The 56,867-nt window shown below is 53.3% G+C and carries 56 protein-coding genes, 1 pseudogene and 1 other annotated feature (2 of these 58 only partly in view); of the genes and pseudogenes, 22 read left to right on the forward strand and 35 right to left on the reverse strand.

The genetic code is table 11. From position 1 onward, the window contains the following. The 4 genes from sapF to GY169_RS13320 form a co-directional block, all read left to right on the forward strand. Positions 1–802 carry the 3' portion of a putrescine export ABC transporter ATP-binding protein SapF gene (gene sapF, locus GY169_RS13305; RefSeq protein ID WP_064545963.1) on the forward strand. 5 nt of this gene lie to the left of the window's left edge, so only the last 802 of its 807 coding nucleotides appear in the window; its start codon lies beyond the left edge, outside the window; it ends in the stop codon at positions 800–802. Between the two features lie 37 nt (positions 803–839). Then, positions 840–1,625, forward strand: coding sequence for an enoyl-ACP reductase FabI (gene fabI / locus GY169_RS13310; RefSeq protein WP_167576033.1), 786 nt, complete (start codon positions 840–842; stop codon positions 1,623–1,625). A 244-nt stretch (positions 1,626–1,869) separates the two neighbouring features. After that, positions 1,870–3,027, forward strand: coding sequence for a CMD domain-containing protein (locus GY169_RS13315; RefSeq protein WP_167576034.1), 1,158 nt, complete (start codon positions 1,870–1,872; stop codon positions 3,025–3,027). A 296-nt stretch (positions 3,028–3,323) separates the two neighbouring features. Further along, on the forward strand, positions 3,324–3,758 hold the full coding sequence (locus tag GY169_RS13320) for a hypothetical protein (RefSeq protein WP_167576035.1): 435 nt from the start codon (positions 3,324–3,326) through the stop codon (positions 3,756–3,758). 100 nt (positions 3,759–3,858) lie between these two features. Here the strand turns inward: GY169_RS13320 and GY169_RS13325 are convergent, their stop codons facing one another. The 12 genes from GY169_RS13325 to GY169_RS13380 all read right to left on the reverse strand — a co-directional run bounded on the left by GY169_RS13325 (position 3,859) and on the right by GY169_RS13380 (position 10,159). Continuing rightward, positions 3,859–4,284 (reverse strand): hypothetical protein, encoded by a 426-nt coding sequence (locus tag GY169_RS13325; protein WP_167576036.1) that lies wholly within the window; start codon positions 4,282–4,284, stop codon positions 3,859–3,861. A gap of 67 nt (positions 4,285–4,351) precedes the next feature. Continuing rightward, on the reverse strand, positions 4,352–4,657 hold the full coding sequence (locus GY169_RS13330; protein WP_167576037.1) for a hypothetical protein: 306 nt from the start codon (positions 4,655–4,657) through the stop codon (positions 4,352–4,354). A 40-nt stretch (positions 4,658–4,697) separates the two neighbouring features. After that, a complete protein-coding gene (locus GY169_RS13335; RefSeq protein ID WP_167576038.1) occupies positions 4,698–4,889 on the reverse strand; it encodes a hypothetical protein in 192 nt (63 codons plus the stop codon). Next, positions 4,889–5,197: a hypothetical protein gene (locus GY169_RS13340; protein WP_167576039.1), complete on the reverse strand. Its 309-nt coding sequence runs from the start codon at positions 5,195–5,197 to the stop codon at positions 4,889–4,891. Before GY169_RS13340 ends, GY169_RS13335 begins: the two co-directional genes overlap by 1 nt. Before the next feature lie 173 nt (positions 5,198–5,370). After that, positions 5,371–5,538 carry a hypothetical protein gene (locus GY169_RS13345; protein ID WP_167576040.1) on the reverse strand — a complete coding sequence of 56 codons (168 nt, stop codon included), beginning with the start codon at positions 5,536–5,538 and terminating at the stop codon, positions 5,371–5,373. Beyond that, positions 5,538–5,747 carry a helix-turn-helix domain-containing protein gene (locus GY169_RS13350; protein WP_167576041.1) on the reverse strand — a complete coding sequence of 70 codons (210 nt, stop codon included), beginning with the start codon at positions 5,745–5,747 and terminating at the stop codon, positions 5,538–5,540. The genes GY169_RS13345 and GY169_RS13350 overlap by 1 nt, the downstream gene beginning before the upstream one ends. A gap of 248 nt (positions 5,748–5,995) precedes the next feature. Beyond that, on the reverse strand, positions 5,996–6,406 hold the full coding sequence (locus GY169_RS13355) for a hypothetical protein (protein WP_167576042.1): 411 nt from the start codon (positions 6,404–6,406) through the stop codon (positions 5,996–5,998). A gap of 1 nt (position 6,407) precedes the next feature. Further along, positions 6,408–6,827, reverse strand: coding sequence for a hypothetical protein (locus GY169_RS13360; protein ID WP_167576043.1), 420 nt, complete (start codon positions 6,825–6,827; stop codon positions 6,408–6,410). An 8-nt stretch (positions 6,828–6,835) separates the two neighbouring features. After that, on the reverse strand, positions 6,836–7,177 hold the full coding sequence (locus GY169_RS13365) for a hypothetical protein (RefSeq protein ID WP_167576044.1): 342 nt from the start codon (positions 7,175–7,177) through the stop codon (positions 6,836–6,838). Positions 7,178–7,214: 37 nt separating this feature from the next. After that, positions 7,215–7,745: a hypothetical protein gene (locus GY169_RS13370; RefSeq protein ID WP_167576045.1), complete on the reverse strand. Its 531-nt coding sequence runs from the start codon at positions 7,743–7,745 to the stop codon at positions 7,215–7,217. A gap of 834 nt (positions 7,746–8,579) precedes the next feature. Further along, positions 8,580–9,727 (reverse strand): IS3 family transposase gene (locus tag GY169_RS13375; RefSeq protein ID WP_167576046.1). Its coding sequence is split into 2 segments (ribosomal slippage): positions 8,580–9,490 and positions 9,490–9,727, totalling 1,149 coding nucleotides; the frame shifts between segments, so codons are not numbered across the junction. Between the two features lie 60 nt (positions 9,728–9,787). After that, positions 9,788–10,159 carry a hypothetical protein gene (locus GY169_RS13380; protein ID WP_167576047.1) on the reverse strand — a complete coding sequence of 124 codons (372 nt, stop codon included), beginning with the start codon at positions 10,157–10,159 and terminating at the stop codon, positions 9,788–9,790. 148 nt (positions 10,160–10,307) lie between these two features. On the opposite strand from GY169_RS13380, the gene GY169_RS13385 reads away from it, so the two are divergent. The 5 genes from GY169_RS13385 (at position 10,308) to osmB (ending at position 15,945) form a co-directional block, all read left to right on the forward strand. Continuing rightward, on the forward strand, positions 10,308–12,242 hold the full coding sequence (locus tag GY169_RS13385; protein WP_167576048.1) for an exoribonuclease II: 1,935 nt from the start codon (positions 10,308–10,310) through the stop codon (positions 12,240–12,242). Between the two features lie 136 nt (positions 12,243–12,378). Beyond that, entirely contained in the window at positions 12,379–14,364 is a 1,986-nt protein-coding gene (gene pdeR, locus GY169_RS13390) for a cyclic di-GMP phosphodiesterase (RefSeq protein WP_167576049.1), read from the forward strand. A gap of 81 nt (positions 14,365–14,445) precedes the next feature. Then, complete coding sequence (locus GY169_RS13395; RefSeq protein ID WP_163448928.1) at positions 14,446–14,628, forward strand: hypothetical protein; 183 nt, start codon at positions 14,446–14,448, stop codon at positions 14,626–14,628. A 72-nt stretch (positions 14,629–14,700) separates the two neighbouring features. Next, positions 14,701–15,450 carry a DNA-binding transcriptional regulator YciT gene (locus GY169_RS13400; RefSeq protein WP_163448927.1) on the forward strand — a complete coding sequence of 250 codons (750 nt, stop codon included), beginning with the start codon at positions 14,701–14,703 and terminating at the stop codon, positions 15,448–15,450. A gap of 276 nt (positions 15,451–15,726) precedes the next feature. Then, complete coding sequence (gene osmB, locus GY169_RS13405) at positions 15,727–15,945, forward strand: osmotically-inducible lipoprotein OsmB (protein ID WP_064545993.1); 219 nt, start codon at positions 15,727–15,729, stop codon at positions 15,943–15,945. A gap of 84 nt (positions 15,946–16,029) precedes the next feature. On the opposite strand, the gene yciH is transcribed toward osmB, so the two are convergent. From yciH to pgpB, 5 genes are all read right to left on the reverse strand, one after another. Continuing rightward, positions 16,030–16,356, reverse strand: coding sequence for a stress response translation initiation inhibitor YciH (gene yciH, locus GY169_RS13410; RefSeq protein ID WP_163448926.1), 327 nt, complete (start codon positions 16,354–16,356; stop codon positions 16,030–16,032). Further along, complete coding sequence (pyrF, locus tag GY169_RS13415; RefSeq protein ID WP_191091005.1) at positions 16,356–17,090, reverse strand: orotidine-5'-phosphate decarboxylase; 735 nt, start codon at positions 17,088–17,090, stop codon at positions 16,356–16,358. Before pyrF ends, yciH begins: the two co-directional genes overlap by 1 nt. Before the next feature lie 150 nt (positions 17,091–17,240). Next, the gene (gene lapB, locus GY169_RS13420) at positions 17,241–18,410 is read right to left on the reverse strand and encodes a lipopolysaccharide assembly protein LapB (RefSeq protein ID WP_163448924.1); all 1,170 of its coding nucleotides are present in this window, start codon (positions 18,408–18,410) and stop codon (positions 17,241–17,243) included. 6 nt (positions 18,411–18,416) lie between these two features. After that, positions 18,417–18,725 carry a LapA family protein gene (locus GY169_RS13425; protein WP_163448923.1) on the reverse strand — a complete coding sequence of 103 codons (309 nt, stop codon included), beginning with the start codon at positions 18,723–18,725 and terminating at the stop codon, positions 18,417–18,419. Positions 18,726–18,894: 169 nt separating this feature from the next. Next, positions 18,895–19,620, reverse strand: a complete 726-nt coding sequence (gene pgpB, locus GY169_RS13430; RefSeq protein ID WP_167576051.1) for a phosphatidylglycerophosphatase B — start codon at positions 19,618–19,620, stop codon at positions 18,895–18,897. Between the two features lie 167 nt (positions 19,621–19,787). Here pgpB and ribA point away from each other — a divergent pair, with 167 nt between their 5' ends. Further along, positions 19,788–20,378 carry a GTP cyclohydrolase II gene (ribA, locus tag GY169_RS13435; RefSeq protein WP_035896308.1) on the forward strand — a complete coding sequence of 197 codons (591 nt, stop codon included), beginning with the start codon at positions 19,788–19,790 and terminating at the stop codon, positions 20,376–20,378. 45 nt (positions 20,379–20,423) lie between these two features. On the opposite strand, the gene GY169_RS13440 is transcribed toward ribA, so the two are convergent. Genes GY169_RS13440 through GY169_RS13450 form a run of 3 tightly spaced genes read right to left on the reverse strand, consistent with a single transcriptional unit; the run spans position 20,424 to position 23,348 of the window. Further along, complete coding sequence (locus GY169_RS13440; protein WP_163448921.1) at positions 20,424–21,551, reverse strand: ABC transporter ATP-binding protein; 1,128 nt, start codon at positions 21,549–21,551, stop codon at positions 20,424–20,426. A gap of 11 nt (positions 21,552–21,562) precedes the next feature. Continuing rightward, complete coding sequence (locus tag GY169_RS13445; protein ID WP_163448920.1) at positions 21,563–22,465, reverse strand: carbohydrate ABC transporter permease; 903 nt, start codon at positions 22,463–22,465, stop codon at positions 21,563–21,565. Further along, the gene (locus tag GY169_RS13450) at positions 22,458–23,348 is read right to left on the reverse strand and encodes a carbohydrate ABC transporter permease (RefSeq protein WP_163448919.1); all 891 of its coding nucleotides are present in this window, start codon (positions 23,346–23,348) and stop codon (positions 22,458–22,460) included. The genes GY169_RS13445 and GY169_RS13450 overlap by 8 nt, the downstream gene beginning before the upstream one ends. A 196-nt stretch (positions 23,349–23,544) precedes the next feature. Here GY169_RS13450 and GY169_RS13455 point away from each other — a divergent pair, with 196 nt between their 5' ends. Beyond that, entirely contained in the window at positions 23,545–24,393 is an 849-nt protein-coding gene (locus GY169_RS13455) for a helix-turn-helix domain-containing protein (protein WP_167576052.1), read from the forward strand. Between the two features lie 20 nt (positions 24,394–24,413). Here the strand turns inward: GY169_RS13455 and GY169_RS23310 are convergent, their stop codons facing one another. The 3 genes from GY169_RS23310 to GY169_RS13465 are packed head-to-tail and all read right to left on the reverse strand — an operon-like array spanning position 24,414 to position 27,994. After that, a complete protein-coding gene (locus tag GY169_RS23310) occupies positions 24,414–25,523 on the reverse strand; it encodes a glycoside hydrolase family 105 protein (protein ID WP_191091006.1) in 1,110 nt (369 codons plus the stop codon). A 9-nt stretch (positions 25,524–25,532) separates the two neighbouring features. Beyond that, positions 25,533–26,825: an ABC transporter substrate-binding protein gene (locus GY169_RS23315; protein ID WP_191091028.1), complete on the reverse strand. Its 1,293-nt coding sequence runs from the start codon at positions 26,823–26,825 to the stop codon at positions 25,533–25,535. After that, on the reverse strand, positions 26,825–27,994 hold the full coding sequence (locus tag GY169_RS13465; protein WP_167576053.1) for an oligogalacturonate lyase family protein: 1,170 nt from the start codon (positions 27,992–27,994) through the stop codon (positions 26,825–26,827). Before GY169_RS13465 ends, GY169_RS23315 begins: the two co-directional genes overlap by 1 nt. A 332-nt stretch (positions 27,995–28,326) precedes the next feature. Here GY169_RS13465 and GY169_RS13470 point away from each other — a divergent pair, with 332 nt between their 5' ends. Together GY169_RS13470 and GY169_RS13475 are read left to right on the forward strand one after the other, a co-directional pair. Further along, entirely contained in the window at positions 28,327–30,039 is a 1,713-nt protein-coding gene (locus GY169_RS13470; RefSeq protein ID WP_167576054.1) for a polysaccharide lyase family protein, read from the forward strand. Positions 30,040–30,049: 10 nt separating this feature from the next. Continuing rightward, on the forward strand, positions 30,050–30,805 hold the full coding sequence (locus GY169_RS13475) for an oligogalacturonate-specific porin KdgM family protein (protein WP_065357582.1): 756 nt from the start codon (positions 30,050–30,052) through the stop codon (positions 30,803–30,805). A gap of 114 nt (positions 30,806–30,919) precedes the next feature. Here the strand turns inward: GY169_RS13475 and acnA are convergent, their stop codons facing one another. From acnA to topA, 5 genes are all read right to left on the reverse strand, one after another. Continuing rightward, positions 30,920–33,595 carry an aconitate hydratase AcnA gene (acnA, locus tag GY169_RS13480; protein WP_167576055.1) on the reverse strand — a complete coding sequence of 892 codons (2,676 nt, stop codon included), beginning with the start codon at positions 33,593–33,595 and terminating at the stop codon, positions 30,920–30,922. A gap of 212 nt (positions 33,596–33,807) precedes the next feature. Then, positions 33,808–33,972 carry a hypothetical protein gene (locus GY169_RS13485; protein ID WP_163448896.1) on the reverse strand — a complete coding sequence of 55 codons (165 nt, stop codon included), beginning with the start codon at positions 33,970–33,972 and terminating at the stop codon, positions 33,808–33,810. 2 nt (positions 33,973–33,974) lie between these two features. Beyond that, complete coding sequence (locus tag GY169_RS13490; RefSeq protein ID WP_074416844.1) at positions 33,975–34,124, reverse strand: YmiA family putative membrane protein; 150 nt, start codon at positions 34,122–34,124, stop codon at positions 33,975–33,977. A gap of 305 nt (positions 34,125–34,429) precedes the next feature. Then, a complete protein-coding gene (gene cysB, locus GY169_RS13495) occupies positions 34,430–35,404 on the reverse strand; it encodes an HTH-type transcriptional regulator CysB (RefSeq protein WP_035892921.1) in 975 nt (324 codons plus the stop codon). Positions 35,405–35,584: 180 nt separating this feature from the next. Further along, entirely contained in the window at positions 35,585–38,182 is a 2,598-nt protein-coding gene (gene topA, locus GY169_RS13500; RefSeq protein ID WP_163448912.1) for a type I DNA topoisomerase, read from the reverse strand. 395 nt (positions 38,183–38,577) lie between these two features. Here topA and GY169_RS13505 point away from each other — a divergent pair, with 395 nt between their 5' ends. After that, a complete protein-coding gene (locus GY169_RS13505; protein WP_064546024.1) occupies positions 38,578–38,829 on the forward strand; it encodes a YciN family protein in 252 nt (83 codons plus the stop codon). An 82-nt stretch (positions 38,830–38,911) separates the two neighbouring features. On the opposite strand, the gene sohB is transcribed toward GY169_RS13505, so the two are convergent. Continuing rightward, entirely contained in the window at positions 38,912–39,958 is a 1,047-nt protein-coding gene (gene sohB / locus GY169_RS13510) for a protease SohB (RefSeq protein ID WP_167576056.1), read from the reverse strand. A 253-nt stretch (positions 39,959–40,211) separates the two neighbouring features. Between sohB and GY169_RS13515 the strand changes: the two genes are divergently transcribed. Beyond that, positions 40,212–40,970: a YciK family oxidoreductase gene (locus GY169_RS13515; RefSeq protein ID WP_167576057.1), complete on the forward strand. Its 759-nt coding sequence runs from the start codon at positions 40,212–40,214 to the stop codon at positions 40,968–40,970. Then, a complete protein-coding gene (cobO, locus tag GY169_RS13520) occupies positions 40,967–41,557 on the forward strand; it encodes a cob(I)yrinic acid a,c-diamide adenosyltransferase (RefSeq protein WP_065357586.1) in 591 nt (196 codons plus the stop codon). Before GY169_RS13515 ends, cobO begins: the two co-directional genes overlap by 4 nt. Here cobO and GY169_RS13525 read toward each other — a convergent pair. From GY169_RS13525 to rnm, 6 genes are all read right to left on the reverse strand, one after another. Further along, positions 41,529–42,503 carry a helix-turn-helix transcriptional regulator gene (locus tag GY169_RS13525; RefSeq protein WP_167576058.1) on the reverse strand — a complete coding sequence of 325 codons (975 nt, stop codon included), beginning with the start codon at positions 42,501–42,503 and terminating at the stop codon, positions 41,529–41,531. The genes cobO and GY169_RS13525 overlap by 29 nt on opposite strands. Positions 42,504–42,526: 23 nt before the next feature. After that, positions 42,527–44,878 (reverse strand): beta-glucosidase, encoded by a 2,352-nt coding sequence (locus tag GY169_RS13530; protein ID WP_167576059.1) that lies wholly within the window; start codon positions 44,876–44,878, stop codon positions 42,527–42,529. Positions 44,879–44,895: 17 nt separating this feature from the next. Next, complete coding sequence (locus tag GY169_RS13535) at positions 44,896–46,257, reverse strand: MFS transporter (protein ID WP_167576060.1); 1,362 nt, start codon at positions 46,255–46,257, stop codon at positions 44,896–44,898. 181 nt (positions 46,258–46,438) lie between these two features. After that, complete coding sequence (gene rluB / locus GY169_RS13540) at positions 46,439–47,341, reverse strand: 23S rRNA pseudouridine(2605) synthase RluB (RefSeq protein ID WP_065357590.1); 903 nt, start codon at positions 47,339–47,341, stop codon at positions 46,439–46,441. Between the two features lie 251 nt (positions 47,342–47,592). After that, positions 47,593–48,213, reverse strand: a complete 621-nt coding sequence (locus GY169_RS13545; protein ID WP_163448906.1) for an L-threonylcarbamoyladenylate synthase — start codon at positions 48,211–48,213, stop codon at positions 47,593–47,595. After that, positions 48,210–49,091, reverse strand: a complete 882-nt coding sequence (gene rnm, locus GY169_RS13550; protein WP_167576061.1) for an RNase RNM — start codon at positions 49,089–49,091, stop codon at positions 48,210–48,212. Before rnm ends, GY169_RS13545 begins: the two co-directional genes overlap by 4 nt. Before the next feature lie 165 nt (positions 49,092–49,256). Further along, positions 49,257–49,349: a sequence feature (Trp leader region), on the forward strand. A 34-nt stretch (positions 49,350–49,383) separates the two neighbouring features. Between rnm and GY169_RS13555 the strand changes: the two genes are divergently transcribed. The 6 genes and pseudogenes from GY169_RS13555 to GY169_RS13580 all read left to right on the forward strand — a co-directional run. Next, positions 49,384–50,946, forward strand: coding sequence for an anthranilate synthase component 1 (locus GY169_RS13555; protein ID WP_167576062.1), 1,563 nt, complete (start codon positions 49,384–49,386; stop codon positions 50,944–50,946). Continuing rightward, positions 50,946–52,541, forward strand: a complete 1,596-nt coding sequence (gene trpD, locus GY169_RS13560; RefSeq protein WP_163448903.1) for a bifunctional anthranilate synthase glutamate amidotransferase component TrpG/anthranilate phosphoribosyltransferase TrpD — start codon at positions 50,946–50,948, stop codon at positions 52,539–52,541. The genes GY169_RS13555 and trpD overlap by 1 nt, the downstream gene beginning before the upstream one ends. 3 nt (positions 52,542–52,544) lie before the next feature. Continuing rightward, positions 52,545–53,903: a bifunctional indole-3-glycerol-phosphate synthase TrpC/phosphoribosylanthranilate isomerase TrpF gene (gene trpCF, locus GY169_RS13565; protein WP_167576063.1), complete on the forward strand. Its 1,359-nt coding sequence runs from the start codon at positions 52,545–52,547 to the stop codon at positions 53,901–53,903. A 9-nt stretch (positions 53,904–53,912) separates the two neighbouring features. Then, entirely contained in the window at positions 53,913–55,106 is a 1,194-nt protein-coding gene (trpB, locus tag GY169_RS13570) for a tryptophan synthase subunit beta (protein ID WP_163448901.1), read from the forward strand. Then, a complete protein-coding gene (gene trpA, locus GY169_RS13575; RefSeq protein WP_167576064.1) occupies positions 55,106–55,915 on the forward strand; it encodes a tryptophan synthase subunit alpha in 810 nt (269 codons plus the stop codon). The genes trpB and trpA overlap by 1 nt, the downstream gene beginning before the upstream one ends. Positions 55,916–56,266: 351 nt before the next feature. Further along, positions 56,267–56,867: pseudogene (locus tag GY169_RS13580) on the forward strand (LysE family translocator); it runs 34 nt beyond the window's last position.

Raw genomic sequence — 56,867 nt, forward strand, 5'->3', positions numbered from 1 at the left:
CGAAACGCTGCTTGAAGTGCGCAACCTGAGCAAAACCTTCCGCTACCGCACCGGCTGGTTCCATCGCCAGACGCTACAGGCGGTGAAGCCGCTGAGCTTTACCCTGCGTGAAAAGCAAACGCTGGCGATTATCGGCGAGAACGGTTCGGGCAAGTCGACGCTGGCCAAAATGCTGGCCGGGATGGTGGAACCGACCACCGGCGAACTGCTGATTGACGATCATCCGCTGGAGTTCGGCGACTACTCATTCCGTAGCCAGCGCATTCGCATGATTTTCCAGGACCCGAGCACCTCGCTGAACCCACGTCAGCGTATTTCGCAGATCCTTGATTTCCCGCTGCGTCTGAACACCGACCTTGAACCCGAGGCGCGACGTCAGCAGATTATCGATACCCTGCGCCTGGTCGGCCTGTTGCCCGACCACGTCAGCTATTATCCGCACATGCTGGCGCCGGGGCAGAAACAGCGTCTGGGCCTGGCGCGTGCGCTGATTTTGCGCCCGAAGGTCATTATCTGCGATGAAGCGTTGGCCTCGCTCGATATGTCGATGCGTTCGCAACTGGTAAACCTGATGCTCGAACTGCAGGAAAAACAGGGTATCTCGTATATTTACGTGACTCAGCATTTGGGCATGATGAAGCACATCAGCGACCAGGTGCTGGTGATGCACCAGGGGGAAGTGGTCGAGCGCGGCAGCACCGCCGACGTGCTGGCCTCCCCGCTGCACGACTTAACCAAACGGCTGATTGCCGGTCACTTTGGCGAGGCGCTGACCGCCGATGCCTGGCGTAAAGACCGCTGATCGCCGCAATCACCATCAAGAGAAGGATGATTACGCTATGGGTTTTCTTACTGGCAAACGTATCCTGATTACCGGTGTCGCCAGCAAACTGTCCATCGCCTACGGCATTGCCCAGGCGATGCACCGCGAAGGGGCCGAACTGGCGTTCACGTATCAGAACGACAAACTGAAAGGCCGCGTGGAAGATTTCGCCGCCTCGCTGGACTCGCACATTGTGCTGCCGTGCGACGTGGCGGAAGACGTGAGCATTGAAGCGCTGTTCAGCGAGCTGGTAAAAACATGGCCACAGTTTGACGGTTTCGTTCACTCGATTGGCTTTGCTCCCGCCGACCAGCTCGACGGCGACTACGTCAACGCGGTCACCCGTGAAGGCTTTAAAATCGCCCACGACATCAGCTCATACAGCTTCGTGGCGATGGCGAAAGCCTGCCGTGGGATGCTGAACCCCGGTTCAGCCCTGCTGACGCTTTCCTACCTCGGCGCAGAGCGCGCCATCCCCAACTACAACGTGATGGGCCTGGCGAAAGCGTCGCTGGAAGCTAACGTCCGCTATATGGCTAACGCCATGGGGCCGGAGGGGGTTCGCGTCAATGCTATCTCCGCAGGCCCGATTCGTACGCTGGCCGCCTCCGGTATAAAGGATTTCCGAAAAATGCTCGCCCATTGCGAAGCGGTTACGCCGATTCGTCGCACCGTGACCATTGAAGATGTTGGTAATTCCGCCGCGTTCCTGTGCTCAAACCTGGCCGCCGGTGTTTCCGGTGAAGTACTGCACGTTGACGGCGGCTTCAGCATTGCCGCCATGAACGAGCTGGAGCTGTAGCCCCGATTCCAGGCCAGATAAGCGCAGCGCCATCAGGCAAATTGGCGCATATTGCCGGATGGCGGCGTAAACGCCTTATCCGGCCTGGAGCCCCCTCCCGCCTTTGTTATTCCAGTCAGTTATTAATTATCGCCGAACAATATTTTCTCCCTCGTCACGCATGCGCCAGGATATTTATCCATAACGATCCGGCAACATCTCCTTCGACGCTGCTGGCTCGCCACCTTCAGATCAAGGAACTCCCATGGAGCCACGCCGCGTTTCCGGCAAAAACCACTGGTATCACGAGACCCAGTCGAGAACCCAACACAGCGACGTGATGCCGCTGGTTCCTGAAGCTGCGCACGTTGACGACCGTTTTTTACTCGACCTCGTCCTGCCTGATGCGCTGCTTAATGCCAATCAGTGCTGGCTGAACGCTGGCCGTAAGCTGGCTAATTTACTGTTCCCGGATGCCGTTCCGGTGAATCGTCTGCGCACGTTCAGCGATTACGACCGCCTGAGTACCGCCCTGACCGTGGCGCAGGTTTCCGGCGTTCAGCGGCTGTGTAACCACTATGCCGCGCGTCTCGCCCCTCTACAGGGGCCTGACTCATCGCGAGAAAGTAACCGTCGGCTGGCGCAAATGACCGAATACGCACGTCAGCTTGCCAGCTCGCCGTCCATCATCACCCCGCGTGCGCGCCAGCAACTGGACGGCGTAGGGCTCACGCTGCACGACATCATTCTGATTAATCAGATTGTGGGCTTTGTCGGCTTCCAGGCCCGTGTCGTCGCCCTCTTCCAGGCGCATCTGGGCTTTCCGGTGCGCTGGATCCCCGGCATGCCGGTGCAGGAGGATTCAGACGCCGATCGCTTTAATAATGAAAGCGCGCAGTGGCACACCGATCTGGAGGTTATCGAAGCCCACCAGGCCAACACCCCGCAGGGTGAAGCGCTCTCCCGCTGGCAAAATCTGCCAGAACTGAACGCGCTGGCGCCGGTGCTGGCGCACGAGGAGACGCTGTTGGCCGGGTTCGGCGAACTCCTGGATGCCCTGACGTTTACGCATCCGCTGCTGCCGCTGTCGGCGCTCATTCCCGCGCGCATCAACGGCAGCGTGAGCTGTTTCAACTACAACAGCGGATTATGGCAGGGCGCCAGCGGCCTACCCGAGGCGGTACGCAACGGTGAACGGGCGATTCTGGCGTGGAGCCACCATTTCCCCTGCGAACGCGCGCTCGCTCAGGCCACACAGTTACTGACCCGCGCGCCGGACCGCTTTAGCGCCGCGCAGCTGAACCCGCTTATTGAGCATGGGCTATCGACGCCTGACGCTATTACCCTGCTTACCTGGAGCGCATTGAGCGGTTGGTTAAATCGCCTGCACATCGCGCTCGGAGCCGCACAACAAGTTACGTAAAAGGTGAAACAGCGCTTGCTGCGTCCTATGGATTCGCGTAAAAATGACAGCCGCTCTTTTGGCCACGAAAATATATTGGACAACAAAAACAGCAACTTACAGTGGAGTGTGTAGGTTCTGTGTAGGAACCGTGTAGGAGTAGTATGCAGGTTTGCTTAAGTTATTCAAGAGCAGCTAAGCGCCGAAAGGCGCTAAACTACCCAATAGAGGATCTTCTCAAATCGAACCTGCAATTACAGAGCATGATAGGTAACATCTTTTAGCTCTTACATCCTTATACTTCTCCGTGAATATTGATGGGAGAAGAATTGGTGAAAATCAAGAGAATACTTACCCTAACATTTGTAACTATATTGTTAGGAGGTTGTACGCACGAAGAAAATGGTCCACATAGAGTCACTCAGATAGAACTGACAAAAGAAGATGTTAGTGAATTAAGCACTGGATATTTATTAGAATGTGCATCCAGTAATGGGTATTGGTTAGGCACAACTGTTTTCTACAATGACGGTACACATAGCTGTAAGCCCACTTTAAATGAAAAAATAAAGTCTGGTGAAATTACTCAACTTGATTTGCAATCCATCCAACAACAACAGCAATTTGAAGAAATGCAAGATTTACAAAGGCAATCAGAGCAATCAGCAGAAACCAGAGATAGAGCAAATGCAGTAAGACAATATATCATTGGTTCTAGTCTAGTTTGTCAAGAACACCCTTGGAGTTGCTAATAGTGAAAAGGGGATACCTTTCCCCTTATACTTATTACTATTATTCACATTCTTTCTTATTAAAATAATCTGATTCCATTCCATAAATCATACGCTGTAATTAAATTAAAGCTTGTTCTGCTTCCTCTAAACTTCCATGACCATACACTCTATTCTTTTCCCTTTTATATTGAATAGATATTTCATAAGTACCATCTTTATAATAAATACCTTTCGGGATGTAGTTACCATTTGAATCTAATCTAGGTTGGTATGAACACCGTTTAAGCCTTACTTTCTTTTCTTTCTGTTTTGCTTGACGAGATAGATTGTAGTTAAGAACATCTTCATTGTATTCTATAACATCTTCCAACCATTTCATTTCTTCCTCTTTAGTTAGAAAAATAGGTTCAGCCCTTGATTTAAACTCTCTGTTCAGAAGATAGTTATTCCTCTGTTTGATCTTTTCTGAAAGAATGAGTGTTTCAGGTTTAATTTTCTTTTCTATCCTTTCGTGCATCTCTAGCCATAAGCCTTGTTTAGCCATTTCTAAGCTCTCCTTAGCTGAATTGATACAAATACATTGCCTAACTAATTAAGCGCCACCTAAAAGGCTAGAGGGCTTCTGAGGGGCATTCATCGACTAACTCACCATTTACCAAAAACCACGGTTTAGTGTTTGTATGCCACCGTAAAGGATGAAGCCTGTCTCCTAGTATGCGCTGAAGTCTTTCAAACTGTTCTTCATAGGTAGAACATCCGTATTGAGTAGGAACAGATGCAAGATAAGCTTCCACCTTTTGCCAGTGATCTTCACGCCATTTGAATATGTTCCCGTTCTGGGTAAACCACTCACCTGAATGAATAACAGGCCATTCGTCTATGTAGCTTCCATGACTATTTTTCTTTTTAGCAACCATATATCACCATCCTTGTTTAATGAGCTCAAAACTGAGCGTATTAATATTCTGCTTTAGCTTCGTAAAGATGCCCGTCCCTAGACAAACGAGCATTAACTAAACGTTTAGTTAGTTCAGATAGCATTGCAGGAATATCACCTTTCCCATCTTCCCCGATGTAGTCTAGATGTTTAGCTACACGGCCTAAGCGACGGTACTCTTTATCATTTAAAGTAAAAGACATTTGAATCATTATTCAATAACCACCTTACCTTCATTATCCATTCCATAAATCCAAACAGATTGAGAACCATGAGCACCGTTTGGATGGCTATTTACATAGCCATATTTTTTAAGCTTACAATAAGCATCCATTATTTCATTAAACTCACAAGCTAGCTGTTTGCACAACTGTGAAAAGTAAATACAACAAACACTTTGTGGTTTTGTTTTAGAATAGTATGAGAACCAACTTTCAGTATTTAGAAAGATTAACTTATCAAAAGCACTTAGTCGTTTATCAGAGAAAATAGTTGAATAAGGTTTATTATAAAAGGACATTATCATCTCCATGATTGTTTAGAATAAAAAGAACACCAATAAACCAGATAGCTACCAAACTTAATGAGACACTGAGTTCAATCATTCTTTATTACCCTCCTTTCTAATAGGCCACATTCCTTTCTTGCGTAATTGTTCTGAAAACCAATAATCCAAATCTTCAAATGTACCAATTACATATCCTCTTTATCAAACGCACTATTTAAACTGTTAAGCCTAACAATCTCTTTAACTATTTCAACTTCAAGAACCAATTGATCATTATCTCTAATACCAAGCTCTTTACGTGCTTTCTGAATTGTTCGCAGATATGATTTTAAGTTCTCTATCTTGTTATGCATTACTCTTCCCCTTCCTTGATAACTGGTTTAAGGATAACTTTCATATTCATCACCTTAGCTACCATCCATAAATTAGCTAGTGAAGGATTGTTTTTTAATCTGCTAATATATTGACGATGAATTCCAGTTTCTTTCTGAAATCGATAGGCTGAACCATAACGTTGATATACCAGATTATATAAATTACTACATTGCTCTTCTAAATTCATAGACTGTTCTCCTTAGTGTATTAGTCAACGCTTAGGTACTATGAATAGTATGTGGAGTGTGTCTATGATGGATAGAACAAAGGCGACACAAGGCCGCCTTATAATGAAATGATTTTAATAATTACCATTATCAAATGAACACCAACCACCTTTATGATGACTGCCTGTTCCCCCATGTGGATGTTCCCCTCTAGGGCAAGCAGAGACACCACAGGCGACGCAGAGAAGAAGAACAGCTAGTAATGTTTTCATTTACCTTGCACCTCTGTGCAGTCATACACCTGATCACCGTGTGTCTCTAAAAGTCGATAGTTCATATCAACACCTTTCCCGCTTTTCTTGATTCTCGTTACGAAAACAAATTCTCGTTTGTCTGCATTGTTAACATTGTGGAAGCCTTCATTATCTAAAATGCTTCCGTCATACCCAAAGGCATAGTGATTTAAAGTAAGGCCATCGTTGCCATTAATCACTTCACTACTACCTCCAATAGTTTTCCCGTTCTCTACCACTCCGATAATGTTTTTATGAACACCATCTTCAATAAAGTCACTAGCTGCAACTACAGCGTATTGTTTCCCACATGAATAGACAGTGTGACTAGTAGCCATTGCCCCAAATGAAGCCAGTAAAGCACAAGTTAAGATTAGTTTTTTCATTTTAAAGAGAGTCTATTAAATTGTTCACGGCGGCATTCTGCGCACATTGGCTAACCATCAGAGGATGCATAGCTTCACATTCACGCTCTAGCTGATTGTTCTGATCAATCTGCTGTGACTTATAAGCGCTCTCTGCTGCTTCCTGCTGTGCTTTAGCTATCTTTTGTTGTCCACATACATATGCAGCTTGCTGAATCTGCTGTGCGTCCTCCTGTGCGTTCATGCGCCCCATGTTTTCACGGTAGATCATTTCTTTGTGGTTAGGTTCATAAAGCATGTTTGAATCACCGCAGGCAGGCTGCCATTCAGTCACGAATTGCATTATCTTTTCATTTGATGATTCAGCCGCTTCATCCTGTAATTCAGTAGCACACCCTGTGAGCGTGGAGAGGACACACGCTATGATGATTAATCGTTTCATTTATTCACTCACTCGCAAGTGTAAACATGCTTATGTTGATCTTGAATGCTTGTGCTTCCATTGTTGCCAACGATTAGCGCATACACTCTAGGAGACGGATATTTAATTTCTTTGTAGAAGTAAACCTTTTGCCCGTCGATCTTTTTCACCTGATTAAGGCTATAGTAATCAGATTGAATCTCTATATTTTGCGGGAAGTCATAGCCGCTAACCTCTAATATATCTCCATTGCTAGTGCTGCATTCTAGATTCACATTCCCGCGCATAGTGTTTGAATCATACGTGCCTACATTTGAAGCCATAGCGCTGAATGAAGCACATGCTGTTAAAGCAATAACTAATTTTTTCATCCCATCCTCTTAAAAAATAAAAATATTATATTATTAACTATTGTTTGTAATCTTTCTCTAAGATTTCATTTAATTTATCTGTATCATCCCATCCCTTATCCCTAATAGAGATATAATTCAAAGCTCCTTCTCTTTCTCTAAATCGATTATAGTTCCAAGCCTCCTCATCTCCTAAAGGATCAATTGTATGTGTTTTCCCAGCATCTTCTATTTCATTGGCAATGTTATATGCTAGGCTTCTTACGTTGTGTTCTATCTTAGCCACATCAGTGTAGATACCAGACATTTTCTGATGGGTTTGAATAACATGATAAAGCAATGCATTAAACTTGCTTTCAAAATTACCATCAAAAACATCCAAATCTAATTTATCTAGCTTCTCTTCCATCTCTCGTAATTTATCATTGCACTGCTCAAGATCTTCTGTTACGTAATGAATCTTGTTGCTCAAATTAACATACCGAGAGTGACTTACTTCATTTAAAGATTGTGCTAAAGATTCACTACGATGAATGGAGTAAATTAACAGAACTATTATCACAGCTAAAATGAAATAACTAATGTACATTGTATCCTCCATAAAAGAACACTTTGTCACATGGCCTGATTATCTTCTTAGCTCATAGTGTTATCCACTTCTTACAGAAACATTTTCTTTGATCTTACGACGAATAGAAACATATAGAAGTATGTCGTCGTAATGATTATTACCAGTCAATCTACTCTCAAGCGTTCACATTACAGCGGCTAACATGCCACATAACCTATGATGTCCATCATATGTGTCAATCAATGTTATACATCTTGTTCGTCATAAATGAATTGTATTTATAGCTGTATTTATAATTGAAGTCTCAGTTACCTCCCACAAACATTCCCGTCAAGCTATGTTAACTATCAAACTATTCCTACACGTTTCCTACACACACTACTACACTGTTATGCATATCCCACTGATATTAATAACTTTCTCTGTTTTACCTATCAAAACATTTACCAAAACACCTATCCATTCTTTCTACACACAATGTATGTACGGATTCTCTCAGGCTCTTCTGAGACGTTATAAATAACATGGGGTGCATTTGTATTAGGCAAGAGAGATCGTTCGTTCTAGCTCGTTACAGGGCTTCTACGAGAGACATATAGATAATATTTCAAACAGAATATATGAATGGGATACTTAATGTACCCCTATCCCCCCTTTTTGGGAAAATTAAGAGTTACGCTCCACACCCTCAAGCAAAATTTTAAAAATCTCAAAATAAGTTGTCATCTATAGCTGTCAATCTTAGCGGTCACCTTCTGTAGTACTTGTGAGCTAACAAACTAAAGGAGGGATATAAAATGGCAGTTGATGTTCGTATCTCCCACAGAAAGAAAGTGAATCGCCACGGATAACCTAGACACTTCTGAGTCGTTGATAATATAGGTTTTCATATTCAACTGGTGGCATCTGCTCGCTCGAACCATGCCGACGCTTACTGTTATAAAATATTTCGATGTAATCAAAAATATCGCTTCTGGCTTCGTCTCTAGTTCCGTAGATCTTTTTCTTAATCCGTTCGCGCTTCAGTAGCTGGAAAAAGCTTTCCGCAATCGCATTGTCGTGGCAGTTTCCGCGACGGCTCATGCTGCCTTCCAGACCGTGTGATTTCAGGAACGACTGCCACTCATGGCTCGTGTACTGACTGCCCTGATCAGAGTGAACCAGTACCTGCTTTTGAGGATTACGCCTCCACACCGCCATAAGTAATGCGTTCAGGACAATCTCTTTTGTCATTCGGGGTTGCATTGACCAGCCGATAACTTTTCGGGAGAACAGGTCAACCACCACGGCCAGATACAACCAGCCTTCGTGGGTTCGTATGTAGGTTATGTCCGTAACCCAACGTTCATCAGGTGCTTCCGGGTTGAACTGCCGCTGGAGCTTGTTGGGCGTCACAATACTGGCTTCACCTTTACGCGCCCGTGGACTTCGGTATCCGACCTGAGCCTTTATCCCCACACGTTGCATCAACCGCCAGACTTTGTTTACACCGCATTGTTGCCCGGAATCCCGCAGATCGAGATAGATCTTGCGATAGCCATAAACACAGCCCGACTCCAGCCAGAACTGCTTAATATGTCCCGTCAGCTTCAGGTCAGCATGAAACCGTCGTGAATGTGGCTGCTTAAGCCAGGCGTAAAACCCACTCGGATGCACATCCAGCACCTGGCAGAGCAGGCGGACAGGCCAGCAACGATTGTTGTCACGGATAAAGGCATACCTCAGTCGGACAGCTTTGCGAAGTACGCCGCGGCTTTTTTTAATATATCCCGTTCGTCAGTAACCCGCTTTAACTCCTTCTGGAGTCGGCGGATCTCGGCCTGAGCATCTGACTGTTCATTATTAGTGGAAGAATCCGGACCGTACTTCTTTATCCAGGCGTAAAGGCTGTGGGTGGTGATATCGAGATGAGTTGCAACGCTGGAAACAGAATGACCACGATCAACAACCTGTTTGACTGCTTCAATTTTAAACTCTTCAGGATAACGCTTACCGCTCATGGGCACCTCTCTTTAAGTCATCTTAAATGACTCTGGGGTGTCTGTTAAACCCGTGGCGATTCATTTAGCCTCTTCAAATGAATGTTTAACAGCCTCAAATGAGGCTACAGAAGGGAGCAATTCTTCTTGGGGTGTGGTAACAGTTGGATTGAACATCTTTCTGCAAGCATCTATTTTTTCTTCCCTGATAAGAAAATCCCGATAGTGTTTTAGATGTTGCTGTAGCTCGTTAGGAACCATACCTATAGGTTGGCATTCAAGGAATTTGATAGTTATTGAGGCTGCTCTACTCCTTCCCACTTGATAGTCATGGGTTAGTAGAGAGATTGATAGGGTTGTTCCAGAGTAACGTTTACGCCATGTAAAGCCGTTCTTCTCCATGTAGGAAGTGTGAAGGATCTGTGTAGGAAAATTTGTAGAAATAGTGGTCATCACAATTTTCTCTTGAAACCGTAACTATTTGTAAAAACCACCGTAAGCCTTGTCATTACTGGCTTGCTGCGTCCAAACACCACTTGCTAACCAAGTGCTATTCGCGTAAAAATGACAGCCGCTCTTTTGGCCACGAAAATAGATCAATATGCTTCAGGACAACCCGCTGCTTGCGCAGCTAAAACAGCAACTCCATTCCCAAACGCCCCGCGCGGAAGGGGTCGTCAAAGCCACGGAAAAAGGTTTCGGTTTCCTCGAAGTCGACGCACAGAAAAGCTACTTTATTCCGCCGCCGCAGATGAAAAAAGTGATGCACGGCGACCGTATTATTGCGGTGATCCACTCTGAACGCGAAAAAGAGAGTGCAGAGCCGGAAGAACTGGTCGAGCCGTTCCTGACCCGCTTTGTGGGCAAGGTGCATCGTAAGGACGATCGTCTGTCTATCGTGCCTGACCATCCGCTGTTGAAAGACGCCATTCCTTGCCGCGCCGAACGCGGCGTAACGCATGATTTTAAAGAGGGTGACTGGGCCGTTGCTGAAATGCGCCGTCATCCGCTGAAAGGCGATCGCAGCTTCTACGCCGAGCTGACCCAATTCATCACCTTTGGTGACGACCACTTTGTGCCATGGTGGGTTACCCTCGCCCGTCACAACCTGGAAAAAGAAGCGCCGAACGGCGTCGCCACCGAGATGCAGGACGAAGGCCTTGAGCGCCGCGATCTCACCGCGCTGGACTTTGTCACCATCGACAGCGCCAGCACCGAAGATATGGACGATGCGCTGTACGTGGAAGAAGCCGCCGATGGCAAGCTGCTGCTGACCGTCGCCATCGCCGATCCTACCGCCTGGATCGTGGAAGGCAGCAAGCTGGACAACGCCGCGAAAATTCGCGCGTTTACCAACTATTTGCCGGGCTTCAACATTCCGATGCTGCCGCGCGAGCTGTCTGACGACCTCTGTTCGCTGCGCGCTAACGTGGTGCGCCCGGTGCTTGCCTGCCGCATGACGCTGGCCGCCGATGGCACCATCGAAGACAACATTGAGTTCTTTGCCGCCAGTATCGAGTCGAAAGCCAAGCTGGTGTACGACGACGTCTCCAACTGGCTGGAGAACACCGGTAGCTGGCAGCCGCAGAGCGAAGCAATCGCACGCCAAATTACCCTGCTGCAGCGCGTATGCCAGGCACGTAGCGAATGGCGTCAAACCCACGCGCTGGTGTTTAAAGACCGTCCTGACTACCGTTTTGTGCTGGGTGAGAAAGGCGAAGTGCTGAATATCGTCGCCGAGCCGCGCCGCATTGCTAATCGCATCGTTGAAGAGTCAATGATTGCGGCGAACATCTGCGCTGCTCGCGTGCTGCGCGATAAACTCGGTTTCGGCGTTTATAACGTCCACACCGGGTTCGCGCCGGATAACACTGAAGCGTTGGCGGCCCTGCTGAAAACGCATGATGTGCACGTCGATCCGCAAGAGGTGCTGACGCTGGCCGGTTTCTGCAAGCTACGCCGCGAGCTGGACGCACAGCCATCTGGCTTCCTCGACAGCCGTATCCGTCGCTTCCAGTCATTCGCTGAAATCAGCACCGAGCCGGGTCCGCACTTTGGTTTAGGTCTTGAGGCCTACGCCACCTGGACCTCACCGATTCGTAAGTATGGCGATATGATTAACCATCGTCTGCTGAAGGCGGTGATCAAAGGTGAAAGCGCCTCACGTCCGCAGGATGACATAACCGTGCAGATGGCCGAACGCCGTCGCCTGAACCGCATGGCAGAACGCGACGTCGCTGACTGGCTGTATGCGCGCTACCTGAGCCCAATGGCAGGTACAGAGACGCGCTTTGCCGCTGAGATTATCGATATCAGCCGCGGCGGTATGCGCGTGCGCCTGGTCGATAACGGCGCGGTCGCCTTTATTCCAGCGCCGTTCCTGCACGCCGTGCGCGACGAGCTGGTCTGCAGCCAGGAGAGCGGCACCGTGCAGATCAAAGGCGAAGTGGTCTATAAGGTCACCGACGTCATTGATGTCACCATCGCGGAAGTCCGCATGGAGACGCGCAGCGTGATTGCCCGCCCAGCCGCGTAATCTTCGCCAAACGGCCCCTTTCGGGGCCGTTTTTTTTATCTACTGCTCACCGACTCTCTTTTTTCTCAGCGAAAAAGCCGAAAAACGTTCACACTGAATACCATGGCATCCGCACGCAGATGGACGAGAGGAAGGTATGGTCAAGTCTCTGGCACAAAATCTGCTCGACCCAAACTCCAGCGAAACCAGCCTCTACTGGCGTTTGTCGCGTGCCGAACCGACGCTGCTTTTAGGGACGGATCCCGATGCGAATGCCGACTTTGCCGTTCCGTTAAGTGACGAAAACGCCAGCCGTATTCGCGCCATGAGCGTCACCACGTCCAGCATCGCCCTGAATATTCAGCTTAACGGCTACGACGTCCCTCTGCATTTAATTGGCCGCAAGGTCAGTGGTACCGAATGGGCCGGTACCGCGTCTTCGTGGTTTGATACCTCTTCCGTCGCTCGCGATCTGTTACAAGGCCTGCTGTTTGCCGAACAGGTGGTATCGGAAGCCAACGCCGTGATCGTCATTCTCGACAGAGAAGGCAAAATTCAGCGCTTCAACCGCTTATGCGAAGAGTATACCGGCCTCAAAGAACAGGACGTCATCGGCAAAACGGCGTTCGAATTGTTTATGTCGGCCCCGGAAGCCGCAGCGGCGCGGGAAAACGTCAGCCGTTTTTTTACCAACGGCGGGCCGTATGAAGTTGAACGCTGGATCAAAACGCGTAAAGGCTCACGCCTGTTTTTATTTCGCAACCGCTTTGTGCACAGCGGCAGCGGCAAAAACGAGATCTTTCTCATCTGTTCCGGAACCGATATTACCGAGGAACGCAAAGCCCAGGAACGCCTGCGGGTGCTGGCCAATACTGACACCATTACTGGCCTGCCCAATCGGCACGCGATCAATGAACTGATTGGCCGCGCGATGGATAACCGTCAGGGCGACCATCAGGTGGGTCTTGTCTATTTCGACCTCGACAACTTCAAGAAGGTGAATGATGCCTACGGCCACGTCTTTGGCGACCAGCTGTTGCAGTCTGTCGCGCTGTCGATTTTAAGCTGTCTGGAAGACGGCCAGACGCTGGCGCGGCTCGGTGGCGACGAGTTTATCGTCCTGGCGGTGAATACCTCGCAATGCGCGCTGGAGGCGATGGCGTCACGGGTGCTGACCCGCCTACGCGATCCGTTTCGTATCGGCCTGATTGAGGTCTACAGCGGCTGTTCACTCGGCATTTCGCTCGCACCGCAGCACGGGGAAGACCGTGAGAGCCTGATTCGCAATGCCGACACCGCGATGTACACCGCGAAAGAAAAAGGCCGCGGACGCTTCAGCGTCTTTTCCCCCGAAATGAATCAGCGGGTGTTCGAATATCTGTGGCTGGATACTAACCTGCGCAAAGCACTGCAAAGCGATCAACTGGTCGTCCATTATCAGCCCAAAGTGGCGCTAAACGGCGAAATTCAGAGTCTGGAAGCGCTGGTACGGTGGAATTCGCCGGAGCGCGGGTTAATTCCGCCGCTCGACTTTATCTCTTACGCCGAAGAATCCGGGCTGATTGTGCCGCTGGGGCGCTGGGTCATGCTTGAAGCCATCCGTCAGTTGGCTTACTGGCGAGACCGCGGTATTCATCTGCGCGTGGCCGTCAACGTTTCGGCGCGGCAGTTGGTCGATCAATCCATTTTTAGCGACCTTAAACAGGCGCTAAAGGCTCAACACTTTTCTGAATGCCCGATAGATATTGAGCTGACCGAAAGCTGCCTGATTGATAATGCTGACCAGGCTCTGGAGGTCATTCAACAGTTTCGCTCGCTCGGCGCGCAGATTCACCTCGACGATTTCGGTACCGGCTATTCGTCGCTGTCGCAGTTGGCCCGTTTCCCCATCGATACTATCAAGCTGGACCATAGTTTTGTGCATCATGTGCATAAACAGTCGGTTTCCCAGTCGCTGGCGCTGGCGATTATTGCCGTCGCCCGTGCGCTTAATCTGCGCATTATTGCCGAAGGGGTGGAGGATGCTGACGACGACGCATTCCTGGTGCAAAATGGCGTTGACGAGCGGCAAGGCTACTATTTTGCCCGCCCTATGCCCGCTGCCGAACTGGAACGCTGGCTGGAGGCGCGTCAGGGGTTATAAGGTAAGCCTTTTTTTCACTTCTCTTTTGTCTGTAAATTTTGCATCATTGATTTCAATCGAATTTATCAACAGGATCCCACCATGTCCGAGCTCGATGCGCGTCAGGTAGCCCAACGTATTGATACCGTATTGGATATTCTGGTCGGCGGTGACACCCACTCCGCCATCAACAATCTGGAAATATTAAAAGCAGAACTGCTGGCTCACGCCGCGGACGAACGCGACAACAGAACAGGTCAGCCTAAATCCCCGTGGGAAATCTGACGTCCTTTGCCCAGCGAACAGCGGTGCTCAGCCTGACAGCCGCCTTCGCGTAGAGAAATTGATCGATTTATTATGAATGCCCGACAGCAAACAATTTTACAACTGGTCATCGATAAAGGCCGCATGAGCGTTGCCGACCTGGCAAAAATGACCGGCGTTTCGGAAGTGACAATTCGTCAGGATCTGAATCTGCTGGAGAAACAGAGCTATTTGCGGCGTACTCATGGTTACGCGGTCCCGCTGGATAGCGAAGACGTTGAAACGCGCATGATGAACAACTTCGCTCTCAAGCGCGAGCTGGCCGAGTTTGCCGCTTCGTTGGTGCAGCCCGGCGAAACGGTGTTTATCGAAAACGGCAGCAGCAATGCCCTGCTGGCGCGTGCGCTGGCGACGCAACCAGACATCACCATTATCACCGTCAGCAGCTATATCGCCCATCTGCTGAAAGAGACGCCGGGAGAAGTGATTCTGCTGGGCGGCATTTATCAGAAGAAAAGTGAAAGCATGGTTGGCCCGCTGACGCGTCAGTACATTCAGCAGGTACACTTCAGCAAAGCATTTATCGGTATCGACGGCTGGCAGCCGGAAACCGGGTTTACCGGCCGCGACATGATGCGCGCAGATATCGTCAACGCGGTACTGGAGAAAGGTAGCGAAGCGATTGTCCTGAGCGACAGTTCGAAATTCGGCGCCATTCATCCGTATGCACTGGGGCCGATGAACCAGTTCAGCCGGGTGATTACTGACGATAATCTGGCAACGGAAAAGCAGCTACAGCTTGAGCAGTCCGGTTTGACTGTGAATATTGTGCCACGTCCCTGATTGACTCAACCCGGTGTGTCGCCGCATCGGGTTTCTTGTTTCCCCTTCCCGCCTCGCTATGAGAGTTTTCCGACCCCGGAATTAAGACTTTTTACCTGTCAGCGACATCACAAAATCGTAAAATTAATGTTAGCGATATAACAGGAAGTAACTATCACTTACGTGACTTTTAGCAATAAAATTTACAACCTGCGCAACAAGCTTCACAGGAGAAACCTCTGGCAATGGCTATACTTAAGGTGCTCTTCCGTGAATAGAATATTCAGGAGAAATAAAATGACTTCAATGAGCAAGAAAATGGCTGCCGCGATGGTAGCAGTAACGCTGGTCATGTCGCTGAGCGCATGTTCTAACTGGTCCAAACGCGATCGTAATACCGCGCTGGGCGCCGGTGCAGGTGCCATCGGTGGCGCTGTGTTAACCGACGGTAGCGCGCTGGGTACTCTGGGCGGTGCGGCGGTCGGTGGGATCATCGGCCACCAGGTTGGTAAATAAGCTAATTCAGAAAGATTATCAGGGCCCCGACAATGTTCGGGGCCCTTTTCATTGGTCGTTTGGCAATCTGACCAGGAGGACGCCTTAACCGCCTGCCAGCTTCACCTTCATACCTTTTGCTTCCAGCAGCGTTTTCAGCAGGTCGCGTTTGTCACCCTGAATTTCAATCACGCCATCTTTCAACGCGCCGCCGCAGCCGCATTTTTTCTTCAGCTCAGCCGCTAGTTTCGCCAGCGCGTCGTCATCCAGATCAATCCCGGTAATCAGGCATACGCCCTTTCCTTTACGCCCGCTGGTTTGACGTTGAATGCGTACGATGCCATCCCCCCTGGGGCGCTCCGCAACGGCTTTAGGTTCGTCAATACGCCCGGTTTCCGTGGAATAAACCAGACGGCTGTTAGAATCGCTCATTACGCCCCCAGATTTAATGATGCGTTAATGTCGCGCAGCGTCTGCGCCGGATCGGCAGACTGAGTCACCGGACGACCAATAACCATATAGTCAACGCCCGCCGCCAGTGCCTGCTCCGGCGTCATGATACGGCGCTGATCGCCCGCCGCGCTGCCCGCCGGACGAATCCCCGGCGTCACCAGTTTGAACGCCTGCCCCAGCTCCTGCTTGAAGCGAACCGCTTCCTGTGCCGAGCAAACCACGCCATCCAGGCCGCAGTTTTTGGTCAATGCCGCCAGCTTCGCCGCGTAATCCGCCGGCGCCAGGGTAATGCCCAGATCCTGCAAATCGCTGGATTCCATGCTGGTCAGCACGGTGACCGCAATCAGCAGCGGCGCGTCGTTACCAAAGGGCACCAGCGCTTCACGCGCGGCGGTCATCATCCGCGCGCCGCCGGAGGCATGCACGTTTACCATCCACACGCCGAGATCGGCCGCTGCCGCAACCGCGTGCGCCGTTGTGTTTGGAATATCGTGGAATTTCAGGTCCAGGAAGATATCAAAACCGCGCTGCTGTAAATCACGCACCAGCTGCGGGCCAAACAGCGTAAACATCTCTTTGCCGACTTTCAGGCGGCAATCGCGCGGGTCGATACGGTCAACGAAGGCCAACGCCTTGTCGCGATTATCATAGTCGAGGGCGACAACAACGGGAGAAGATGTGGTAACACGAGAAGAAGATGAAGCAACGGACATGACTGGACCTTCTTGTTGATGGGCACGCGCGGTGCAGAAAAGGTAAACGGGCAGCATTCTACCTGCGTGACCCCGCAGGCACAATGGCAGAGGCGGCAACGGTTGGGGAAATTAAAGGATGTTGTAACTAAGTGGATAGTTTTTTATAAATTACTGACCATCAAGTCCGCGAATCGGTTTAATGGTCGACCACGCGCGGCACGACGGGCAGTGCCAGTACAGCGTATAGGCCGTAAAACCACATTTCTGACAGCGGTAGCGCGGTTTGCTGCGCACCTGTTCACCAACCATATCGCGTAGCACCATCAGGCTCTCTTTCGCGCGCCCTTCTTCCGCTTCGTTAAGATGGTAGTCCATCAGTTTGTGGAACACGCGCATCGTGGGATGACGCTGGAGCTGGCGGGTGACGTAGGTTTGCGCCGCGTCACCGCCTTTGCTCTGCTCAACCACCTGCGCCAGCATCAGTTCTGCCGTCGCACCGGTGTTTTCTTCCACACAGCGCTGAAGGAAATGTTCCCACTCCTTCTCTTTACCCAACTGTTGATAGCAGGTTTGCAGCATTTCCAGCGTTTCGCTGACCAGCTCTTTATCCTGGTCAATCACCCGTAGCAGGCTGTCCATCGCTTTGGCGTAATCACCTTTCGCCATCCACGCTCGCCCCATCATAATAGAGACGCGAGCGCTGGAAGGGTCCGCCGCCGCACCGCGTTTGAGCAGCGACATGGCTTTATCCAGCTCGTCGTTACCCATCTGCTGAAGCGCCAGTTCGCACCAGAAATGCGCGATTTCGCCACGATGCTTATCTTTACCCAGCTTCACCAGGCGTTCGGCGGTATCAATCGCCTTCTGCCAGTCGCTGGTCGCCTGATAGATTTGCAGAAGCTGCTGAAGCGCGCTGATACGAAAATCGGTTTCGTCGACCAGTTGGTTGAACATGTCTTCCGCCCGATCGTACAGCCCGGCGGCCATATAGTCGCGGCCAAGCTGTTGTACCGCCAACAGGCGCTGGTCGTAAGTGAGAGAGGCGCTTTCCATCAGCGTCTGGTGAATGCGGATAGCCCGGTCAACCTCGCCGCGCGAGCGGAACAAATTGCCCAGGGTCAGGTGCGCTTCCACGGTACCGGTGTCCTCTTTGAGCATATCGAGGAACAGGTCAACCGCTTTATCCTGCTGGTTGCTTAAAAGAAAGTTCACCCCTGCCACGTAATCACGTGACAAGCGGTTCGCTTCGTCCTGTTTGGACTGTTGCGCACTTCTGCGGCCCATATACCAACCGTAGGCGGCGGCGACGGGTAAAAGCAGAAACAACAACTCCAGCATAGATGATTATTCCTTCGCCGCCGGAACTTCCGGCGCTACCGTAGTGGCCGTCTCAGGGGCAAGTTGATGTTCCAGACGTTTGATTTTACGTTCGGCACGCAGCAGCGAAACGCGCACGCGCAGCCAGAACAGGCCGCAGACCAGCCAGCCAATGGCGAAGCCCACGGCAAACAGCACCGCCAGCAGCGTTGAAATTCGGAATTCACCCTGTGCCAACAGATAATTGAAGGTCACAAGCTGATCGTTTTGCGCACCCAGCGTCACTGAGATGACGAAAATCGCTAACACCAATAAAAAAATGAGTAGGTATTTCACATTACTTCCCGTTATGCGGCTTCTGCAGTGTCGACACAGCACCTAGCCTTATAAAATAACATCTTCACCGCGACGACGAAATGGAAAAGCGTTCCGCAAGCCTTAGATCTGTGGGTTAGCGTGCGGGAAATCAACCCTTTTCCCCTTTTCATCGTATCGCGCCCTGTTTTTATGTCTCTTTTTTCCACGGTCCACAGTACCGCACCGCCAGCCAGCTGGCGAGCGTCGCCAGCAGCCACGACATGACCGTTGCCATCATCAGGTCCAGCGGCCAGTGCATTCCCAACAGCAGGCGACTGCCCATCACCGTGACCGCCCAGGCCATCAGGAATGCCACCGCCAACGCCCGACGACGCGACCACAGCAACCCAACCGCCAGCAGTGCCCAGGTTGCGGCAAACATGGTGTGCCCGGACGGAAAGGCAAAACCGGTCTCTTTTTGCCAGTGATGACGCAAAAAACCCGGTATATCATGCTGTTGTGCCAGCTGTTCTTTCACCAGCGCCGAACGTTCGCCCCGCTTTAAAGTGTAGAACTGCTCGACCGGAATTTGCTGTGTTTTTTCCAGCCAGATAACAAACGGTCGCGGCTCTTGTACCACCCCTTTAACCAGCGATTTTGCGCCCTGCCCCAGAAGCACCGCCGCGCTGAGAATGATCGCCAGGATGATTGCCCCACGAAGGCGTGGCCTTAGCGCCCAGAGAAACAACGCACACAGCAGCAGATGAGTGATAATTCCCCACGGCTGGGTGACCGTTTCCGTCACCGCATACAGCGCCTGAAGCCACCAGCCGCTCGGCCCCGGCAGCCACTGCCAGCCGGAGAGCCAGACCGTCAATGGCATCAGTAAAAGCAGGATGGCGCCAATAAGCGTTCGTCGGGCGATGGTCGACATTTTTCTTCCTTTTTTCAACGAGGTTACCGCGCGAAAACCTCATAAATGTTCAATTTTGTGCGCTTTAACGGCGGTCACCCGCGCACGATTAGGTGAAGTAAAGCACGTTGTGGCAAAATAAGGAAAACAGAAGGCGTCGCTGACGCTAACATAATCTGGAGAATCACATGCAGCTTAAACGTGTGGCAGAAGCCAAACTGCCAACCCCCTGGGGCGATTTCCTGATGGTGGGCTTTGAAGAACTGGCAACCGGGCACGATCACGTCGCACTGGTTTTTGGTGATATTACCGGGCAAACGCCGGTGCTGTCGCGGGTACACTCGGAATGTTTAACCGGCGACGCGCTGTTTAGCCTGCGCTGTGATTGTGGTTTCCAGCTTGAGGCCGCGCTGTCGCACATTGCGGAAGAAGGTCGTGGGATTCTGCTTTATCATCGTCAGGAAGGCCGTAACATTGGCTTGCTGAATAAAATTCGCGCCTACGCACTGCAGGATCAGGGCTACGATACCGTGGAGGCCAACCACCAGCTCGGTTTTGCCGCCGACGAACGCGACTTCACCCTGTGTGCCGATATGTTCAAACTGCTGGGCGTCGACGCGGTGCGTCTGCTGACCAACAACCCGAAAAAAGTCGAAATTCTGACCGAGGCGGGCATCAATATTGTGGAACGTGTGCCGCTGATTGTTGGGCGTAACCCGAAAAATGCCCACTATCTCGACACCAAAGCGGCGAAAATGGGGCATCTGCTGAGTAAGTAATGCCGTGGTTGCCGTTTTGCTTTAAAACGGCAACCTTTTCCTGCCTTACAGCGAGATATTCTGCTCGCTCTGCGCATCAAAGATGTGACACTTCTCCATCTCAAAACGGAACCAGACCTGGCTATGCAGGCCAGCGTCGAGAATCCCTTTAGCCTCGTCCGAGGGCATCCGCGCCGTCATCTCAAATTCGCCGACCTGTAGATAGAGGAAGAATTCGTGCCCCATATTTTCCGCGCGAATCAGCGTCCCGCGTCCACAGCCCTGAGCAAACGGCTGAGTGGAGACGGTAACATATTCCGGACGAATGCCGAAAAAGACGTCTTTATCAACGTAGTTTGCCACTTTACTCTGCTGCTGGGCGCTCAGAGGCAGTGTGTCATGGCCCACAGTAATATGCAGGCCGTCGTCTTTTATGACGATTTTCGCCGGTTTGATGTTCATTTCCGGCGCGCCGATAAAGCCAGCCACAAACATATTTTGCGGATAATGGTATAGGTTGTCCGGGGTATCTACCTGCATGATGTGGCCAAGCTTCATCACGCAGATACGGTCGCCCATGGTCATCGCTTCGGTCTGATCGTGGGTAACGTAAACGGTGGTGGCCGGCTTGCCGGATTTCTTCAGCTGCTTGTGCAGGTCGGAAATACGGATACGCATGGAGGCACGCAGCTTGGCATCGAGGTTAGACAGCGGTTCATCGAACAGGAACACGTCCGGCTTTTTCACAATCGCGCGGCCTACGGCCACACGCTGTGCCTGACCACCGGAGAGCTGACGCGGCAGACGGTCCAGCAGTTCTTCCAGCTCGAGGATTTTCGCCGCTTCGTTCACCTGGGCGTCGATCTGATCTTTCGGCATTTTGCTCAGCTTCAGGCCAAACGCCAGGTTCTCACGCACGGTCATGTGCGGGTACAGCGCGTAGTTCTGGAACACCATTGCAATCCCACGCTCTTTCGGCGCGAGGTTGTTGACGATCTTCTCACCGATGCGCACTTCGCCGCCGCTGATGGTTTCCAGGCCAGCCAGCATACGCAGAGTGGTGGATTTGGCGCAGCCGGACGGACCGACGATAACCATAAACTCCCCTTCTGCGATTGAAAGGTCGATACCATGTACCGCTTTGAAGCCGTTGGAGTACACTTTTTCCAGTTTGTTAAAAATCACTTCAGCCATGATATTTCCTCTTAGCCTTTAATTCCGCTGCTGGACACGCCCTGGACGAAGTAGCGCTGCGCCAGGAAGAACACAATGATGGAGGGCAGAATGGAGATGCTCGCCATTGCCAGAATTTCGTTCCACGGCGCCCCTTCGGTGACGTCGATGGACATTTTCAGTGCCAGTGCAATCGGGTACTTATCAACGCTATAGACGTAGATCAGCGGGCCGATAAAGTCGTTCATCGACCACATGAACTGGAACAGGGCGACGGAGATAATCGCCGGTTTCAGAATTGGCACCACCACGTACCACAGCACCTGCCACGAGTTGCAGCCGTCGATCTGCGCCGCCTCTTCCATATCGCGCGGTACGCCGCGCAGAAACTGAATCAGCATAAAGACGAAGAACCCTTGCGTGGCAAAAGCGGTTGGTAGGTACAGCGGCAGATAGCTGTTCAGCATGCCCATTTCGCGGAACATCAGATACTGCGGGATCAGCAGTACGGTGCTCGGCAGTAGCATGGTGGCAATCAACGTAGCAAACCAAAACTTCTTCCACGGGATCTCGAAGCGGGCAAAACCATAGGCGACGACGGTGGAGGAAATGATGGTCAGAATGACTTTCGGGATCACATACTTAAAGGTATTGATCATGTAGTGACCGAAATTGTACTCGGTACCGGTTTTCCAGCCGTTAATAAAGCCGTCCCAGGTGGCGTGCGACGGCCAAAGATTCAGCGTGGTGAAGATTTCGTGGTTCGGTTTGAACGATGCCGAGAACATCCACGCCAGCGGGTAAAGCATCATCAGCCCCACGACCAGCAAGATAACGTAACGCACGGTCCGGCTGATTTTTTCACGGCGCAGCGTACGGGCTACTTCGCGCGCAGCTTCCTCTTTGGTAGATAAAACGGATTGCAACTCAGCCATTTTTGCCTCCCTTATCGGCAGAGTAGAACACCCAGTATTTCGAAGACTTAAAGGCAATCGCCGCAAAGACGGCTACCACCAGGAACAGCACCCACGCCAGCGCTGCGCCGTAGCCCATATCAAAGTATTTGAAAGCGGTATCGTAGATGTAGAGCGAGAACAAGTAGGTGTAGTAGGTTGGGCCGCCGCCGGTGATCACATAGGGGCCAGTGAACTCCTGGAAGGTCCCGCTGGTCTGCATGATAAAGTTGAAGAAAATGACGGGCGTAATCAACGGTACGGTCACCTTGAGGAACATTTGCCACTTCGTCGCGCCGTCGATCATCGCCGCTTCGTACTGCGATTGCGGTACGTTTTGCAGCGCCGCGAGGAAGATAACCATCGCCGAGCCAAACTGCCACACGCGCAGCAGCGTGACCGAAATCAGCGCCAGCGACGGTTCGCCCAGCCAGTTGATCGGATCGACGCCAATCACGCCCAGCATGCTGTTAAACAGGCCGTCGATGGCGAACAGCGCGCGCCACAGTACCGCGATAGCCACCGAACTGCCGAGAATCGACGGGATGTAGTACGCGGTGCGGAAAAAACCAATGCCCCGCAGTTTAAAATTGAGCACAAAGGCAATACCCAGCGCAAACGCCAGTTTTACCGGAATGGTCAAAAAAACGTAGACAAAGGTCACCGCCATCGATTTCCAGAACAGTGAGTCTTCCGTCAGCATATACCGATAGTTTTCGATGCCGGTAAATTGCGGAGGACTCATCAAATCATACTGGGTAAAACTTAATAAAAATGACGATATAAACGGGAAAGCGGTAAACACCAGCAACCCGATTATGTAGGGTGATATCCATGCCAGACCTAATAACTTATTCTCGTTCATAGATTCCTCTAATATAATAAAGACGTACTGTATCGCGCATCGTCGCGATGGACGAGGCAGTGATCTTTATCACATTCAATATTAGCTAATAAAAATTAGCTGTGAACTCTCGCAAATTAATGAAAAAACATTTCATTTCTTTGTAATAAAATCCTATAGTCGAGAAATAATCTCAACTTCCATGAAGGCTATTGCCATGGCACTACGTCGGCACGCAACCTATTCACCGGATAACGCGTCATTGATGATCAAGCACATCGCTGACCAGGACATCTGCCCGCTGCACGCCCATGACTTTTACGAAATGGTCTGCGTCTCCTCAGGAAGCGGCATGCACGTCATTGACGGTATCTCCTGGCCCATCAGTCGTGGTTCGGTGTTCGTGGTGGCGCCTCATGAAGAGCACTATTTTGAGAAAGTAGAAAAACTTTCCCTGCTCAATATTTTGATCCGCCCCGCCTTTCTCACTGACACGCTGCTGACGCTGCTTGCTGACTTTGCGCCTGAAAAACAGTTTATGGCCACCCACCAGACCATTGTGCACAGTACATTTTACACCAACCTATTAAATGAAGAATTAAGCCATAATTTGGCGCATCAACCACTCATGCTGGAAACATTGTTTACTCAGCTGGCGATATTTTTGCAGCGCGGCCATATTAGCCAGGCGGCTGATAATTGCGTAAAAGAAGATTCAATCATATATTTATTGAATTACTTACATCACAATTATGCAAATGACAAATTAAGCATCGATTATCTGGCACAAAAATTTAATATTCAGAAACGCATGCTGGAACGTAAAGTCCAATCGATTACCGCCCTGACGCCAAATGACTACATTACTCACGTGCGTTTGTGTCATGCGATGAATTTGTTGGTTACCTCCGAGCAATCTATTACCGATATCGCCTATCTGTGCGGTTTTAACGACAGTAACTACTTTTCCCATCGCTTTAAGCTTTTCTTCGGCATACCGCCGCGCACGGTGCGCAAATATGGTCTCTTCCCGCTGATCAGCCACCGCAGCGCGCTCCAGTCATAGACCGGAGCGCCGTTCATGGTTCAGATAAACAGGTTCTGATACTCGATCAACGCCAGCATCGCCATCGCCTGCCCATAAGGCATGGTGGTACGTTCAATATTGCGATAGTAGTCAAGATCTTTGCCCATCCCTGTACCGAAAGAAACATTTGCCAGTTCACCCTGCGGGTTAATCTGCCGCATCACGCCTTCCGCTGCGGCAATCCCCGTCGCGAGAAAATGTTTATCGATATAGCGCAGACGTACCGCTTTCAGAATGCCATACGCAAAACCCGCCGAAGCCGACGATTCCAGATAAGAGTTCGGGTCATCCAGCAGCGTGTGCCATAACCCACTTTCTCTATCCTGCCGCTGCGCCAGAGCCGCTACCTGCCGCGTTAGCTGGCCCAGCAAGAACTCGCGCACCGGGTCGCCTTCCGGCAGGTCGAGCATCTCGATAAAGTCCGGGATGGCCACCGTCACCCAGCTGTTGCCGCGCCCCCAGAGCGCCTTAGCATAGTGATGGCACCCCTCAAAGTTCCAGCCGTGATACCACAGCCCGGTCGGCGCATCGCACAGGTACTGCGAATGCAGCAGGAACTGACGCTTAGCCTCGTCCACCCACTGTGGACGATTGAACACCAGCCCAGCCTTCGCCAACGGCATCACGCTCATCATCAGCGTATCGTCCCATAGTTGCTGATGATGCGCGAAATTGAAGGTCATATGCTGCAGGCCACCCAGCTCGGTACGCGGCATGTCATGCATTACCCAGTTGGCCCAGATGTCGATGTAACGCCGCCATGGCGAGTGGCCCGTCTCTTCATACAACGCGGCGAGCGTCAGCATTGGCGCCATAGTATTGACGTTTTTGGTCGGCGTGCCTTCGCGAAAACGGTCGGTAAACCACTGTTCGATGATTGCCATCCAGCGCGGGTTACGCGTCTGCAGCCAGTATTGCCACAGGCCATACAGACCGATGCCGTGAGTCCATTCCCAGCCGCCCCACCCTTTGGTATCGACCACCCGTCCATCCGCCAGCGTCATGAGAAATGCGCCGTTCTCATCACGAATATTCACCAGCGCGTCAATCAGCTTTTCCGTCATCTGCACCGTCTGTTCCGCGCTAAACTGCAGTTGCTCTCTGTCCATGAAAACCTCTTATTTCATCGGTGTATGTTTGCGCAGCGCGCGTTTGGCGGTGCGCTCGAACTCTTTGGCGGCGTCTTCAGCGCTGATTTTGCCGTAGTCAATCCGCTGGGTCAGATCCAGCCAGTACTGTTCGATTTCCGGGTTTTTAAAGTACGGCGAGACGTAGACGTTATCGGACGGCATGCTCTCCACCAGCTTAAGGCCGGTAATCACCGGATCGTCCGGCTGCGCCATCGTGTTTTTCATCACGTAGTCCGCCGCCGCTTTACTCACCGGGAAGCCTCTCTCCAGCCCCATCAGCGCGACGCCTTCCGGCTGATTAAACATGTAATCCATCAGCATCGCCGCCTCTTTGGGATGCTTCGTGTTGCGGCTAATGGCGAATATCATCGACGGTTTGATAAATAACCCTGCATCCTTCGCCCCCGGCAGCAGCGGATATGGACCCACTTCCAGTTTTGCCGGTGGCGCCAGGGTATCTTCATACTTTGCAACTGCCGAACTCATCAGGTTAGAGCCGCCGAATTCACCGTTGATCCACGGCTTCATTTCAAACGGCTGCGCTTTACCAAACGACTGAATATACTTCTGACTTGGCAGGACGTGTTCGTTCACCAGTTTCTGATAGACGTTGACAAATTCCAGCCACTGCGCCTCGTTGTAGGTAAACTCCCCTTTTTCGTTGAGCATCGGCTGGTTGTATTTCTGCACCATCCACGAATTAATGAGTTCCATTGAAGTGGTGACGATAGCCGGATAGTAATTGTCGCCAAGCTTCTCTTTAAAGATCTTTCCGGCGGCGTACAGCTCATCCCAGGTTTTCGGGTAGGCAAGTCCGACCTTTTTCCAGGTTTCGGTATTGTAATAGAGAATGGGCGCCACCAACGAAACGGGCAGCCCCTGCACTTTGCCGTTCACCGTCACGGTCCCCAGCTTGCCCGCGTAGTTTTCCAGCCCGACCTCTTTGCTGAGCTGATTGAGATCGTAAAAGCCATCACCGGATCGTGAGAACACCTGTATCCAGCTCCAGTCAAGCTGCATGACATCCGGTTCATTTTTCCCTGCTATCTGGGTGGAGAGGCGTGAAACGAAACCATCCCAGCCGGTATATTCAGCCTTCACCTTAATGTTGGGATGCGCCTGCTCAAAGGCGCGAATGGTTTTCAGGGTGTTCTGGTGACGCGAGTTCGCCCCCCACCAGGAGACGCGCAGGGTTACGCTGTCGCTATCTTCCGCCATTGCCGGCGCAATGCAAAATATGCCGCCGCAGGCCAGCAGCAACGAGAGTGCTATTTTTTTCATCATAAATGTCCTGTCAGCAGTGCGGAGACATCCGCCAGGTAAACGGCAGGTAATCCCTCGCGATCGGAGGTATAAAGTACGTGGCGCAGATCCGGGCTAAACGACGGGTGTGGATGACTTGCCTGACACTGGCCGTCAATCACTCGCCATGAGGTATCGTGGCGAACAATCCGCCGCGTTTGCTTCTCGCCCGGCGCAAACAGATAGAGCCAGGGGTCTGTCAACGCCGCATAACCGCCCTCGTCGGTGAGATCCACCGGCGTTCCGCAGCCGTCGCCCACCAGCAGCGAGCCATCAAAATTGCTCATCAGATGTGAACAAGCGGGCATCGGCATGACTTTTTCGCTCTGCGTGCTGCCCGCCAACGTCTGGCAGATATGGCGCTGATGCGTCTCTTTATGCAGGGAGACGAAAATAATGCGCGAACCGTCCGGCACCCAGAACTCATGGGTAAAGGTTTCCTCTTCGTCCTGGCTCACCGGCGCGGAAAGCCCCGTCTGGCGCTGATGCAACCAGATACGGTTGCGAATCAGATCGTGCGGTCCTTCATGACAGTACATGATGGTATCGATATCGCCGGGGCGAAAGCCGGGGTGTCCTAACCAGCGCGGCTCTTCAAACAGTTGTTCGCTGCGACCGGAAGCAAGGTCGATCACTTCACAGCGGGTGGTCGGGTTCATATGATATTGCCGCTGGAAATCGCTCCAGTCGTGCAACGGCAGGTAACTTTCTGCCGACAGCGACATGCCGATCATTTTGCGGCCACTGCTGTCGGGCGCCCAGGCACTGGTGCTTACCCACTGGGCAGGCAGTCGGTACAGTACCTGTTCCTGCAAGGTATCCAGCTCTACACGCACGATTTGCCGGTTGTGGCGCATAAAGATCAGCGCGCTATCGTCATCAGTGATAAACCCGTCAAAGCTATTATCGCCAGCCCCATCGGTGAGCTGGCGCAGCGTGCTCTGCTCAAGATCGAGCAGCCAGTAGTTCCAGTTGCCCTGTTCAACGCCGCCAATCAGCAGCTGTGTTCCTCCCTGTAAAAAGCACTTTTGATAGAAATAGTTGCGATGAAAAATGCGCCCCAGTGGCGTTAAGCGCATAACGCGAACGCCGGTCACCGGATCGATTTCGGTGGTAAAAGTAAGCGGAGTGATATCACCCTTGGCCATAGTTTCCTCAATATCAGGCGTGGACGATGGGCTGACAGCTCAGAATGTCAGCGCGTCTGTGAAGCAGTCCTCCCAGACGCAGGCATCAGCATGCCAACGGCGTCAGGAAATAACCTTTGAAATAAGGACAAAATACGGCGACGAGTGACGCATTAATCAAGGTTGCAGCGTTATCATTAATAATCACAGGAATGCTCACATTCTTAACCGATTAAATCCCATTCTTTGTATTTCCGACAAAAACAGGGTTGTGGCTGGTTATTTTATAAAGGTTTTAATGACGTCATAGATGATTAACTGTTCCGACACAGCTATCCACAAGAGTGAATAATATGAGGCTAACGTCTACTGCATCTATTCTGGCGATATTGCTCTCCACGGCAATATCACCGGCATGGGCCGTTAAGTTTGAACAACAGCAAGATAAATATCTTATTGATAATGGCAAATTAAAAATCACCCTTGCAGCATCGGGAAATATCACCCGCCTGGAGATGGGCAGTAATAACCTGCTGGCACATTTATCCGCCACCCAGCGCGACCCTGACAAAATTCGCAGCGGTTACCTTGATTATCACTCAGGGCGCGTTACGCCATTTATTGCCGACAAATTCACGCTCATTGAAAATACTCCGCAGCGGCTGCACATCATGTTTCAGGGAGAAAACCCAGAAAAGCTAGCGCTGGAATACCACTATATTATTCCGCAAGGCAGTAACGGATTTTATAGCTACGTCGTGGCGGAAAATAAAACACCCAAACCGGTATTAATCAGTGAGCTTAGGGTGGTATATCGCTTTGACCCTCTGCGCCTGAATCATCTGTTTAACGGCCAGCGCGATGGTATTCCTTTGCTGTATAGCGCATTAGAAAAGTTACCCAAAATCCAGGATGAAACCTGGCATTTACCCTCTGGTGATGTCTATAGCAAGTATGATTTCGCCGGCTATCAGCGACAGCTGCCTTTCTGGGGAGTCTATGGCGATGGGCTCGGCGCATGGCTGATTCCCGCCTCACCGGAGTACTTTTCCGGCGACAGCAACAAGCAAGAGTTGCTGGTTCATCAGGATGCCATCGTCCTCAACTACCTGACCGGCGCGCACCTTGGCTCTCCCGATATGATTGCGCCGCCGGGCTGGCAGAAGCTATACGGTCCGTGGTTTATGTACTTCAATCAGGGCGATGCCGAAACGCTGAAACAGGACGTCCAGCGTCAGGCGCTAGCCGAACAGCGCGCCTGGCCCTACACGTGGGTGAAAGACGACCGCTATAGCACCCAACGCGCTGAAGTGCTTGGCCGAGTGCTCTCACCGACAAAGGTCAATGTCACCCTCAGTTCCTCGCTCACCGAGCCGACCGATGTCCAGACCCTGGGATATGCCTGGAGCAGCACCAGCGACGCGCAGGGCCGAATCGCCTTCAACAACGTGGTAAAAGGCCAGTATCGGCTTGATGTTTATGCCAGCGAAGGCCAGCGCCCCGGGCTGCTGTACAGCACTACGGTCAACATTCAGGATGATGCCACGGTGCTGGCGGACATTACGCTGCCGCCCTTCGTCGCGCCGCTGTGGTCCATCGGCCAGTCCGACCGTTCAGCCAGCGAGTTCCGCTTCGGCAATGCTCCGCGAGGCTGGCAGTGGCAGCATCGCGTCCCCGCCAGTCTGACGTTCGATATCGGACGCAGCGACCCGCATCAGGACTGGTATTACGCGCAGACCCAGCCTGGCGATTGGTCGATTCGCTTTAGCGATACCGCCGATCGTCAGCCCCGTTATTTAACCGTCGCGTTCGCCGCCGTCAGTAACTTCGGTATGGACCACCCAACCAAACCCGTCATGCAGGTGTTGTTAAATAATAAAGTCATTAAAACGCTGGCATACGAAAACGATAAGGCTATTTACCGTGGCGCAACCCGTAGCGGTAAATACCATAACGAAAAAATAGAACTGCCTGCGGACAAGATGGTTAATGGCAATAATACCGTCACCTTCCGACTCCAGGGCGGAGCATTTATGTACGACTTTATCTCGTGGTCTAAAAAATAAGAGGAAAAATATGTTATCTCGTAAATACCTTATGGCAGGATGCGTCTTATTAGTTAGCCAGGTTGCACTGGCAGAGGAAGGTTCATCACCGATTAAAGCACTAAGTCTGGATTATCGACACGAATATCGAACGCGCGACCGGACGCATTATGACAAGTTGAACATGTCAGCGGCCCTGCCGAATAACTTTAACTTCTCAATAGAAACAAAATATAAAACAGGTGGCAAAGACACCAAAGACAAGATGTTTTCTGATCCGGTGATCAATGCGGTCGAGCTTACTCTTTCCCGCGCTTTTATATTTGACAACTTCAAGATATCACCGTTAATTCAACCAGAATTCAATAACGAACGTACCGAATGGAAATTTGGTTTCGTGCCCTGGTATACTTTTAATGAAAACTGGGCCATCGGCGGGATGTACCGTTTTGAAATGACCGATTACGCCAACGATCCCGACTGCGGCTATAATGGTGATAAATCCTGTAGCACCAACAAACACCGTACGGTCAACCGTGGCGATATCTATTTGCGCTACACCTGGGACCGATTCTCCACCACTTATAAATTTATCTATAAGCACGGCGATGAAATATTATGGGGCAATCAGCACTATGACTATGAGCAGGAGTGGCAATTCGACTACTTGCTGGGTGATAAAAAAGAGTGGAAACCGTACGTCACTTTCGGCGATATAGGGCGCTCGTCGAAGTCCACCGAACGCCAGTTCCGTCTGCGTATGGGGGTGGTCTACACCTTTAAATAATCCGTTTTCGCGATAGCGCCAGGCGGCGCTATCGCACTGCTTCCGTTCTACATGCCACGTTAGCGTTTACTTTTGCAATCGTCTGTTTTGGGGCCAGCCATCGGCCCCGTTTTTTTAATTCAGCATATTACGAATCACGTAATGCAAAATACCGTCGTTCTGGTAGTAAGTGAGCTCGGTCGCCGTATCGATACGGCAGCGGCACAGCACGGTTTGCTGCTGACCATCTGCACGAGTTAGCACGACAGGGATCGTTGCCCCCGGCTTCATCTGCTGTAGCCCGGCGATATCGATCCGTTCCTCGCCGGTGAGCTGCAGCGTTTTGCGGCTTTGGCCCTGTGGGAATTCCAGCGGCAGAATGCCCATACCGATGAGGTTGGAACGGTGGATACGTTCAAACGACTCGGCAATCACCACCCGTACGCCGAGCAGACGCGGGCCTTTCGCCGCCCAGTCGCGGCTGGAACCCGAGCCATACTCTTTACCCGCAATCACCGCCAGCGGCGTTCCCTGCGCCTGATAGTGCATCGCCGCATCGTAGATGGACATCACCTCATCTCCAGGCAGCAGGCGGGTCATGCCCCCTTCCACGCCGGGCACCATCTCGTTACGGATACGAATATTGGCGAAGGTGCCGCGCATCATCACCAGATGGTTGCCGCGACGGGAACCGTAGGAGTTAAAGTCGCGGGTGGCGACGCCATTTTCCTGTAAATAGCGCCCTGCCGGGCTGTCCGCCTTGATGCTCCCTGCCGGGGAAATATGGTCGGTGGTGACCGAATCGCCAAGCATCGCCAGCACGCGCGCGCCCTGGATATCTTTCACCGGTTCCGGCACAACGCCCATCTGGTCAAAAAACGGTGACTGACGAATGTAGGTGGAATCATTCTGCCAGCTGTAGGTGTCCGAGGCTGGCACGCTAATCGCCTGCCACTCAGGTGTGCCGGCAAACACTGCCGCGTACTCTTTGTGGAACATATCGGTCGATACCTGCTGCACCGCGCGCGCAATTTCATCGCTGCCCGGCCAAATATCCTTCAGGTACACCGGTCTCCCCTGACTATCTTCTCCCAGGGGATCCTGCGTCAGATCGACCGTCATATTACCCGCCAGCGCGTAGGCAACCACCAGCGGCGGCGAAGCCAGCCAGTTCGTTTTAACCAGCGGATGAATACGCCCTTCAAAGTTACGGTTACCGGACAGCACCGCGCCAACGGTCAGATCGCCTTGTTTAATCGCGCTTTCAATCGGATCAGGCAAGGGTCCCGAGTTACCAATACAGGTGGTACAGCCATAACCAACCAGGTTAAAGCCCAACTGGTCAAGGTACGGCGTTAGCCCGGCATAGGCCAGGTATTCCGACACCACCTTCGACCCCGGTGCCAGCGACGCTTTCACCCATGGCTTCGGCTTCAACCCACGCGCAACGGCATTTTTTGCCAGCAGCCCGGCGGCCATCAGCACACTCGGGTTTGACGTGTTGGTACACGAGGTAATCGCAGCAATCACCACCGCCCCTTCCGGTAAGGCATACTGCTCGCCGTTGAGGCTAAAGGCGACGGCCGGCTTTGCTTTACCCGCGCCATTCACTTCCAGTTCAGTGGTGGCGTTAAACGCTTTCGGCACGTTGCCCAGCGCGACGCGGTCCTGCGGGCGTTTCGGCCCGGCGAGGCTCGCCTCTACATCGCCCATGTCCAACGCCAGCGTTTGGCTGAATACCGGCTCATCGCCAGTGTGCCGCCACATGCCCTGCGCTTTGGCGTAGGCCTCCACCAGCGCGACCTGTTCATCGCTGCGTCCGCTCAGGCGCATGTAAGAGAGCGTGACGTCATCAATAGGGAAGAAACCGCAGGTTGCCCCGTATTCCGGAGCCATATTGGCGATAGTGGCGCGGTCAGCCAACGGCAGCGAATCCAGACCGTCGCCGTAGAATTCAACAAATTTCCCCACCACGCCAAGCTGGCGCAACATTTGGGTGACGGTGAGCACGAGGTCGGTGGCGGTAATCCCTTCACGCAGCTTGCCGGTCAGCTTAAAACCAACGACATCGGGAATCAGCATAGAGACCGGCTGTCCAAGCATTGCCGCTTCCGCTTCGATACCGCCAACGCCCCACCCCAGTACGCCCAGACCGTTAATCATAGTGGTATGGGAATCGGTACCGACCAGGGTGTCTGGATAGGCCACCCATTCATTGCCCTGCAATTCGCTCCACACCGCTTGCCCCAGGTATTCAAGGTTGACCTGATGGCAAATACCGGTGCCAGGTGGCACTACGCGGAAGCGGCTGAACGCCTGCTGCCCCCAGCGTAAGAAGGTGTAACGTTCATGGTTGCGCGACATTTCAAGGCGCACATTTTCCTCGAAGGCATCATCATCGCCAAAGCGATCTACGGTGACCGAGTGGTCAATCACCAAATCCACCGGCGACAGGGGGTTCACCTTATGGGTATCGCCACCGAGGCGCTTCACCGCCTCGCGCATGGCAGCCAGGTCCACCACTGCCGGTACACCGGTAAAATCCTGCATCAGCACACGAGCGGGACGATAGGCTATCTCCCGGTCGGCATGGGCGTTTTTCAGCCAACCGGCCAACGCCTGGATGTCGTCGGCAGTCACCGAGTCGCCATCCTGCCAGCGCAGAAGATTTTCCAGTAAAACTTTGAGTGATTTCGGCAGGCGGTCAATATCGCCAAGGGTCTTTGCGGCCAGCGCTAAGCTGTAGTAGCGGTAGGTTTTATTGTCGACCTGTAGCGTTTCCTTGCAGGCCTCTCGTAGGGTTGACGACATAGCTCCTCCTTAAATGACGGGAATTGCAGCACTCTGACACTCCTCAGAGCCTCTATTAAAGATAACACAACGACCCGAACACGCCGGAAAAGGGCTCAGATTGATAAATGCATCAACGCTTTATTAAAAAAGAGACGAAGGGAAATAAATAGCAGGAGAAGGATTTTCGGGATATATCGGTAGGGGAAGAAAGATGGACAATAACCCTGGAGTTACTGTTTCTTATTCTCATCCTGATTGAACAGTTCGATAAACTCTTTTTGCTCAGGCGTCAATTTCCACTCGTCCGGGACATTGACCTTATTATTATTCTCAACGGGTTTCTTTACCGCCGGCGCGCGGGGCTTCGCCGGTTTAACACGTTCAGACGTCAGCATGTTTAGCCCCAGAACTTCCAGATCAGCAGTGCGACAGCAATCCAGAACAGCGCGGAACCCAGGAATACGCTCAGCCATGCTTTGCGTTTCACGCCCGGTTCTTTATTTTCTGACGCCATTACATGCCTCTCACAATCGATATTACTTATCATTTTCACACCAATTAATTGTTACAACTAATCATCATTGAGATAAATCCTAAGTAAATTTTAAGCAAAAATCCAGCGATTTTACGAATGCTGAGGGGAGATTTATTTATTCTTTTGACGGTGAAGGAATATTTGAGTAGAGAAGTTTGCTTAACGTTAAATTTATTTCTACTTTTGCTGCAATGTTGCCAATAGAAACAATTCTTAATCACGGCGATGAACGGATGAGGGGATAAAAATCAGGGGATTGGGGTGGGTAATATAACCCTTTTCGCCCCCGATGCCCGGGGGCGGATAATCATGGAAGATTACTTTTCCGGTAGCTTAATATCTTTGAACATAGCTTCAATGTCTTCATTAGAGCGTAGCGCTACCGCGGTGTCGACCACGTCGCGGGTCAAATGTGGGGCGAAGCGCTGAATGAAATCATACATGTAGCTACGTAAGAAGGTGCTGCGGCGGAAACCAATCTTCGTGGTGCTGTGGCTGAAAATACCGTCTGCGTCGAGCTTAACCAGATCCGGATCGGAGATAGGATCGACGGCCATGCTGGCAATCACCCCTACCCCAAGCCCCAGACGCACGTAAGTTTTAATGACATCGGCATCGGTGGCGGTAAAAACAATACGCGGCGTCAGGCCTGCGCGATTAAACGCGGTGTCCAGTTCGGAGCGACCGGTAAAGCCAAAGGTGTAGGTTACCAGCGGATACTGCGCCAACTCTTCAATCGTTACCGACGTTTTGGATGCCAGCGGATGCTCCGGCGTCACCACAATCGAGCGGTTCCAGTGGTAGCAAGGCAGCATCACCAGATCGTCATACAGGTGCAGCGCTTCAGTGGCAATGGCGAAGTCGGCGTTGCCTTTGGAGACCGCCTCGGCAATCTGGGTTGGCGAGCCCTGATGCATATGCAGCGACACGCGCGGATAACGTTCAATAAAGCCTTTAATCACGCCCGGTAAGGCGTAACGCGCCTGCGTGTGAGTCGTGGCGACGTATAGCGAGCCTTTATCCGGCCAGGTATGTTCGCCCGCCACAGATTTGATGGCGTCGACTTTCGACAGCACTTCCCGCGCAATACGGATAATTTCCTGACCTGCCGGAGTGACCTGCGTCAGATGCTTGCCGCTGCGGGCGAAAATCTGAATACCCAGCTCATCCTCCAGCATTCTGACCTGCTTACTGATGCCCGGCTGCGAGGTGTAAAGTCCTTCAGCGGTAGAGGAGACATTAAGGTTGTGATTGACCACCTCAACGATATAGCGGAGCTGCTGTAATTTCATGCGGTTGTATCCAGTCTGTACTCAGAAAGCGCTCATAAAGACGATTTAATCATAAGAAATGCATCTGCTATAACCACTATATCATTTATAGCAAGTGTGTATAGATGGAAACAAAAAATAATAACGAGGTTATAAAAAAGGGCCGCTATGCGGCCCTTTGTGAAGTTTTTGCGTGGAACGTTACTTTTTCGCTTCGACCCATTTACCGTCAACGAAGAACGCTGACCAGCCTGTCGCTTTACCGTCTTTTTCAGAGGCGACGTACTGCTGTTTGGTCTTACGGCTGAAACGTACCATCGTTTTATTACCGGCAGGATCCTGCTGCGGCGCATCGGCCAGATAACGCAGTTTCTCCGGCAGACGGTCGCGGAAGCGGTACAGCTCTTCCACCAGCGGCGCACGCGTTTCACGCGATTTCGGGAAAGTGTTAGCGGCCAGGAACACCCCGGCAGCGCCGTCACGCAGCACGAAATAAGCGTCAGACTTCTCGCACGGCAGCTCCGGCAGCGGCACCGGATCTTCCTTCGGCGGCGCGACTTCACCGTTACGCAGAATTTTACGCGTGTTCTTACACTCGTCGTTGGTGCAGGCCATGTACTTGCCGAAACGTCCCATTTTCAGGTGCATTTCGGAGCCACATTTCTCACACTCAACGATCGGGCCGTCATAGCCTTTGATGCGGAACTCGCCCTCTTCAATCTCGTAGCCGTCGCAGGTCGGGTTGTTACCGCAGACGTGCAGTTTGCGCTTCGGATCGATCAGGTAGCTATCCATCGCCGTGCCGCATTTCTGGCAACGACGTTTGGCGCGCAGCGCGTTGGTTTCGGCATCGTCGCCTTCCAGCACGTTCAGCACTTCGTTTTCCGGCACCAGGTTAATGGTGGTCTTGCAGCGTTCTTTCGGCGACAGCGCGTAGCCGGAGCAGCCAAGGAATACGCCGGTGCTGGCGGTACGGATACCCATTTTACGTCCGCAGGTTGGGCAATCGATACTGGTCAGCACCATCTGGTTCGGCTGCATGCCGCCCTCTTCCGGCGCTTTCTCAGCGGTTTCCAGCTGCTTGGTGAAATCACCAAAGAACAGGTCCAGAACCTGCTTCCACTCGGCTTCGTGATTCGCCACGCGGTCGAGGTGGTCTTCCATCTGCGCGGTGAAATCGTAATTCATCAGATCGCGGAAGTTCTCTTCCAGACGGTCGGTGACGATTTCGCCCATTTTTTCGGCATAGAAACGACGGTTTTCAGTGCGTACGTAGCCGCGATCCTGAATGGTCGAAATAATCGACGCATAGGTCGACGGACGGCCAATACCGCGTTTTTCCAGCTCTTTCACCAGAGACGCTTCGCTAAAGCGCGCAGGCGGCTTGGTGAAGTGCTGGGCTGGCGTCAGTTCAACCAGGCTGAGCTTGTCGCCCTGGTTGACCATCGGCAGCGTGCGGTCTTCATCGCCTTTGCGCAGCGCTGGCATCACTTTAGTCCAGCCGTCAAAGCGCAGGGTACGACCGCGCGCTTTGAGCTTGAAGTCGCCCGCTTTCACGGTCAACGTGGTGGAGTCATACTGCGCCGGCGTCATCTGACAGGCTACGAACTGGCGCCAGATCAGCTGGTACAGCTTCTGTGCGTCCGCTTCCATATCTTTTAACGCTTCCGCCTGCACGGCAACGTCGGAAGGACGAATCGCTTCGTGCGCTTCCTGCGAGTTCTCTTTGCTGGCGTACTGATTCGGATTTTCCGGCAGGTATTTCTTGCCAAAATTATCGCTAATATAGCCGCGAACCATGTTCACTGCGTCCTGACTCAGGTTGGTGGAGTCGGTACGCATATAGGTGATGTAGCCCGCCTCATACAGACGCTGCGCCATCATCATGGTTTTCTTCACACCGAAGCCCAGACGCGTGCTGGCAGCCTGCTGCAACGTTGAAGTAATGAACGGCGCGCCCGGCTTGCTGCTGGTCGGCTTATCTTCACGCTCCAGCACGCTGTAGCTGGCTTTTTCCAACAGGCTGACCGCCGCCATGGTTTCGTCGCGGTTAACCGGACGGAACGGCTTGTCGCCCTGATGGGTGACTTCCAGCGCCAGAGCATCGCCGCCAGGGGTGGTGGTGTTCGCGTCAACTTCCCAGAATTCTTCTGGAACGAAGGCTTTGATTTCACGCTCACGCTCAACCACCAGACGCACGGCAACGGACTGCACGCGACCCGCAGACAAACCGCGAGCGATTTTTTTCCACAGCAGCGGCGAAACCATGTACCCCACGACGCGGTCCATAAAGCGACGCGCCTGCTGAGCGTTAACACGATCAATATTCAGTTCGCCCGGCTTTTCAAACGCCTGGCGAATCGCATTCTTGGTAATTTCGTTAAACACCACGCGGCTATAGCGCGTTTCATCACCACCGATCACTTCCCGCAGGTGCCATGCAATGGCCTCCCCTTCGCGGTCAAGGTCGGTTGCGAGATAGATGTGGTCGGCTTTTTCCGCCAGCTGTTTGAGTTCCGAAACTACCTTTTCTTTGCCTGGCAGCACTTCATAGTGTGCCGCCCAGTCATGCCATGGGTCGACGCCCATGCGGTTAACCAGCGCGCCTCGTTCATCCTTTTTAGGCTTTTTGGCCGTTTTGGTGGAGGTAGAGTCAGCGCTCTTTTTGGCGGCTGAGCCACTTGTCGGCAAATCGCGGATGTGACCCACGCTGGACTTAACCACGTAGTCATTACCCAGATACTTATTGATCGTTTTGGCTTTTGCCGGGGACTCAACGATAACGAGAGCTTTACCCATATTCACCTTTACCTAATTTGATTCTTCCAGGAATACATCGCACATGTTCCACGTTCCACTGGCGACAAGCCTTGTATGTTGCGGCAACGCCAATGGATATCAACCCTTTACTGACCGGCTTTTGATGTAAGCACGCAGATGGCTGAGTTCACAGACTTTTTTTCGTCAGGAGCTATAGCACGAAGAATATTCGGTCGAATGTCAAGCAAATCTGTTGCCAGATTGCCGAAAGCGTCACACTGTACCTGATAAAATTCGTTACGCAACTTTATTAGCATGCAAACACCAATCATGCCAACTCTGCGGTAAAATCGTTACCCCTGGTAAACGTCGGGAATATTTGCCCACGACGGGCGCCCGGCGTAAACTAGCGCGAGAATTTTGAGGAGTTGAATATGTCAAATAATAGCCAACCTATCGATCGCCAGACGCTGCTGATTGAAGCCAACCGCCTTATTCGCGAACATGAAGATACTTTAGCCGGCATTGAAGCTACCGGCGTTGAGCAACGCAACGGCGTGCTGGTCTTCAGCGGCGAGTACTTCCTGGATGAACAGGGCCTGCCTACGCCGAAAAGCACGGCGGTGTTTAATATGTTCAAGTATCTCGCCCACGAGCTGTCTGAAAAATATCACCTGGTTGACTGAGCGTAAGGCTGTCGCCTGAGCCAAAATAATCACGCCCGGTAAACAACGTTTACCGGGCGTGATTATTTTGAGGCCTGATGGCTTAAAGCATCGGTTTTTGCCCGCGCTGCCACCAGCGCATCATCAGACGATCCGCGCTTTCCGCGGCGCTGCCGGTAAAGCGGTCCATCATTTTCTTACGTTGCGTGTAACGAACGTTGACCACTTCGTGATCGGCCATCAGCCCCAGCAGCAGTTCATCGCTGGTACCCACTTCATCAACCAGACCTTTTTCCTGCGCTTGCGAGCCATACCAGTGCTCACCGGTCGCGACCTGTTCGATATCCAGCGTCGGACGCATCGTCTTCACAAAATCTTTAAACAGATGATGGGTTTCGTTCAGCTCTTCGCGGAATTTCTGTCGCCCTTCGTCGGTGTTTTCGCCCAGCAACGTCAACGTACGCTTGTACTGACCCGCAGTGTGCAGCTCAACGTCGATATCTTTATTTTTCAGGAAACGGTTGAGGTTTGGGATCTGCGCGACCACGCCAATCGAACCGAGAATAGCGAACGGCGCCGCGACGATTTTATTCGCCACGCAGGCCATCATGTAGCCGCCGCTGGCCGCGACTTTATCGACTGCGACCGTCAGCGGGATCTGCTTATCGCGAATACGCTGCAGCTGGGAGGCCGCCAGCCCGTAACCGTGCACCACGCCGCCAGGGCTCTCAAGACGCAGCACCACCTGATCCTGCGGTGTGGCGACCGTGAGCACGGCGGTAATCTCTTCACGCAACGAGGCAACTTCGTGGGCATCCATGCTGCCTTTAAAATCCAGCACCCACGCGCGCGGTTTGCCGGAGACGGCGCTTTCGCCCTGCTTCGCTTTGGCCTTTGCCGCCTTTGCTTCTTGCTTCAGTTTTTTCTTTTGCGCTTTATGCCAAAGCTTCTGCTGCGGCCCGTCGAGCAGCGCCACGGCTAAATCTTCCTGCATGTCCTTGTGCTGCTCGCTTAAGTTGGTGATCCGCAGTTCACCGCGCTGCCGCTTGCGCGACGTCAGATTGACAATCAGCACGGCAATGACGGCAATAGCGACGACAACCGTCACGATCTTCGCGAGAAATAGACCATATTGAAAAAGTAATTCCACACATCCACCTTGTACAAAAATCACATAATCTGTCGCTCAGTGTACAACACCGCGTCCGGTACGTCTCGACTGGAGTATCAGCCCTCGAGGCCGCTTCCAGATGATTTTTTTGCAAATGAAATCATTGCAAATTGTTAATTAGACGTTGTCTCTCCGGTGCGCCGATTGAAATAGCGAAGAGATTCAGGCATAAAGCCCAAAAGCGATGAAAAGTACATAAAATATGGCCGCTAAAGGCCATAGAGGAGCTACCGTGCACTATCAACCCCAGCTCGACTTGTTGCAGAATCGTATCATCCAGGTCACCGGCGCCAGCGACGGTATCGGGCGAGAAGCCGCTATCACCTACGCGCGCTATGGCGCCAGCGTCATTTTATTAGGTCGTAGTGACGAAAAATTACGTTCAGTTGCGCAAGAAATCAGCAATATCAGTGAATTACCGGTCCGTTGGTATACGCTGGATCTGTTAACCTGTACCCCACAAGCCTGCCAGCAGGTCGCGCAGCAAATCAGCCTGCACTACCCGCGTCTTGATGGCGTGTTGCATAACGCCGGACTGTTGGGGGACGTGGTCCCCATGAGCGAGCAGGATCCGCAGGTCTGGCAGCAGGTGATGCAGGTTAACGTCAACGGCACCTTTATGTTGACCCAAGCGCTGCTGCCATTGCTGCTGCAATCGGATGCCGGTTCGCTGGTTTTCACCTCCTCCAGCGTGGGCCGTCAGGGGCGTGCAAACTGGGGGGCCTATGCGGTGTCGAAATTTGCCACCGAAGGCATGATGCAGGTGCTGGCCGAAGAGTATCAGGGGCAGTTGCGCGTCAACTGTATTAACCCCGGCGGCACGCGAACCAAAATGCGCGCCAGCGCCTTCCCGACGGAAGATGCGCTGAAGCTCAAAACCCCTGCCGATATCATGCCGCTTTATCTGTGGCTGATGGGCGATGATAGCCGCCGGAAAACCGGTATGACTTTTGATGCCCAACCCGGGCGTAAACCAGGAATTGCCCAATGAGTGATGAACGTTACCGCGAACGCCAGCAACGCGTGAAAGAGCGCGTCGCCGCCCGTGTCGCCGCCGCCCAGGACACACGAGGGATCGTGATTGTGTTTACCGGCAACGGGAAAGGCAAAACGACCGCCGCCTTTGGTACCGCCACCCGTGCGGTCGGCCACGGCCATAACGTCGGGGTGATTCAGTTTATTAAAGGCACCTGGCCGAACGGTGAACGTAACCTGCTCGAACCGCTGGGCGTTGAGTTTCAGGTGATGGCCACCGGGTTTACCTGGGACACTCAGAACCGCGAAAGCGACACGGAAGCCTGCCTCGCCGTATGGCAGCACGCCAAACGGATGCTGGCCGACGAGACGCTGGATATGGTCGTACTCGACGAGTTGACCTACATGGTGGCCTATGACTATCTGCCGCTGGAAGAAGTCTTAACGGCGCTGAAAGCGCGACCGCAGCATCAAACGGTGATCATCACTGGCCGCGGTTGTCACCGCGATATCCTCGACTACGCCGATACCGTCAGTGAACTGCGGCCCGTCAAGCATGCGTTTGAAGCCGGGATTAAGGCGCAGATTGGGATTGATTACTAAGCTGCGTTAGCCTGTCGAGCAGCGCGGCGTTGAGCGGCAGGCACAGGCAATCTTCGCCCTGTGCCAGCGTACTTTCCGCTAAATTCTGTCGCGAAATAAAGCGTTTACGGTACTCGGTTGGCGTCAGCCCACAGTACTTATTAAAGGCGGCAATCAGCGCCTTATGTTCCTGAAAACCACAGCTGTGGCTGATGTCGGTGATCGGCGTGCGGGTGTCACGTAGCAAGGTGCGGGCTTTGTTCAGCCGCACCAGCGTCAGATATTCTTTGAAATTGTGTCGACTGACCTTTTTAAACAGCCGGGAAAAGTACGAGTAACTCATGCCGCTATGCTCGGCAACATCGCTCAAGGTCAGCGGCTGGTCGAAGTGCTGATTAATGTAATCAATCCCCTCTTTAATCATCGCGTCTTCCCGCAGCGTACTTTCAGCCCGCTGAGTCGGTTGCCCGGCTGCCACCAGCGCGTCCAGCAGCAGATAGATAGCCGCAAAGCGCTGAAACGGCGCATCGTTGTCGATAATCCGCGCCAGCAACGACTGTAGCCGGGGGAAAACGGCGCTGTCGGCTAGCGTCATAGCGTGGCGATGCGTTCGCCAGTTCAGCAACGGCGCCGGGTGCAGTTCATCAAACAGTCCCGGTGAAAACTGCACGGTCACCAGTTGGCTGCCGTCTTCTTCCGCGCTGAGCGCGTGTACCTCTTCGGCATTGATATACAGCATCTCCCCCGCGTGAAGCGCTACGCTTTGCTGCCCCACCGCCAGCGAAAAACGCCCGTGCAGCACGGTGATAAGCTCCGGTGCCGGGTGCCAGTGCGGCTCGCAGTAGCGAACCTCCGCCGCAAAAACGTTGAGTTTCTCCGCGTCAAAGGCTATCAGCTCGTAGCCGCTGGCCGTCTGCCGCCCGGCATGGGCGGCCGGGCGAGGATGCGTTACTGAAAAAGGAAACACGCGCCTTCTCCTGTTATTAGCGGTTAGTCTGTTCCGGCCAACACCGCGTTCAGTTCATCACGCTCGATGTCCAGCGCCAGAAACTCGGTCAGCGCAATCAGCAGACCGCAGAACAGATCGGGCGCCAGGCGAATCAGCTTTTCTCGTACCTGTTCCGCAGGCATCTGGCTTTTTCCGGCAATCAACTGTACGACCCGGGCAAAAGCTTCCGGCTGCTGAATCAGCTGTTGCAACGAGTTATCATCGCGGAGCGGCACGTAGCGTGGCGGGCAATCAACCTCAAACGTCGCGCTCAACGGCAGATCGCGGGATGACGCCCCCACATGAAGCTGCCATTCCCCCGGCGTAATAACCCAATCGGCCAGCCCCGGATGATAGCAGGCAAGCTCGGCGATCGGCAGTTGCAGGCTGACACGGCGTGTTTCCCCGGCGGCCAATGCGACTTTAGTAAAGCCCTTTAAGGCACGCACTTCACGAATCAGCTCGCCTTTTGGTGCAGAAACGTACAGCTGAACGACCTCTTTACCGTCATACGCCCCTACGTTGCGTAAATCAAAGGTGACGGTAAGCGTATCGTCTGCCCCGGCATGCGTCGTCGAAAGCGACAGGTTATCATAGGCGAATTGCGTATAGCTTAAGCCAAAACCGAACGGGAACAGCGGGTTCAGGCGACGTTTATCGTAGTAACGATAGCCGACAAACAATCCCTCACCATAATGGTGACGCAGGTTTTCCCCCGGATATTGTAGCCAGGCCGGGGTCTCTTCCAGCGTATTAGGTACCGTCACCGTCAGCTTGCCGCTGGGGTTGCGCAGCCCGAACAAGATTTCCGCCACCGCGCGTCCCATGCCCTGCCCGGCAAAGAAGGTCTCCAGCAGCGCTTTACAGCCGCCCAGCCACGGCATCACGACCGCATCGCTGTTAGCCAGTACCACCACGACATTTGGCTGCACTGAGGCCACCTCGCGAATCAGACGCTCATGGACGGCCAGAATATTGAGATCCTGACGGTCACCGTTTTCGCCATCCTCGCCCACCGCGGTACTGACGAAGATCACCGCCACGTCGGCTTCCTGCGCCACCGCTTTCGCCTGCGTCAGCGCCGCCTCGTCATCGCGTAGATCGTCAGGCGCGCCAATCGCCCAGCGCACGCTGAAATCATCACCCGCAAGGTCGAAAATTTCATCCAACGGACGGTCAAGCAGATACGGTACCGTGGTTGCACAGCCGGAGCCCTGAATCACCGGCTCCTGCGCCGGCTTACCCAACACCGCAATACGCGGCGTTTTCTCCGGACGCAGCGGCAGTAACCTGTCGTCATTTTTCAATAATACAATGGATTCCGCCGCCAACTGCTGCGAAAGCGCATGATGCGCCGGGAAATCGGCCTGTGCATTCGGGCGGCGGTGGCACTGCACTTTATCCAGCAGTTCCAGCATTCTCAGGCAGGCACGATCCACCACCGGCATTGGCACTTCGCCGGATTCAATCGCCGCCAGCAGCGTCTGTTTATCGCGTCGGGTCTCCGGCATCGCCAGATCGTTACCCGCCAGCAGCGATGCGGGACGATCCTTCACTCCGTACCAGTCGGACATCACCAGCCCCTGGTAGCCCCACTCTTCGCGCAGCACCTGAGTCAACAGGAACGGGTCCTGCGACGTTTGCACCCCATTCAGGCGGTTGTAGGAGGACATTACCGTCCACGGCTGCGACTTCGCGATCGCCCGTTGGAACCCTGCAAGATAGATTTCGCGCAGCGCGCGCTCTTCGATAATGGAGTCCATTTCCGTACGACGGTACTCCGAGTTGTTGGCGGCGAAGTGCTTCAAACTAGCACCTACGCCTTCATCCTGCAGGCCGTTAATTAACGCCGCCGCGATATCGCCGCTGACGACCGGATCTTCGGCGTAGTATTCATAACCACGCCCGGCCAGCGGCGTGCGGCGAATGTTGATACCCGGCCCCAACAATATCCCAACGCCCATATGCTGGCACTCGCGCCCCAGCGCATGACCCATTTGATAAACCAGATCGATATCCCAGCTACAGGCGAGACTCGAGCCGTTCGGGAAACAGGTGGCTGGCAGCGAGGTGCTGAACAAAGCTTCACTGCCCCCTTTCGCCGCCGACTCTTCAGCGTTAGCCTGGTCTGCGGTTTGGGTGATCACGGAGATAAAATCGTCCATGCTCCATTTTTCGCCACCGTCTATCTGCGCGCTGCTGTAACGCACGCCGTAGGTACCGTCGGTCATGACGATATCGTCAATACCGTGCTGCGGCAGGCTGGCCGTGCGCCACAGGCCGCTGCCGGTAAGTAGCGCCACTTTTTCTTCGGCGCTCATCGCGGCGATAAGGGTTTTAAAATCACGATTCATGTCTCGACTCCCTGAGGTTAAAGCGCGTTCTGCTTGCGCAGACTGATTTTCTGAACGATATCGCGGTAGGTTTTTTCATCGAGCGAGTAGCTGGCGACAAAAATAGCGCTTATCGCGAACATGGCGCCGGGGAACAGCGTCATCAGGATATTGATACCGCTTAGCGCGCTGGCGCTAATGCTGGCGGCATCATAGTGGTAATAATCCAGCATCCACCCGGCACAACCGCCGCCGATCGCCATTGCAATTTTGGTGATAAAGTTGAAGAAGCCGTATATCGCGCCTTCGGTACGCACGCCATGATGCCATTCCGCATATTCCACGGTATCCGCAATCATTGACCACATGGCGACGAATCCCATGCCTAAGGTAATACTGAACAGGCACACCCCGGTCATAATTAACCAGATATTATCCCCGGCTACGAAATACTGCATCAGGACGCCCAGCACGCCAATCAATAGCGCCAGCAGGGTCATTTTCTTTTTCCCCATCATGGCGATGATTTTCTCAGAAACGACCGTCCCTAAAATATAAGCGGCCGACTGAATCATAAAGAACGAAGAGGTAAATCCTTCATTGCCAATAATATATTTAATAAAGTAAATGGCGATCGCCATCCACACGGTATAGGCAATATAAAAGAAGACGGTAAACAGCGACAGGTTAATCAAAGGGCCATTGCCCATCACCGCGCGGAACATTTCTTTTAGGGTCGGCGCAGGCGAATCTTCCTCTTCTCCCACGCGCTCTTTAGTCATGCCAAAACAGGCGAGGAACAAGAAGGTCGCCAGCAACGCAAAACAGGAGACGGCAAAAACATAGCCCATCTGTTTGTCATCGAACGGTGAAATCAGGATATCCGCGGTGGTCGAAACAATCAGATAGCCGACGATAGCCAGCACAAAGCGATACACCGACAGCGACGAACGCGAAGCCTCATGCTGGGTTAAGCGGTTGGTCATCGCCGAATACGGGGTATTGACCGCCGTGTAGGCCAGACAATAAATAGTATAAGAACACAGTGCAAACCAGAATTTCGCTTCGCTGCCCAACGGCAGGAAGCACAGTACCGTCAGCAACCCAAGCGGAATCGAACCGTATAATAACCACGGACGGAGTTTGCCGTAACGACTGTGGGTTTTATCAATAGCAAAGCCAATCAGAATATTAAAGATGGCATCCACCACCCGTGCAATAACAAAGATCAGGCTTGCCTGGACCGCGCTGATGCCGAAGATATTGGTATAAAAAAATAATAAAAAAAGCGAAACGAAACCGAAGGATAAATTAGAGGCAAAATCGCCAAAGCCATAGCCTATTTTTTCTTTAACGCCGATAACCACATAGCTTGCCGAGAGTTTTTTCGTTGTTTCCATTTCGGGCTACCTGTTTGAGTAATCTGTGGCGTCAGTATATGGCGGGCGCTATTTTATCACTTTGCGTTCTTTGTCTGGGGAATTCCTGTTTTTTGTCTTTATACAGAAGTGTGAATAGAATCACAGGAGAAGAGAAATGCGGGAATAAAGTTCCGGCGGAGGCCCGCCGGAACACTGGTGCTTACCCTTTCGGGTTATTACGCGTGCTGGAACGGCGGTTGCCGTTATTCGCATTATTGCCGGTGGTCGTGTGACGCTTCACGGCGCGACGAATCTGATTCGCCTTCATGCGACGTCTGTCTTTTTCCACCGCCACTTTTGACGAGGTTTCCGGCGGCAGCTCAACCAGCTCACGCAGGTAGTTGGTTTGCGCCAGGTCCAGCTCGGTCCAGCCGCCGCGCGGCAGGCCTTTCGGCAGCGGAATATCGCCATAGCGAACGCGGATCAGGCGGCTGACCTGCACACCCACCGCTTCCCACAGACGACGGACTTCGCGGTTACGGCCTTCAGTCAGGGTTACATTGTACCACTGGTTGATGCCTTCGCCACCGCTGAATTTAATGGTTTTGAACGCTGCCGGGCCATCTTCCAACTGCACGCCACGAGAAAGCTGACGCACTTTGTTGTCGTCCACTTCGCCAAAGACACGCACCGCGTACTCACGCTCAACTTCACGACTTGGGTGCATCAGGCGGTTCGCCAGTTCACCGTCGGTGGTAAACAGCAGCAGACCGCAGGTATTCACGTCCAGACGGCCTACGGCAATCCAGCGCGCGCCGCGCAGTTTCGGCAGACGATCAAACACGGTCGGACGCCCTTCCGGGTCGTTGCGAGTACAGAGTTCGCCTTCCGGTTTGTAATAGGCCAGAACACGGCAAATCTGTTCGACAGATTCTTTCACGGAGATCAGATGGCCGTCGATACGAATTTTGAGGCCCGGGATCACTTCAACGCGATCGCCCAGCTTGGCAATTTTGCCATCGACGCTCACGCGGCCCGCTTCAATAATCGTTTCAATTTCACGACGGGAGCCATGGCCAGCACGAGCCAGCACTTTTTGCAGTTTTTCGCTTTTATCGCTCATAGAGCTTCCTTCAGGTGTCGCCTTCACAGGCGTCTTGAGACTTCATTAGCAACGCGGGAGTATGCACCGGGTCGCATAAGCAGGCGGGCAGCGGCGCTTTAATGGCAACGAGGCTACCCACCCAAAATGGTGACCGCACATACTACACGAATTTTAGAAGAAATGGGCAGCTTGTTCCTGGCCTTTTATTGAGGAAGGGGCAAATCGGCGCATGACATGGGAATAACCCGGCAACTGCCGGGTTCAGGACATCACAGGAACGGCTTCACGTCACCGACGCCTTCACGCAGCACAACCGGCGAGTCTTCGGTCAGGTCAATCACCGTGGTCGGCTGCTGGCCCAGATAACCACCGTGGATGATCAAATCCACCTGCTTTTCCAGACGGTCTTTAATCTCTTCCGGATCAGACTCGGTAAATTCACTGCCCGGCAGCATCAATGAGGTGGAGAGCATCGGCTCGCCTAAGGTCTCAAGCAGCGCCTGGGCTATCGGGTTAGACGGCACGCGCATGCCAATCGTTTTACGTTTCTCTTGCAGCAGGCGACGCGGCACTTCTTTGGTCCCTTTCAGGATAAAGGTGTAGTTGCCCGGCGTGTTGTTTTTCATCAGACGAAACGCCACGTTGTCGACGTAGGAGTAAGTCGACAACTCGGACAAATCGCGGCACATCAGCGTGAAGTTGTGACCGTCCGGCAGATGACGGATGCGGCAAATCCGCTCCATCGCGCCTTTGTCTTCAATTTTGCAGCCCAGCGCGTAGCCGGAATCGGTTGGGTAGACGATGACGCCCCCCTTACGCACAATATCAACCGCCTGATTAATCAGACGCGGCTGCGGGTTATCCGGATGGATATAAAAAAACTGACTCATGCTTCCCTCTCAGTTGTATTCTGCGGCTGCTCCCAGCGCTGCCAGACTCCCTCGACGCCTGCGGGTAGCCACAGTTTGCGGCCCAGCTCAATCCACGGGCAGGGTTGATGGAAATCCGACCCTTGTGACGCCAGTAAACCGTATTCGCGGGCATAGGTGGCAAGCTGAGCGCGCTCGTGCGGCGCCTGCTGGCACTGGGCAACTTCCATCGCGTCGCCGCCGTGTTCACTAAAGTGTGCCAGCAATCTTTTCAGCCACTTGGCGGACAGATTGTACCGCCCCGGGTGAGCAATAACCGCTACCCCACCCGAATGATGAATGACATCAATAGCTTCCTTTATTGTACACCACTGCGGCGGAACGTAACCGGTTTTCCCACGCGCGAGATATTTTTTGAAGACATCGCCGATATTGCTGGCTTTACCCTGCTCGACCAGGAAACGGGCAAAGTGGCCGCGGGTCACCGCGCCGCCTTCAGCCATTTTCAGCGCGGCTTCCCAGGCGCCGGGAATATGCGCTTTCTCCAGGCGCTCGGCGATCATTTTTCCGCGCTGCTGGCGGCGATCGATCTGTGCGTTTAAAAAGGCGGTGAGCGTCGGGTTGGCAATATCGATATTCAGCCCAACGATATGAATTTCATGATTTTCCCACAGCGTAGAAATTTCCACCCCGGTAATCAGCGTGAGCGGCAGCCCGGCGCGGGCAATTTCCGCCTGCGCGCGAGGGATGCCATCCACGGTGTCGTGATCGGTGATAGCGAGCGTCCCCACCCGCATCTCCCCGGCGCGGTGCACCAGTTCTTCCGGTGTCAGGCGGCCATCCGAGGCGATGGTGTGGCTGTGCAGATCGTAAATCACTGCGTAATTGGTATCGCTCAAAACGGCTTCCTTAATACGACTCAGCGTTGTTAGCGGCCTATCATAGCGGGATTACGGGAAATTCTGAAATCAGGGGTTGACTTTGCCCCTTCGAACTAGTTAACTAGTACGCAAGTTCACTTAGTAAGGTATCTGCAAATGACACGTAAAATGATTGCTCTGCACGGCGGTTGGTGGCGTACTTCCCGATAGGGCGGAGTCATCACGTCTGCGTTAAGCATACAGATACCCAGCCCGCCAATGAGCGGGCTTTTTATTAAGCAAAAAAGAGACAGAACAGGCGAGAACAACGATGCAAACACAAAAACCTATGCTCGAGCTTCTGACCAGCGACGCGATTTACCGTGAAAACCCCACCGCACTGTTCCACCAGCTGTGCGGCGCACGTCCGGCGACGCTGCTGCTGGAATCAGCTGATATTGACAGTAAAAACGACTTAAAAAGCCTGCTGCTGGTCGATAGCGCGCTGCGCATCACCGCACTGGGCGATACCGTCACGCTGCAGGCGCTTTCCGATAACGGTGCCTCCCTGCTGCCGCTGCTCGATGCCGCGCTGCCTGCAGGCGTTGAGAACACTCGCCAGCCGAACAGCCGCGTGCTGCGTTTCCCGTCGGTCAGCACGCTGCTGGATGAAGATGCCCGCCTGTGCTCGCTGTCGGTGTTTGACGCCTTCCGCCTGCTGCAAGAGCTGGTCGACGTTCCGCAGGACGAGCGTGAAGCGATGTTCTTCGGCGGCCTGTTCGCTTACGACCTGGTCGCCGGTTTTGAGGATTTACCGCAGCTTGAAAGCGACACAGCCTGCCCGGACTACTGCTTCTATCTGGCCGAAACGCTGCTGGTAATCGACCATCAGACTAAAAACACGCGCATTCAGGCGAGCCTGTTTACCCCGTCTGAGTCGGAAAAAGATCGTTTGCTTCAGCGTATCGCGCAGGTACGCCAGCAACTGAATGAACCGCCGACAGCTCTGCCGGTACACACCATTAAAGAGATGCGCTGCGAAACCAATCAAAGCGATGAAGAGTACGGCGACGTGGTGCGCAAAATGCAAAAAGCCATTCGCGCCGGAGAAATTTTCCAGGTGGTGCCGTCTCGCCGCTTCTCGCTGCCGTGCCCTTCCCCGCTGGCAGCCTATGATGTGCTGAAAAAGAGCAACCCAAGCCCGTACATGTTCTTTATGCAGGATAACGACTTCACTCTGTTCGGCGCGTCGCCGGAAAGTTCGCTGAAGTACGATGCCACTAATCGTCAGATTGAGATCTACCCGATTGCCGGCACCCGACCGCGCGGCCGCCGCGCCGACGGCTCGCTGGATCGTGACCTCGACAGCCGCATTGAGCTGGAGATGCGTACCGACCACAAAGAGCTGTCCGAGCATCTGATGCTGGTTGACCTCGCGCGTAACGATCTGGCCCGCATCTGTACGCCGGGCAGCCGCTACGTGGCCGATCTGACAAAAGTGGACCGCTACTCTTTCGTGATGCACCTCGTCTCACGCGTAGTTGGCGAGCTGCGTCAGGACCTCGATGTGCTGCACGCCTACCGTGCCTGCATGAATATGGGCACCCTCAGCGGCGCGCCGAAAGTCCGTGCGATGCAGCTGATTGCTGCCGCCGAAGGTAAACGCCGCGGCAGCTACGGCGGCGCGGTGGGTTACTTTACCGCCCACGGTGACCTCGACACCTGCATCGTTATTCGTTCAGCGTTTGTTGAAAACGGGATCGCCACCGTACAGGCCGGAGCAGGCGTGGTGCTGGATTCTGTCCCGCAGTCTGAAGCCGATGAAACCCGTAATAAAGCGCGTGCAGTTCTGCGCGCCATCGCCACCGCCCATCATGCACAGGAGATTTTCTGATGGCTGACATTCTGCTGCTCGATAATATCGACTCCTTTACGTACAACCTGGCAGATCAGCTGCGCGCAAATGGGCACAACGTGGTGATTTACCGTAACCACGTTCCGGCACAAACCTTAATCGACCGCCTCGGCACCATGGACAACCCGGTGCTGATGCTCTCTCCCGGCCCGGGAGCCCCCTCTGAAGCGGGCTGCATGCCGGAGCTGCTGACGCGCATGCGCGGCAAGCTGCCCATTATCGGCATCTGTCTTGGCCATCAGGCAATTGTTGAAGCCTACGGCGGCTATGTCGGCCAGGCTGGCGAAATTCTGCATGGTAAAGCCTCCAGCATTGAACACGACGGTCAGGCGATGTTCGACGGCTTAAGCAACCCGCTGCCGGTCGCCCGCTACCACTCGCTGGTAGGCAGCAATATTCCGGCAGGCTTAACCATCAACGCCCACTTTAACGGAATGGTGATGGCGGTCCGGCACGATGCCGATCGCGTTTGCGGTTTCCAGTTCCATCCGGAATCGATCCTCACCACTCAGGGCGCACGCCTGCTGGAACAAACCCTGGCATGGGCGCTGCAGAAGCTGGAGCAGAGCAACACACTCCAGCCAATTCTGGAAAAACTGTATCAGGCACAAACGCTGAGCCAGCAGGAAAGTCACGTGCTGTTTTCCGCCGTAGTGCGCGGTGAAGTGAAGCCAGAGCAGCTGGCCGCCGCGCTGGTGAGCATGAAAATTCGTGGCGAAAGCCCGAACGAAATCGCCGGTGCCGCCACCGCGCTGCTGGAAAACGCCGCGCCGTTCCCGCGTCCGGACTACCCGTTTGCCGATATCGTCGGCACCGGCGGCGACGGCAGCAACAGCATCAATATCTCCACTGCCAGCGCTTTTGTCGCCGCCGCATGTGGGCTAAAAGTCGCCAAGCACGGCAACCGCAGCGTCTCCAGCAAATCGGGCTCTTCCGATCTGCTGGCCGCCTTCGGCATCAATCTGGATATGAACGCCGACAAATCGCGTCAGGCGCTGGATGAACTCGGCGTGTGCTTCCTGTTCGCACCGAAATACCACACCGGTTTCCGCCATGCGATGCCGGTTCGCCAACAGCTGAAAACCCGCACCCTGTTCAACGTGCTGGGTCCGTTGATTAACCCGGCGCACCCGCCGCTGGCGCTGATTGGCGTTTACAGTCCGGAACTGGTACTGCCGATCGCCGAAACCCTGCGTGTACTGGGTTATGAACGTGCGGCAGTAGTCCACAGCGGCGGGATGGATGAGGTCTCGCTCCATGCGCCAACGGTGGTTGCCGAGCTGAATAACGGGGAAATTAAGAGCTACCAGCTTACTGCGGATGACTTCGGCCTCAAGCCTTACCATCAGGCCGAGCTGGCAGGCGGCACCCCGGAAGAAAACCGTGACATTCTGACGCGCTTACTACAAGGTAAAGGTGAAGCTGCGCATGAATCCGCTGTGGCGGTAAACGTCGCCATGTTGATGCGTCTTTACGGTCATGAAGACCTGAAGGCCAACGTCAAGCAAGTGCTGGATGTGCTGCACAGCGGCGCAGCCTACGACCGCGTCACCGCATTAGCGGCAAGAGGATAAAAAATGCAGACCGTATTAGCAAAAATCGTGGCCGATAAAGCGATTTGGGTAGCAGCCCGCAAACAACAACAACCGTTAGCCTCGTTCCAGAACGACGTGCAGCCAAGCCAGCGTAGTTTCTATGACGCGCTGCGCGGCACCCGCACCGCATTTATTCTGGAATGTAAAAAAGCCTCGCCGTCGAAAGGGGTGATCCGTGATGATTTCGACCCGGCGCGTATTGCCAACGTGTACAAACACTACGCTTCGGCGATTTCGGTTTTAACTGACGAGAAGTATTTCCAGGGCAGCTTCGATTTCCTGCCAATCGTCAGCCAAATCGCGCCGCAGCCGATTCTGTGCAAAGACTTTATCATCGACGCTTACCAGATCTACCTGGCGCGCTTCCATCAGGCGGATGCCTGCCTGCTGATGCTCTCGGTGCTGGACGACGAGCAGTATCGCCAGCTTGCCGCCGTGGCGCACAGTCTGAATATGGGCGTGCTGACTGAAGTGAGCAACGAGGAAGAGCTGGAACGCGCCATTGCGCTGAAGGCCAAAGTCGTCGGCATTAATAACCGCGATCTGCGTGACCTCTCTATCGACCTCAACCGTACCCGCCAGCTGGCGCCGCGTCTGGGGCACGATGTGACGGTTATCAGCGAGTCCGGGATTAACACCAACGCGCAGGTTCGCGAGCTGGCGCACTTCGCCAACGGCTTTCTGATTGGTTCGGCGATGATGTCTCATGATGACCTCAATGCCGCCGTCCGCCGCGTGCTGCTGGGGGAAAATAAAGTCTGTGGGCTGACCCGCGCTCAGGATGCCCAGGCGGCCTATGAGGCCGGCGCGATTTACGGCGGGCTGATTTTCGTTCCCGCGTCACCGCGTGCGGTCAGCGTGGAGCAGGCCCGTGAGGTGATGGCCGCCGCGCCGCTGAGCTACGTCGGCGTGTTTCGCAATACGCCGCAAGCCGAGGTGATCGCGCTTGCCACCACGCTATCGCTGAGCGCGGTGCAACTGCACGGTGATGAAGACCAGACCTATATTGACGCTCTGCGTGCGGAATTGCCGGATGGCGTGCAAATCTGGAAAGCGCTGAGCGTGGCCGACACACTGCCGCCGCGCAATCTGAATCATGTCGACAAATATCTCTTCGACAATGGTCAGGGCGGCACCGGTCAGCGTTTTGATTGGTCTCTGTTACAAGGTCAGGATCTCAGCAACGTGATGCTGGCCGGTGGGTTAAGCGCAGACAACTGCGTAGACGCAGCCAAAAGCGGCTGCGCCGGGCTGGATTTCAATTCAGGTGTCGAGTCAAAACCGGGTATTAAAGACGCCAGCAAACTGGCCTCGGTATTTCAGACGCTGCGCGCATATTAAGGAGCAATAATGAGTACTTTACTGAACCCCTATTTCGGCGAATTTGGCGGTATGTACGTTCCGCAGATTCTGATGCCGGCCCTGCGCCAGCTGGAAGAAGCGTTTGTTAGCGCGCAGAAAGATCCTGACTTCCAGGCCGAATTTACCGACCTGCTGAAAAACTATGCTGGCCGCCCAACGGCGCTCACTAAGTGCCGCAACCTGACGGCGGGCACCAAAACCACGCTGTACCTCAAGCGTGAAGACCTGCTCCACGGCGGCGCGCACAAAACCAACCAGGTGTTGGGCCAGGCGCTGCTGGCAAAGCGGATGGGCAAAACCGAAATCATCGCCGAAACCGGCGCCGGTCAGCACGGCGTGGCTTCTGCGCTTGCCTGTGCCCTGCTCGGCCTGAAGTGCCGCATCTATATGGGCGCTAAAGATATCGAGCGTCAGTCACCGAACGTGTTCCGTATGCGCCTGATGGGCGCGGAGGTTATCGCGGTACACAGTGGCTCCGCGACCCTGAAAGATGCCTGTAACGAAGCGCTGCGCGACTGGTCTGGCAGCTACGAAACCGCGCACTATATGCTCGGTACCGCCGCGGGCCCACACCCATTCCCAACCATCGTGCGTGAGTTCCAGCGCATGATTGGTGAAGAGACCAAAGTGCAGGTGCGTGAAAAAGAAGGTCGTCTGCCGGATGCGGTGATTGCCTGCGTCGGCGGCGGCTCCAACGCCATCGGCATGTTCGCCGACTTTATTGACGAGACCAGCGTCGGCCTGATTGGCGTAGAACCGGCCGGTCACGGTATCGAAACCGGCGAACACGGCGCACCGCTGAAGCATGGCCGCGTGGGCATCTACTTCGGCATGAAATCACCGATGATGCAGACCGATGAAGGCCAGATTGAAGAATCTTACTCGATCTCTGCCGGTCTCGACTTCCCGTCCGTCGGCCCGCAGCACGCCTTCCTCAACAGCATTGGTCGCGCCGAGTACGTGTCGATTACCGATAATGAAGCGCTCGACGCCTTCAAAGAGCTGAGCCGTCACGAAGGGATTATCCCGGCGCTGGAGTCATCCCACGCCCTGGCCCACGCGCTGAAAATGATGCGCGAAAACCCGGAAAAAGAGCAGCTGCTGGTAGTGAACCTGTCCGGCCGCGGCGACAAAGACATCTTTACCGTACACGATATTCTGAAAGCGCGAGGGGAAATCTGATGGAACGCTACGACAACCTGTTTGCCCAACTGAAGGCCCGCAAGGAAGGCGCCTTTGTCCCCTTCGTGACCTTAGGTGACCCGAACCCGGAGCAGTCGCTAAAAATCATTGATGCGCTGATCGAAGGTGGTGCCGACGCCCTGGAACTGGGCATTCCGTTCTCCGATCCGCTGGCTGACGGTCCGACCATCCAGAACGCGACCCTGCGCGCATTTGCTTCAGGGGTAACCCCAACCCAGTGTTTCGAAATGCTGGCGGCGATTCGCCAGAAACACCCGGCTATCCCAATCGGCTTGCTGATGTATGCAAACCTGGTATTTAACCGTGGTATCGATGAGTTCTACGCGGAATGCGCTCGCGTCGGCGTGGATTCAGTACTGGTTGCTGATGTGCCGGTGGAAGAATCTGCACCGTTCCGTCAGGCGGCCCTGCGTCACAACGTCGCGCCAATTTTCATCTGCCCGCCAAATGCCGATGATGAACTGCTGCGCCAGATTGCCGAACATGGACGTGGTTACACTTATCTGCTTTCCCGTGCAGGCGTAACGGGCACCGAAACCCGCGCCGCCCTGCCGCTGCACCATCTGGTCGCGAAGCTGGCAGAGTACAACGCCGCACCGCCGCTGCAGGGCTTTGGGATTTCTGCGCCGGATCAGGTTGCGGCATCCATTGATGCCGGAGCCGCCGGGGCCATTTCCGGTTCGGCAATTGTGAAGATCATCGAACGCAACGTCGAGAATCCGCAGGCGATGCTCAATGAACTGAAAAGCTTTGTCCAAAGCATGAAAGCAGCGACAAAAGCAGCGTAACCTCTCAGGCCGCCCGGCATCCTCTGGGCGGCCTTCCAGCTTCCCCCTTTCCATGCTGGCCGACGCCATTCTGTCTGCACACAAAAAACAGGGTTGATATATTAAATGAGAAGCATTACCTTTCTCATTACCGAATAGTTGAGTTAAACACTCGGATATTCGGTACGACATTGCTCACATTGCTTCCAGTATTTTTGCCCGCATCCAATGCGGGCTTTTTTTTAGTCCGACCGCCGTGCCATACAGATATAAACGTACCTGCGACCTGAATGAATCCCCTACTAACAATTGCCTCGCGGAAAAAAACAGAATCGCATAGGATAAAAAAACATCGCCTCGCAGGAGTCCGTCATGTCAGAGTCCCATAACATTCTCGCTTTCGCGCTCGTCTCGCTTGGTATGGCACTCACGCCAGGGCCCAATATGATCTATCTCATCTCTCGTTCCATCTCTCAGGGGCGAGCGGCCGGGCTGGTATCTCTTGGTGGCGTGGCGCTTGGCTTTATCTTCTATATGGTCTGTGCCGCTTTCGGCCTGACCGCGCTGATGATGGCCGTTCCCTATGCCTACGACGCGCTGCGCATTGCTGGCGTGCTTTATCTGCTGTGGATGGCATGGCAGTCCGTGCGCCCCGGCGGGCGCTCGCCGTTTCAATTGAAGGAATTACCCCGACACAGCCCTCGCAAGCTGTTCCTGATGGGGTTTCTGACCAACCTGCTCAATCCTAAAATTGCCATCGTCTATCTGTCGCTGCTACCCCAGTTTATCAACCCGGCGCACGGCAGCGTACTGGGGCAATCGTTGTTGCTCGGCATGACGCAGATTGTGATCAGCGTTTCGATAAACGCCATGGTGGCAATCTCGGCAGGGACCATCGCGTTATTTCTGGTGCGCGTCCGTCGTTTGGCATCATCCAGCGCTGGCTAATGGGGGGCGTTTTGACCGGGCTCGC

Origin of the sequence: Kluyvera genomosp. 3 (assembly GCF_011765685.1) — a bacterium.
Taxonomy (GTDB): Bacteria; Pseudomonadota; Gammaproteobacteria; order Enterobacterales; family Enterobacteriaceae; genus Kluyvera; species Kluyvera georgiana_A.

What these genes read in the sequence shown, in the direction of transcription:
- cobO (WP_065357586.1), top strand. Translation starts at nt 40,967, where the DNA reads ATGAGTGATGAACGTTACCGCGAACGCCAGCAACGCGTGAAAGAGCGC.
- GY169_RS13535 (WP_167576060.1), bottom strand. Translation starts at nt 46,257, where the DNA reads ATGGAAACAACGAAAAAACTCTCGGCAAGCTATGTGGTTATCGGCGTT.
- GY169_RS13455 (WP_167576052.1), top strand. Translation starts at nt 23,545, where the DNA reads ATGGCACTACGTCGGCACGCAACCTATTCACCGGATAACGCGTCATTG.
- GY169_RS13400 (WP_163448927.1), top strand. Translation starts at nt 14,701, where the DNA reads ATGAATGCCCGACAGCAAACAATTTTACAACTGGTCATCGATAAAGGC.
- cysB (WP_035892921.1), bottom strand. Translation starts at nt 35,404, where the DNA reads ATGAAATTACAGCAGCTCCGCTATATCGTTGAGGTGGTCAATCACAAC.
- pdeR (WP_167576049.1), top strand. Translation starts at nt 12,379, where the DNA reads ATGGTCAAGTCTCTGGCACAAAATCTGCTCGACCCAAACTCCAGCGAA.
- trpB (WP_163448901.1), top strand. Translation starts at nt 53,913, where the DNA reads ATGAGTACTTTACTGAACCCCTATTTCGGCGAATTTGGCGGTATGTAC.
- GY169_RS13440 (WP_163448921.1), bottom strand. Translation starts at nt 21,551, where the DNA reads ATGGCTGAAGTGATTTTTAACAAACTGGAAAAAGTGTACTCCAACGGC.
- GY169_RS13555 (WP_167576062.1), top strand. Translation starts at nt 49,384, where the DNA reads ATGCAAACACAAAAACCTATGCTCGAGCTTCTGACCAGCGACGCGATT.
- GY169_RS13505 (WP_064546024.1), top strand. Translation starts at nt 38,578, where the DNA reads ATGTCAAATAATAGCCAACCTATCGATCGCCAGACGCTGCTGATTGAA.
- GY169_RS13385 (WP_167576048.1), top strand. Translation starts at nt 10,308, where the DNA reads ATGCTTCAGGACAACCCGCTGCTTGCGCAGCTAAAACAGCAACTCCAT.
- GY169_RS13530 (WP_167576059.1), bottom strand. Translation starts at nt 44,878, where the DNA reads ATGAATCGTGATTTTAAAACCCTTATCGCCGCGATGAGCGCCGAAGAA.
- GY169_RS13355 (WP_167576042.1), bottom strand. Translation starts at nt 6,406, where the DNA reads ATGAAAAAACTAATCTTAACTTGTGCTTTACTGGCTTCATTTGGGGCA.
- lapB (WP_163448924.1), bottom strand. Translation starts at nt 18,410, where the DNA reads ATGCTGGAGTTGTTGTTTCTGCTTTTACCCGTCGCCGCCGCCTACGGT.
- fabI (WP_167576033.1), top strand. Translation starts at nt 840, where the DNA reads ATGGGTTTTCTTACTGGCAAACGTATCCTGATTACCGGTGTCGCCAGC.
- GY169_RS13360 (WP_167576043.1), bottom strand. Translation starts at nt 6,827, where the DNA reads ATGAAACGATTAATCATCATAGCGTGTGTCCTCTCCACGCTCACAGGG.
- GY169_RS13380 (WP_167576047.1), bottom strand. Translation starts at nt 10,159, where the DNA reads ATGACCACTATTTCTACAAATTTTCCTACACAGATCCTTCACACTTCC.
- GY169_RS13340 (WP_167576039.1), bottom strand. Translation starts at nt 5,197, where the DNA reads ATGTCCTTTTATAATAAACCTTATTCAACTATTTTCTCTGATAAACGA.
- trpCF (WP_167576063.1), top strand. Translation starts at nt 52,545, where the DNA reads ATGCAGACCGTATTAGCAAAAATCGTGGCCGATAAAGCGATTTGGGTA.
- GY169_RS13325 (WP_167576036.1), bottom strand. Translation starts at nt 4,284, where the DNA reads ATGGCTAAACAAGGCTTATGGCTAGAGATGCACGAAAGGATAGAAAAG.
- trpD (WP_163448903.1), top strand. Translation starts at nt 50,946, where the DNA reads ATGGCTGACATTCTGCTGCTCGATAATATCGACTCCTTTACGTACAAC.
- acnA (WP_167576055.1), bottom strand. Translation starts at nt 33,595, where the DNA reads ATGTCGTCAACCCTACGAGAGGCCTGCAAGGAAACGCTACAGGTCGAC.
- osmB (WP_064545993.1), top strand. Translation starts at nt 15,727, where the DNA reads ATGACTTCAATGAGCAAGAAAATGGCTGCCGCGATGGTAGCAGTAACG.
- GY169_RS13490 (WP_074416844.1), bottom strand. Translation starts at nt 34,124, where the DNA reads ATGATAAGTAATATCGATTGTGAGAGGCATGTAATGGCGTCAGAAAAT.
- pgpB (WP_167576051.1), bottom strand. Translation starts at nt 19,620, where the DNA reads ATGTCGACCATCGCCCGACGAACGCTTATTGGCGCCATCCTGCTTTTA.
- GY169_RS23310 (WP_191091006.1), bottom strand. Translation starts at nt 25,523, where the DNA reads ATGGACAGAGAGCAACTGCAGTTTAGCGCGGAACAGACGGTGCAGATG.
- GY169_RS13335 (WP_167576038.1), bottom strand. Translation starts at nt 4,889, where the DNA reads ATGATTCAAATGTCTTTTACTTTAAATGATAAAGAGTACCGTCGCTTA.
- GY169_RS13445 (WP_163448920.1), bottom strand. Translation starts at nt 22,465, where the DNA reads ATGGCTGAGTTGCAATCCGTTTTATCTACCAAAGAGGAAGCTGCGCGC.
- ribA (WP_035896308.1), top strand. Translation starts at nt 19,788, where the DNA reads ATGCAGCTTAAACGTGTGGCAGAAGCCAAACTGCCAACCCCCTGGGGC.
- GY169_RS13345 (WP_167576040.1), bottom strand. Translation starts at nt 5,538, where the DNA reads ATGCATAACAAGATAGAGAACTTAAAATCATATCTGCGAACAATTCAG.
- GY169_RS13465 (WP_167576053.1), bottom strand. Translation starts at nt 27,994, where the DNA reads ATGGCCAAGGGTGATATCACTCCGCTTACTTTTACCACCGAAATCGAT.
- GY169_RS13450 (WP_163448919.1), bottom strand. Translation starts at nt 23,348, where the DNA reads ATGAACGAGAATAAGTTATTAGGTCTGGCATGGATATCACCCTACATA.
- GY169_RS13365 (WP_167576044.1), bottom strand. Translation starts at nt 7,177, where the DNA reads ATGAAAAAATTAGTTATTGCTTTAACAGCATGTGCTTCATTCAGCGCT.
- GY169_RS13350 (WP_167576041.1), bottom strand. Translation starts at nt 5,747, where the DNA reads ATGAATTTAGAAGAGCAATGTAGTAATTTATATAATCTGGTATATCAA.
- yciH (WP_163448926.1), bottom strand. Translation starts at nt 16,356, where the DNA reads ATGAGCGATTCTAACAGCCGTCTGGTTTATTCCACGGAAACCGGGCGT.
- rluB (WP_065357590.1), bottom strand. Translation starts at nt 47,341, where the DNA reads ATGAGCGATAAAAGCGAAAAACTGCAAAAAGTGCTGGCTCGTGCTGGC.
- GY169_RS13485 (WP_163448896.1), bottom strand. Translation starts at nt 33,972, where the DNA reads ATGCTGACGTCTGAACGTGTTAAACCGGCGAAGCCCCGCGCGCCGGCG.
- GY169_RS13370 (WP_167576045.1), bottom strand. Translation starts at nt 7,745, where the DNA reads ATGTACATTAGTTATTTCATTTTAGCTGTGATAATAGTTCTGTTAATT.
- pyrF (WP_191091005.1), bottom strand. Translation starts at nt 17,090, where the DNA reads ATGTCCGTTGCTTCATCTTCTTCTCGTGTTACCACATCTTCTCCCGTT.
- GY169_RS13320 (WP_167576035.1), top strand. Translation starts at nt 3,324, where the DNA reads ATGGGAGAAGAATTGGTGAAAATCAAGAGAATACTTACCCTAACATTT.
- GY169_RS13395 (WP_163448928.1), top strand. Translation starts at nt 14,446, where the DNA reads ATGTCCGAGCTCGATGCGCGTCAGGTAGCCCAACGTATTGATACCGTA.
- GY169_RS13475 (WP_065357582.1), top strand. Translation starts at nt 30,050, where the DNA reads ATGTTATCTCGTAAATACCTTATGGCAGGATGCGTCTTATTAGTTAGC.
- GY169_RS13315 (WP_167576034.1), top strand. Translation starts at nt 1,870, where the DNA reads ATGGAGCCACGCCGCGTTTCCGGCAAAAACCACTGGTATCACGAGACC.
- topA (WP_163448912.1), bottom strand. Translation starts at nt 38,182, where the DNA reads ATGGGTAAAGCTCTCGTTATCGTTGAGTCCCCGGCAAAAGCCAAAACG.
- GY169_RS23315 (WP_191091028.1), bottom strand. Translation starts at nt 26,825, where the DNA reads ATGAAAAAAATAGCACTCTCGTTGCTGCTGGCCTGCGGCGGCATATTT.
- GY169_RS13470 (WP_167576054.1), top strand. Translation starts at nt 28,327, where the DNA reads ATGAGGCTAACGTCTACTGCATCTATTCTGGCGATATTGCTCTCCACG.
- GY169_RS13545 (WP_163448906.1), bottom strand. Translation starts at nt 48,213, where the DNA reads ATGAGTCAGTTTTTTTATATCCATCCGGATAACCCGCAGCCGCGTCTG.
- trpA (WP_167576064.1), top strand. Translation starts at nt 55,106, where the DNA reads ATGGAACGCTACGACAACCTGTTTGCCCAACTGAAGGCCCGCAAGGAA.
- GY169_RS13330 (WP_167576037.1), bottom strand. Translation starts at nt 4,657, where the DNA reads ATGGTTGCTAAAAAGAAAAATAGTCATGGAAGCTACATAGACGAATGG.